Annotated in this window: 51 protein-coding genes, 1 tRNA gene, 2 pseudogenes and 1 riboswitch; of the genes and pseudogenes, 22 read left to right on the top strand and 32 right to left on the bottom strand. The window is 72.1% G+C overall.

All coding sequences use genetic code 11. The annotated features are described in order from the left end of the window. Positions 1–25 precede the first annotated feature (25 nt). Positions 26–394: a four-helix bundle copper-binding protein gene (locus AQJ11_RS42740; protein WP_014673115.1), complete on the bottom strand. Its 369-nt coding sequence runs from the start codon at positions 392–394 to the stop codon at positions 26–28. A gap of 85 nt (positions 395–479) precedes the next feature. After that, the gene (locus AQJ11_RS42735; RefSeq protein WP_014673116.1) at positions 480–1,637 is read right to left on the bottom strand and encodes an acyl-CoA dehydrogenase; all 1,158 of its coding nucleotides are present in this window, start codon (positions 1,635–1,637) and stop codon (positions 480–482) included. 191 nt (positions 1,638–1,828) lie between these two features. Between AQJ11_RS42735 and AQJ11_RS42730 the strand changes: the two genes are divergently transcribed. After that, complete coding sequence (locus tag AQJ11_RS42730; RefSeq protein WP_058080784.1) at positions 1,829–3,172, top strand: UDP-glucose dehydrogenase family protein; 1,344 nt, start codon at positions 1,829–1,831, stop codon at positions 3,170–3,172. 92 nt (positions 3,173–3,264) lie between these two features. On the opposite strand, the gene AQJ11_RS42725 is transcribed toward AQJ11_RS42730, so the two are convergent. Beyond that, the gene (locus tag AQJ11_RS42725; protein WP_059267055.1) at positions 3,265–3,771 is read right to left on the bottom strand and encodes a CGNR zinc finger domain-containing protein; all 507 of its coding nucleotides are present in this window, start codon (positions 3,769–3,771) and stop codon (positions 3,265–3,267) included. An 86-nt stretch (positions 3,772–3,857) separates the two neighbouring features. Here AQJ11_RS42725 and AQJ11_RS42720 point away from each other — a divergent pair, with 86 nt between their 5' ends. Together AQJ11_RS42720 and AQJ11_RS42715 are read left to right on the top strand one after the other, a co-directional pair. Then, complete coding sequence (locus AQJ11_RS42720) at positions 3,858–4,226, top strand: VOC family protein (RefSeq protein ID WP_058080786.1); 369 nt, start codon at positions 3,858–3,860, stop codon at positions 4,224–4,226. Between the two features lie 21 nt (positions 4,227–4,247). Continuing rightward, positions 4,248–4,640, top strand: a complete 393-nt coding sequence (locus AQJ11_RS42715) for a VOC family protein (RefSeq protein ID WP_014673120.1) — start codon at positions 4,248–4,250, stop codon at positions 4,638–4,640. Positions 4,641–4,697: 57 nt separating this feature from the next. On the opposite strand, the gene AQJ11_RS42710 is transcribed toward AQJ11_RS42715, so the two are convergent. From AQJ11_RS42710 to AQJ11_RS42700, 3 genes are read right to left on the bottom strand one after another with little or no spacing between them, the layout of a single operon-like run. Further along, the gene (locus AQJ11_RS42710; RefSeq protein WP_382563809.1) at positions 4,698–5,891 is read right to left on the bottom strand and encodes a dipeptidase; all 1,194 of its coding nucleotides are present in this window, start codon (positions 5,889–5,891) and stop codon (positions 4,698–4,700) included. A gap of 5 nt (positions 5,892–5,896) precedes the next feature. Beyond that, positions 5,897–6,421 (bottom strand): 5-(carboxyamino)imidazole ribonucleotide mutase, encoded by a 525-nt coding sequence (gene purE, locus AQJ11_RS42705; protein WP_079082684.1) that lies wholly within the window; start codon positions 6,419–6,421, stop codon positions 5,897–5,899. Then, positions 6,418–7,557 carry a 5-(carboxyamino)imidazole ribonucleotide synthase gene (locus AQJ11_RS42700; protein ID WP_059267053.1) on the bottom strand — a complete coding sequence of 380 codons (1,140 nt, stop codon included), beginning with the start codon at positions 7,555–7,557 and terminating at the stop codon, positions 6,418–6,420. Before AQJ11_RS42700 ends, purE begins: the two co-directional genes overlap by 4 nt. A gap of 182 nt (positions 7,558–7,739) precedes the next feature. Between AQJ11_RS42700 and AQJ11_RS42695 the strand changes: the two genes are divergently transcribed. Continuing rightward, positions 7,740–8,252, top strand: coding sequence for a GtrA family protein (locus AQJ11_RS42695; protein ID WP_059267052.1), 513 nt, complete (start codon positions 7,740–7,742; stop codon positions 8,250–8,252). A gap of 25 nt (positions 8,253–8,277) precedes the next feature. On the opposite strand, the gene AQJ11_RS42690 is transcribed toward AQJ11_RS42695, so the two are convergent. Together AQJ11_RS42690 and AQJ11_RS42685 are read right to left on the bottom strand one after the other, a co-directional pair. Next, on the bottom strand, positions 8,278–9,549 hold the full coding sequence (locus tag AQJ11_RS42690; protein ID WP_014673125.1) for an ATP-binding protein: 1,272 nt from the start codon (positions 9,547–9,549) through the stop codon (positions 8,278–8,280). Between the two features lie 34 nt (positions 9,550–9,583). Next, a complete protein-coding gene (locus AQJ11_RS42685; RefSeq protein ID WP_030653180.1) occupies positions 9,584–10,261 on the bottom strand; it encodes a response regulator transcription factor in 678 nt (225 codons plus the stop codon). A 491-nt stretch (positions 10,262–10,752) separates the two neighbouring features. Here AQJ11_RS42685 and AQJ11_RS42680 point away from each other — a divergent pair, with 491 nt between their 5' ends. Then, positions 10,753–12,258: a peptide MFS transporter gene (locus AQJ11_RS42680; RefSeq protein ID WP_059267051.1), complete on the top strand. Its 1,506-nt coding sequence runs from the start codon at positions 10,753–10,755 to the stop codon at positions 12,256–12,258. Positions 12,259–12,349: 91 nt separating this feature from the next. Here AQJ11_RS42680 and AQJ11_RS42675 read toward each other — a convergent pair. From AQJ11_RS42675 to AQJ11_RS42665, 3 genes and pseudogenes are all read right to left on the bottom strand, one after another. Further along, positions 12,350–12,796: pseudogene (locus AQJ11_RS42675) on the bottom strand (hypothetical protein); the annotation flags it as partial. A gap of 299 nt (positions 12,797–13,095) precedes the next feature. Beyond that, positions 13,096–13,674 (bottom strand): ATP-binding protein, encoded by a 579-nt coding sequence (locus AQJ11_RS42670; RefSeq protein ID WP_014673129.1) that lies wholly within the window; start codon positions 13,672–13,674, stop codon positions 13,096–13,098. 433 nt (positions 13,675–14,107) lie between these two features. Beyond that, positions 14,108–14,485 (bottom strand): STAS domain-containing protein, encoded by a 378-nt coding sequence (locus AQJ11_RS42665; protein WP_014673130.1) that lies wholly within the window; start codon positions 14,483–14,485, stop codon positions 14,108–14,110. Between the two features lie 246 nt (positions 14,486–14,731). Between AQJ11_RS42665 and AQJ11_RS42660 the strand changes: the two genes are divergently transcribed. Beyond that, positions 14,732–15,628 carry an RNA polymerase sigma factor SigF gene (locus AQJ11_RS42660; RefSeq protein ID WP_014673131.1) on the top strand — a complete coding sequence of 299 codons (897 nt, stop codon included), beginning with the start codon at positions 14,732–14,734 and terminating at the stop codon, positions 15,626–15,628. A gap of 227 nt (positions 15,629–15,855) precedes the next feature. Beyond that, the gene (locus tag AQJ11_RS42655; protein ID WP_059267050.1) at positions 15,856–17,388 is read left to right on the top strand and encodes an RICIN domain-containing protein; all 1,533 of its coding nucleotides are present in this window, start codon (positions 15,856–15,858) and stop codon (positions 17,386–17,388) included. Between the two features lie 13 nt (positions 17,389–17,401). On the opposite strand, the gene hutI is transcribed toward AQJ11_RS42655, so the two are convergent. From hutI to hutU, 4 genes are read right to left on the bottom strand one after another with little or no spacing between them, the layout of a single operon-like run. Further along, the gene (gene hutI, locus AQJ11_RS42650) at positions 17,402–18,577 is read right to left on the bottom strand and encodes an imidazolonepropionase (protein ID WP_059267049.1); all 1,176 of its coding nucleotides are present in this window, start codon (positions 18,575–18,577) and stop codon (positions 17,402–17,404) included. 29 nt (positions 18,578–18,606) lie between these two features. Continuing rightward, positions 18,607–19,944 (bottom strand): formimidoylglutamate deiminase, encoded by a 1,338-nt coding sequence (locus tag AQJ11_RS42645; RefSeq protein WP_059267048.1) that lies wholly within the window; start codon positions 19,942–19,944, stop codon positions 18,607–18,609. Further along, on the bottom strand, positions 19,941–21,224 hold the full coding sequence (locus tag AQJ11_RS42640; RefSeq protein ID WP_059267047.1) for an allantoate amidohydrolase: 1,284 nt from the start codon (positions 21,222–21,224) through the stop codon (positions 19,941–19,943). The genes AQJ11_RS42645 and AQJ11_RS42640 overlap by 4 nt, the downstream gene beginning before the upstream one ends. Beyond that, positions 21,221–22,885 carry a urocanate hydratase gene (gene hutU, locus AQJ11_RS42635; protein ID WP_014673136.1) on the bottom strand — a complete coding sequence of 555 codons (1,665 nt, stop codon included), beginning with the start codon at positions 22,883–22,885 and terminating at the stop codon, positions 21,221–21,223. Before hutU ends, AQJ11_RS42640 begins: the two co-directional genes overlap by 4 nt. A gap of 140 nt (positions 22,886–23,025) precedes the next feature. Between hutU and AQJ11_RS42630 the strand changes: the two genes are divergently transcribed. The 5 genes from AQJ11_RS42630 (at position 23,026) to AQJ11_RS42610 (ending at position 26,721) form a co-directional block, all read left to right on the top strand. Then, complete coding sequence (locus AQJ11_RS42630) at positions 23,026–24,429, top strand: type III PLP-dependent enzyme domain-containing protein (protein ID WP_059267046.1); 1,404 nt, start codon at positions 23,026–23,028, stop codon at positions 24,427–24,429. Between the two features lie 149 nt (positions 24,430–24,578). Continuing rightward, a complete protein-coding gene (locus tag AQJ11_RS42625; RefSeq protein WP_014673138.1) occupies positions 24,579–24,962 on the top strand; it encodes a hypothetical protein in 384 nt (127 codons plus the stop codon). Continuing rightward, positions 24,959–25,825: a hypothetical protein gene (locus AQJ11_RS42620; protein WP_059267045.1), complete on the top strand. Its 867-nt coding sequence runs from the start codon at positions 24,959–24,961 to the stop codon at positions 25,823–25,825. The genes AQJ11_RS42625 and AQJ11_RS42620 overlap by 4 nt, the downstream gene beginning before the upstream one ends. A gap of 31 nt (positions 25,826–25,856) precedes the next feature. Continuing rightward, a complete protein-coding gene (locus AQJ11_RS42615) occupies positions 25,857–26,336 on the top strand; it encodes a roadblock/LC7 domain-containing protein (protein ID WP_014673140.1) in 480 nt (159 codons plus the stop codon). A gap of 10 nt (positions 26,337–26,346) precedes the next feature. Next, positions 26,347–26,721: a roadblock/LC7 domain-containing protein gene (locus AQJ11_RS42610; protein WP_014673141.1), complete on the top strand. Its 375-nt coding sequence runs from the start codon at positions 26,347–26,349 to the stop codon at positions 26,719–26,721. A 7-nt stretch (positions 26,722–26,728) separates the two neighbouring features. On the opposite strand, the gene AQJ11_RS42605 is transcribed toward AQJ11_RS42610, so the two are convergent. Both AQJ11_RS42605 and AQJ11_RS42600 read right to left on the bottom strand, forming a co-directional pair. Beyond that, a complete protein-coding gene (locus tag AQJ11_RS42605; RefSeq protein ID WP_014673142.1) occupies positions 26,729–27,283 on the bottom strand; it encodes a hypothetical protein in 555 nt (184 codons plus the stop codon). A gap of 132 nt (positions 27,284–27,415) precedes the next feature. Further along, positions 27,416–28,258: a MurR/RpiR family transcriptional regulator gene (locus AQJ11_RS42600; protein WP_208616755.1), complete on the bottom strand. Its 843-nt coding sequence runs from the start codon at positions 28,256–28,258 to the stop codon at positions 27,416–27,418. 129 nt (positions 28,259–28,387) lie between these two features. Between AQJ11_RS42600 and AQJ11_RS42595 the strand changes: the two genes are divergently transcribed. Then, positions 28,388–29,800 carry a purine-cytosine permease family protein gene (locus AQJ11_RS42595; RefSeq protein WP_058080801.1) on the top strand — a complete coding sequence of 471 codons (1,413 nt, stop codon included), beginning with the start codon at positions 28,388–28,390 and terminating at the stop codon, positions 29,798–29,800. A 10-nt stretch (positions 29,801–29,810) separates the two neighbouring features. Next, the gene (locus AQJ11_RS42590; protein WP_059267043.1) at positions 29,811–30,260 is read left to right on the top strand and encodes a hypothetical protein; all 450 of its coding nucleotides are present in this window, start codon (positions 29,811–29,813) and stop codon (positions 30,258–30,260) included. 31 nt (positions 30,261–30,291) lie between these two features. On the opposite strand, the gene AQJ11_RS42585 is transcribed toward AQJ11_RS42590, so the two are convergent. After that, on the bottom strand, positions 30,292–31,053 hold the full coding sequence (locus AQJ11_RS42585; RefSeq protein WP_014673146.1) for an SDR family oxidoreductase: 762 nt from the start codon (positions 31,051–31,053) through the stop codon (positions 30,292–30,294). A 146-nt stretch (positions 31,054–31,199) separates the two neighbouring features. Between AQJ11_RS42585 and AQJ11_RS42580 the strand changes: the two genes are divergently transcribed. Continuing rightward, a complete protein-coding gene (locus tag AQJ11_RS42580; protein ID WP_014673147.1) occupies positions 31,200–32,054 on the top strand; it encodes a helix-turn-helix transcriptional regulator in 855 nt (284 codons plus the stop codon). 341 nt (positions 32,055–32,395) lie between these two features. On the opposite strand, the gene AQJ11_RS42575 is transcribed toward AQJ11_RS42580, so the two are convergent. Beyond that, positions 32,396–33,787, bottom strand: coding sequence for a cystathionine beta-synthase (locus AQJ11_RS42575; RefSeq protein ID WP_014673148.1), 1,392 nt, complete (start codon positions 33,785–33,787; stop codon positions 32,396–32,398). Between the two features lie 157 nt (positions 33,788–33,944). Between AQJ11_RS42575 and AQJ11_RS42570 the strand changes: the two genes are divergently transcribed. The 3 genes from AQJ11_RS42570 (at position 33,945) to AQJ11_RS42560 (ending at position 37,416) form a co-directional block, all read left to right on the top strand. Beyond that, positions 33,945–34,961 (top strand): SGNH/GDSL hydrolase family protein, encoded by a 1,017-nt coding sequence (locus AQJ11_RS42570; protein WP_175252169.1) that lies wholly within the window; start codon positions 33,945–33,947, stop codon positions 34,959–34,961. 160 nt (positions 34,962–35,121) lie between these two features. Continuing rightward, a complete protein-coding gene (locus AQJ11_RS42565) occupies positions 35,122–36,342 on the top strand; it encodes an acetyl-CoA C-acetyltransferase (protein WP_058080805.1) in 1,221 nt (406 codons plus the stop codon). A gap of 291 nt (positions 36,343–36,633) precedes the next feature. Then, positions 36,634–37,416, top strand: coding sequence for a hypothetical protein (locus AQJ11_RS42560; protein ID WP_208616759.1), 783 nt, complete (start codon positions 36,634–36,636; stop codon positions 37,414–37,416). A 9-nt stretch (positions 37,417–37,425) separates the two neighbouring features. On the opposite strand, the gene AQJ11_RS42555 is transcribed toward AQJ11_RS42560, so the two are convergent. Next, entirely contained in the window at positions 37,426–37,737 is a 312-nt protein-coding gene (locus tag AQJ11_RS42555; RefSeq protein ID WP_078611752.1) for a hypothetical protein, read from the bottom strand. Positions 37,738–37,836: 99 nt separating this feature from the next. Here AQJ11_RS42555 and AQJ11_RS42550 point away from each other — a divergent pair, with 99 nt between their 5' ends. Further along, the gene (locus tag AQJ11_RS42550) at positions 37,837–38,067 is read left to right on the top strand and encodes a DUF4287 domain-containing protein (RefSeq protein WP_014673153.1); all 231 of its coding nucleotides are present in this window, start codon (positions 37,837–37,839) and stop codon (positions 38,065–38,067) included. Between the two features lie 57 nt (positions 38,068–38,124). Here AQJ11_RS42550 and AQJ11_RS42545 read toward each other — a convergent pair whose 3' ends face one another. The 3 genes from AQJ11_RS42545 to AQJ11_RS42535 all read right to left on the bottom strand — a co-directional run bounded on the left by AQJ11_RS42545 (position 38,125) and on the right by AQJ11_RS42535 (position 40,554). Further along, positions 38,125–38,979 carry a Bax inhibitor-1/YccA family protein gene (locus AQJ11_RS42545; RefSeq protein ID WP_041665245.1) on the bottom strand — a complete coding sequence of 285 codons (855 nt, stop codon included), beginning with the start codon at positions 38,977–38,979 and terminating at the stop codon, positions 38,125–38,127. A 148-nt stretch (positions 38,980–39,127) separates the two neighbouring features. After that, positions 39,128–40,303 carry a 4-hydroxybenzoate 3-monooxygenase gene (locus AQJ11_RS42540; protein ID WP_059267041.1) on the bottom strand — a complete coding sequence of 392 codons (1,176 nt, stop codon included), beginning with the start codon at positions 40,301–40,303 and terminating at the stop codon, positions 39,128–39,130. A gap of 167 nt (positions 40,304–40,470) precedes the next feature. Then, a tRNA-Leu gene (locus AQJ11_RS42535) sits at positions 40,471–40,554 on the bottom strand. 411 nt (positions 40,555–40,965) lie between these two features. Between AQJ11_RS42535 and AQJ11_RS42530 the strand changes: the two genes are divergently transcribed. Together AQJ11_RS42530 and AQJ11_RS42525 are read left to right on the top strand one after the other, a co-directional pair. Continuing rightward, positions 40,966–41,736 carry an ABC transporter ATP-binding protein gene (locus tag AQJ11_RS42530; protein ID WP_014673156.1) on the top strand — a complete coding sequence of 257 codons (771 nt, stop codon included), beginning with the start codon at positions 40,966–40,968 and terminating at the stop codon, positions 41,734–41,736. Further along, positions 41,736–44,264 (top strand): ABC transporter permease, encoded by a 2,529-nt coding sequence (locus AQJ11_RS42525; protein WP_059267040.1) that lies wholly within the window; start codon positions 41,736–41,738, stop codon positions 44,262–44,264. Before AQJ11_RS42530 ends, AQJ11_RS42525 begins: the two co-directional genes overlap by 1 nt. Positions 44,265–44,325: 61 nt before the next feature. On the opposite strand, the gene AQJ11_RS42520 is transcribed toward AQJ11_RS42525, so the two are convergent. Together AQJ11_RS42520 and AQJ11_RS42515 are read right to left on the bottom strand one after the other, a co-directional pair. Then, positions 44,326–45,618: an SAM-dependent methyltransferase gene (locus AQJ11_RS42520; protein WP_059267039.1), complete on the bottom strand. Its 1,293-nt coding sequence runs from the start codon at positions 45,616–45,618 to the stop codon at positions 44,326–44,328. A gap of 265 nt (positions 45,619–45,883) precedes the next feature. Then, positions 45,884–47,266, bottom strand: a complete 1,383-nt coding sequence (locus AQJ11_RS42515) for an NAD(P)/FAD-dependent oxidoreductase (protein ID WP_078611753.1) — start codon at positions 47,264–47,266, stop codon at positions 45,884–45,886. A gap of 500 nt (positions 47,267–47,766) precedes the next feature. On the opposite strand from AQJ11_RS42515, the pseudogene AQJ11_RS51955 reads away from it, so the two are divergent. Next, positions 47,767–47,901, top strand: a pseudogene (locus AQJ11_RS51955) (type II toxin-antitoxin system RelE/ParE family toxin); the annotation flags it as partial. A gap of 12 nt (positions 47,902–47,913) precedes the next feature. Here AQJ11_RS51955 and AQJ11_RS42510 read toward each other — a convergent pair. From AQJ11_RS42510 to AQJ11_RS42480, 7 genes are all read right to left on the bottom strand, one after another. Beyond that, complete coding sequence (locus AQJ11_RS42510) at positions 47,914–48,855, bottom strand: Ppx/GppA phosphatase family protein (protein WP_041665247.1); 942 nt, start codon at positions 48,853–48,855, stop codon at positions 47,914–47,916. After that, complete coding sequence (locus AQJ11_RS42505) at positions 48,852–49,421, bottom strand: DUF501 domain-containing protein (protein ID WP_059267038.1); 570 nt, start codon at positions 49,419–49,421, stop codon at positions 48,852–48,854. Before AQJ11_RS42505 ends, AQJ11_RS42510 begins: the two co-directional genes overlap by 4 nt. A gap of 49 nt (positions 49,422–49,470) precedes the next feature. Beyond that, positions 49,471–49,947 carry an FtsB family cell division protein gene (locus AQJ11_RS42500; protein ID WP_014673162.1) on the bottom strand — a complete coding sequence of 159 codons (477 nt, stop codon included), beginning with the start codon at positions 49,945–49,947 and terminating at the stop codon, positions 49,471–49,473. 105 nt (positions 49,948–50,052) lie between these two features. Further along, positions 50,053–51,354 carry a phosphopyruvate hydratase gene (eno, locus tag AQJ11_RS42495; RefSeq protein WP_041665249.1) on the bottom strand — a complete coding sequence of 434 codons (1,302 nt, stop codon included), beginning with the start codon at positions 51,352–51,354 and terminating at the stop codon, positions 50,053–50,055. Positions 51,355–51,670: 316 nt separating this feature from the next. Beyond that, a complete protein-coding gene (locus AQJ11_RS42490; RefSeq protein WP_059267037.1) occupies positions 51,671–52,384 on the bottom strand; it encodes a LysM peptidoglycan-binding domain-containing protein in 714 nt (237 codons plus the stop codon). Between the two features lie 4 nt (positions 52,385–52,388). Further along, positions 52,389–52,561: riboswitch (cyclic di-AMP (ydaO/yuaA leader) on the bottom strand. Positions 52,562–52,744: 183 nt separating this feature from the next. Further along, entirely contained in the window at positions 52,745–53,836 is a 1,092-nt protein-coding gene (locus AQJ11_RS42485; protein WP_059267036.1) for a LysM peptidoglycan-binding domain-containing protein, read from the bottom strand. Positions 53,837–54,063: 227 nt separating this feature from the next. Next, entirely contained in the window at positions 54,064–55,356 is a 1,293-nt protein-coding gene (locus tag AQJ11_RS42480) for a cytochrome P450 family protein (RefSeq protein ID WP_059267035.1), read from the bottom strand. Positions 55,357–55,473 lie beyond the last annotated feature (117 nt).

Genomic DNA, 55,473 nt, shown 5'->3' with positions numbered 1-55,473 from the left:
TGCCCTCGGCCGTGCCGGGGCGGGCTCACATGCTGGCGCCCGCCATCGCCCGGCAGGTCTCCGCGCAGCGGCGACACGCCTCGGCGCAGCGCATCATCATCTCGTCGTCGGGCATGGACATACACGCCTCGGCGCACATGTCACAGGCCCGCGCGCAGACGGCGCACATCTCGCCGGCCATGGGCGAGCGCCGCATCATCATGTCGGCGCACATGCGGGTCGTCTCGGAGCAGTCCATGAGCGCGCGCATGATCTGCATCTGCGCCTGGCCGCCCTGCTGCATGCAGGAGCTCATGGCCTCCTCGCAGATGTTGTGGCAGTCCATGCAGGCGTCGATGCAGTCCTGCATCTGCTGCGTGAGGGCGGGCATCATTCCGGACTGGGACTGGGTCATGGCTCCTCCTCGGAGGCAGGCGGGACCCGGGGCGGGCCCCGTGTGCTTCCGTCCTACGCCGGGGAGCGACGTCCCGCATGTCGGGTTACGGCAGGTTGCGGGCCATGACGATGCGCTGGACCTGGTTCGTGCCCTCGTAGATCTGGGTGATCTTGGCGTCGCGCATCATGCGCTCCACCGGGTAGTCACGGGTGTAGCCGTAGCCGCCGAGGAGCTGGACGGCGTCGGTGGTGACCTCCATGGCGACGTCCGAGGCGAAGCACTTGGCGGCGGCACCCAGGTAGGTGAGGTCGGCGTCCCCGCGCTCGGAGGCCGCGGCGGCCTGGTAGGTCAGGGCGCGGGCCGCCGAGATCTTCATGGACATGTCGGCGAGCATGAACTGGATGCCCTGGAAGTCGGCGATCGGCTTGCCGAACTGCTTGCGCTCCTGGACGTAGCCCTTGGCGTAGTCGAAGGCGCCCTGGGCGACACCGAGGGCCTGGGCGGCGATGGTGATGCGGGTGTGGTCCAGGGTCTTCATGGCCGTCATGAAGCCGGTGCCCTCCTCGCCGATCATGCGGTCGGCGGGGATGCGGACGTTGTCGAAGTAGACCTCGCGGGTCGGGGAGCCCTTGATGCCGAGCTTCTTCTCCGGTGCGCCGAAGGAGACGCCCTCGTCCGACTTCTCCACCACGAAGGCGGAGATGCCCTTGGAGCGCTTCGAGGGGTCCGTCACGGCCATCACCGTGTAGTACTCCGAGACGCCCGCGTTGGTGATCCAGCGCTTCACGCCGTTGAGCACCCAGTGGTCGCCGTCGCGGACCGCCTTGGTCTTCATGCCGGCCGCGTCGGAGCCGGCCTCCGGCTCGGAGAGGCAGTACGAGAACATGGCGTCGCCCTTGGCGAGCGGCGTCAGGTACTTCTTCTTCAGCTCCTCGCCGCCGGAGAGGATCACCGGGAGCGAGCCCAGCTTGTTCACGGCCGGGATGAGGGAGGAGGAGACACAGGCACGGGCCACCTCCTCGATCACGATGACCGTGGCGAGCGCGTCGGCGCCGGCGCCGCCGTACTCCTCGGGGACGTGCACGGCGTGCAGGTCGTTGGCCACCAGGGCGTCGAGGGCCTCCTGCGGGAAGCGGGCCTCCTCGTCCACCGCCGCGGCGTACGGCGCGATCTTTGCCTCGACCAGGGAGCGGACGGCGTCCCGGAGCATGTCGTGCTCCTCGGACGGGCGGTACAGGTCGAAGTCAGCCGATCCGGCCACGGTCTCTCACGCTCCAAAGACGCAGTGATACTGACGCTAATTACCGTTAAGTAACTGAATTTTAGAGCCCCCGTGTGAACCCGCCTACGTGAGCTTGGTGACAGCGGGGAAACTGCCCGCCGAGCGGCCCGACTATGCTCAGGCTCCGCATGACCGAGCAGGACCGACGGACCGGAGCTGGAGCGCACCCCATGAGCCTGAAGATCACCGTGATCGGCACCGGCTACCTCGGCGCCACGCACGCCGCGGCCATGGCCGAGCTGGGCTTCGAGGTGCTGGGCCTGGACGTCGTACCCGAGAAGATCGCCATGCTGGAGCGCGGCGAGACCCCGATGTACGAGCCGGGGCTCGAAGAGCTGCTGCGCCGGCACGTGGCCGGGATCGAGGGGTCCACCGGGCGGCTGCGCTTCACCACGGACTGGGCCGAGGTCGGCGCCTTCGGCGATGTGCACTTCGTGTGCGTGAACACCCCGCAGAAGCACGGCGAGTACGCCTGCGACATGAGCTACGTCGACTCCGCCGTCGCCTCCCTCGCCCCGCATCTGCGCGGCCCCGCCCTGGTCGTCGGCAAGTCGACCGTGCCGGTGGGCTCCGCCGACCGGCTGGCCGCCTACCTGGCCGAGCACGCCCCGGCGGGCGGCGACGCCGAGCTGGCCTGGAACCCGGAGTTCCTGCGCGAGGGGTTCGCCGTCCAGGACACCCTGCACCCGGACCGGATCGTCGTCGGTGTGCGCAGCGAGCGCGCGGAGAAGCTGCTGCGCGAGGTGTACGCGGGCCCGCTCGGCGAGGGCACGCCGTTCGTGGTCACCGACTTCCCGACCGCCGAGCTGGTGAAGACGGCCGCGAACTCCTTCCTCGCGACCAAGATCTCCTTCATCAACGCGATGGCGGAGGTGTGCGAGGCGGCCGGCGGTGACGTGGCGAAGCTCGCGGAGGCCATCGGCCACGACGACCGGATCGGCCGCAAGTTCCTGCGGGCCGGCATCGGCTTCGGCGGCGGCTGCCTGCCCAAGGACATCCGGGCGTTCATGGCCCGCGCGGGCGAGCTGGGCGCCGACCAGGCGCTGACCTTCCTGCGCGAGATCGACTCCATCAACATGCGCCGGCGCGGCCAGATGGTGGAGATGACCCGGGAGGCGCTCGGCGGCGGCTCCTTCCTCGGCAAGCGGGTCGCGGTGCTCGGCGCCACCTTCAAGCCGGACTCGGACGACGTCCGCGACTCGCCCGCGCTGAACGTGGCCGGCCAGATCCACCTCCAGGGCGGCCAGGTGACCGTGTACGACCCGAAGGGCATGGACAACGCCCGCAAGGTCTTCCCGACCCTGGGCTACGCCGGCTCCGCGCTGGAGGCCGCCCGGAGCGCCGACGTCGTCCTGCACCTGACCGAGTGGCGCGAGTTCCGCGAGCTGGACCCGGTGGCGCTCGGCGAGGCGGCGGCGGCCCGGGTGATCCTCGACGGCCGCAACGCCCTCGACCCGGAGCTGTGGCGCCGGGCCGGCTGGACGTACCGCGCGATGGGCCGCCCCAAGGCGTAGGCTCCCCGAGGCCCGTATGGCGACGCCGGTTCGGCCGAGGCTCAGTCGGCCGAACCGGCGTCTGTCCGCATTGTGCACCACACCGCCGCCGCTCACGCGCCCTTCGCCCGGTACCGGCGCATCTTCGCGCGCGCCCCGCACACCCGCATCGAGCACCAGCGCCCCCGCCCGGCGGGGCTGCGGTCGTAGTACGCCCAGTGGCAGGTCTCGGCCTCGCACGCCTTGAGCCGGGTCCAGGTGCCCGCGACGAGCGCCTCGGCGACAGCGGCGGCGACCCGGGACGGCAACGGGGCCGCGTCGGCGGGGGCGAGGCGGGCCGAGCCGTCGTGGTCGTCGACGGCGACGTACAGCGGGGCCCGTGCCAGCAGGGTGCCCAGCGGGGTCACCGGGCGGTGCGGTGGATGTCCGGCGTGCGCGAGCAGCGCGGCCCGCAGCGACTCGCGCAGCTCCCGGGCGTCGGCCAGCCCGTCCCGCGTGATCCCGAGGCGGGCGCGGCCCTCCGGCGTGTCCAGCCCGTCCACGCCCGACTCGATGTCCAGGGTGTTGACCAGGGACTCGATCAGGGCCAGGCCGCCGGGAGCAGCCGATCTCTCGCTCATGCTTGCGACGTTACCCCCACTGGGGGAGCATGCAGTAACGGTTACCGGTTACCCGTCTTCACAGGTAACGCTACGAGGAGGTAGTCATGGCTCTCGCCAAGCTCGGTGTCGTCGTCCTGGACTGTCCCGACCCCCGCGCGCTGGCCGGTTTCTACGCCGGTGTGCTGGGCGGCACGGTGGAGGAGGACCCCGCGGACAGCGCGTGGGTGGACCTGAAGGTGCCCGGCGGGACGGCGCTGGCCTTCCAGCGGGCGGAGGGGTTCGTGCCGCCGGAGTGGCCCGCGGCGGACCGGTCGCAGCAGTTCCACCTGGACCTGGTGGTGGAGGACCTGGACGCGGCGGAGAAGGGCGTGCTGGAGCTGGGCGCCAAGCCGCTGGACACGCAGGACCGCGAGCGGACCTTCCGTGTCTACGCCGACCCGGCGGGGCACCCGTTCTGTCTCTGCGCCTGCTGATCCGTCCCGAAGGAGGAACCCATGGCGTCCGTGGCCCGTTTCCGCAACGTCGTGCTCGACTGCCCCGATCCGCATGTGCTGGCCGCCTTCTACGCGGCGGTGGCCGGGGGGACCCCGCGGCCGGAGGACGACGACTGGGTCGTGCTCCAGGTGCCGGACGGGCCGCGGCTCGCCTTCCAGCGGGCCGAGGGACACACCCCGCCGGAGTGGCCGCGCGCGGACCGCAACGGCCAGCAGCTCCACCTCGACTTCGACGCGGGCCCGACCTGGGCGGACCTCGACGCGGCGCACGAGCGGGTGCTGGCGCTCGGCGCCCGCCCGCTGGACCTGGAGGACCGCGAGACGAAGGACTTCCAGGTCTACGCCGACCCGGCGGGGCATCCGTTCTGCCTGTGCCGGATCGAACGGTCGTGACGGTCCGGGAACGCCCGGCTCGGTGATCCCGGCCTTCGCCGGGCGGGCGTTCCCCGGTCAGTTCCCGCCGCGCGTGCCGTCCAGCGACTCGATCGTGGCGAGGGACGGCGCGCGGGTCGCCTGGAGGTCCCGGGCGACGTCCTCCGCCGCGCCGAGCACACGCACCGCGTTCTGCCAGGTCAGCTTGGCCAGGTCGGCTTTGGACCAGCCGCGGTCCAGCAGTTCGGCGAGCAGGTTCGGGTACCCGGAGACGTCGTTCAGGCCGTCCGGGGTGAACGCGGTGCCGTCGTAGTCGCCGCCGATGCCGAGGTGGTCGATCCCGGCGACCTCGCGCATGTGGTCGAGGTGGTCGGCGACCGTGGACACCGTGGCGACCGGGCGCGGGTTGCGCTCCTCGAAGGCCCGGTGGATCTTCATCGCCTCGGGGCTGGTGTCCAGGGGGTCGAAGCCGTGGGCGCGCAGGTTCTCGAAGGCCACGTCCGTCCAGTCGACGGCGGCCTGGAGCACGAACTTGGGCACGAACGTCACCATCGCCACGCCGCCGTTGGCGGGCAGGCGCTCCAGTACGTCGTCGGGGATGTTGCGGGGGTGGTCGCACACCGCGCGGGAGGAGGAGTGCGAGAAGATCACCGGCGCGGAGGTGGCGTCCAGCGCGTCCCGCATCGTCGTCGCCGCCACGTGGGAGAGGTCGACGAGCATGCCGAGGCGGTTCATCTCCGCCACGACCTCGCGGCCGAAGGCGGACAGCCCGCCCACGCCCGGCTCGTCGGTCGCGGAGTCGGCCCAGTCCACGTTGTCGTTGTGGGTGAGCGTCATGTAGCGCACGCCGAGCGCGTACAGCCCGCGCAGGGTGCCGAGCGAGTTGGCGATGGAGTGCCCGCCCTCGGCGCCCATGAGCGAGGCGATACGGCCCTCGCCGCGCGCCGCCTCCATGTCGGCGGCGGTCAGCGCGGGCGCCAGCGCCGCCGGGTAGCGGGCCAGCAGTTGCCGGACGCAGTCGATCTGCTCCAGCGTCGCCGCGACCGGATCCGGCTGCTCGCAGGGCACGTACACCGACCAGTACTGGGCGCCGACCCCGCCCGCGCGCAGCCGCGGCAGGTCGGTGTGCAGCCGCTCGCTGCGGTCACCGGCGATGTCCAGGGCGTCCAGGTCGTAGCCGACCTGCTCGCGCAGCGCCCAGGGCAGGTCGTTGTGCCCGTCGACCACGGGGAACTCGCGCAGCAGCGCGTGTGCTTCGTCCAGGGCGGCCACGGCGGTCACTTCCCGAAGCCGAAGCCGCTGCCCGCGCCCTCGACCTTGGAGCGCAGCCGCTTGCCCTTCTCGGTGGCCTGGTCGTTGAGGTCCTGCTGGAAGTCGCGCATCCGGTGCAGCAGGTCCTCGTCGTGCGCGGCGAGGATGCGGGCGGCGAGGAGACCGGCGTTGCGGGCACCGGCGACGGAGACCGTGGCGACGGGGACACCGGCCGGCATCTGCACGATGGAGAGCAGGGAGTCCATGCCGTCCAGGTACTTCAGCGGCACGGGCACGCCGATGACCGGCAGCGGGGTCACGGAGGCGAGCATGCCGGGCAGGTGGGCGGCGCCGCCCGCACCCGCGATGATCACCTTCAGGCCGCGGTCGGCGGCCTGCTCACCGTACGTGATCATCTCGCGGGGCATGCGGTGCGCGGAGACGACGTCGACCTCGTAGGCGATCTCGAACTCGTCCAGGGCCTTGGCGGCGGCTTCCATGACGGGCCAGTCGGAGTCCGACCCCATGACGATGCCAACAACGGGGCTCATTCGGTGATGGTGCCTCTCAGGTAGCCGGCTGCGTGACGGGCGCGCTCCAGCACGTCGTCCAGGTCGTCGCCGTAGGTGTTGACGTGTCCGACCTTGCGGCCGGGCTTCACGTCCTTGCCATACATGTGGATCTTGAGCTTGGGGTCACGGGCCATGCAGTGCAAGTACGCGGAGTACATGTCCGGGAAGTCGCCACCCAGGACGTTGACCATCACGGTCCACGTGGCGCGCGGGCGCGGGTCGCCCAGCGGCAGGTCCAGGACCGCGCGGACGTGGTTGGCGAACTGCGAGGTGATCGCGCCGTCCATGCTCCAGTGGCCGGAGTTGTGCGGGCGCATCGCCAGTTCGTTGACGAGGATGCGGCCGTCGCGGGTCTGGAACAGCTCGACGGCGAGGTGCCCGACGACGCCGAGCTCCTTGGCGATGGTCAGCGCCATCTGCTCGGCGTGCAGCGCCAGGTCCTCCGCCAGGTCCGGCGCGGGGGCTATGACCGTGTCGCAGACGCCGTTGACCTGCTGCGACTCCACCACCGGGTAGGCGACGGCCTGGCCGTGCGGGGAGCGTACGACGTTGGCGGCCAGCTCACGGACGTAGTCGACCTTCTCCTCGGCGAGGACGGGCACGCCGGCGCGGAACGGCTCGGCCGCCTCCTCGGCGCTGTCCACGACCCACACGCCCTTGCCGTCGTAGCCGCCGCGGACCGTCTTGAGGACGACCGGGAAGCCGTCGCCCTCCTCGGCGAACCGGACCACGTCCTCCGGGTCGCTCACGATCCGGTGCCGGGGGCAGGGGATGCCGATCGCGTCGAGCTTCGCACGCATCACCCCCTTGTCCTGGGCGTGCACGAGCGCGTCCGGCCCCGGGCGCACGGGGATGCCGTCCGCCTCCAGGGCACGCAGGTGCTCGGTGGGCACGTGCTCGTGGTCGAAGGTGATCACGTCACAGCCGCGCGCGAACTCGCGGAGCGTGTCCAGGTCGCGATAGTCGCCGATGACGACGTCGCTCACGACCTGCGCCGCGGAATCCTGAGGAGTGTCACTGAGGAGCTTGAACCTGATGCCCAGCGGGATGCCCGCCTCGTGCGTCATACGCGCGAGCTGACCCCCGCCGACCATGCCGACTACCGGGAACGTCACACCCCTAGCGTATCGGCCGCGCGGAGACTGCCGGATCGCGTCCCTCTCACAGACTCTTACCCGGTGCTTCCCCGCCTCTTTCCGACCTGTTTCCACGGCGTGGCCCGGTCCACGGGCACCGGCGACCCCGCCCGGCTAGCATGGCGGGGTTGAGGAAACCTACCGACGGGAGCTGCACAGCCATGGAACCTCGTTCCTCGGGGCTGCAACGGCTCGTACGCGAGGTGGTCAAGTTCGGTGCCGTGGGCGGTGCCGGCGTCCTCGTCAATCTCGGCGTGTTCAACCTGGTCCGGCACGTCTCCGACCTGCCGGTGGTGCGGGCCAGCATCATCGCGACCGTCGTGGCCATCGTCTTCAACTACGTCGGCTTCCGTTACTGGACGTACCGGGACCGCGACAAGAGCGGGCGCACCAAGGAACTCACGCTGTTCCTGCTGTTCAGCGCGATCGGCCTGGTGATCGAGAACGGCGTGCTGTACCTGGCGACCTACGGCTTCGGCTGGGACAGCCCGCTGCAGAGCAACGTCTTCAAGTTCGTCGGCATCGGCGTCGCGACCCTCTTCCGGTTCTGGTCGTACCGCTCCTGGGTGTTCCGGGCGTTGCCCGCCCGCGAGACCGCGGTGAGCGCGGAATCGATTCTGGAGCGGGACCCGGCGGACCCCACGAAGCGGACGCCCAAGCAGCACGTGCCGTAGGCGCGCGGACCGGCTGACGGACCGGCTAGCGGACCGTCGGCTGCTCGTCGTCCGGGGTGCGTGCCGGGGGTGTGCGCGAGAGGAACAGGCCGAAGACCGGGGGCTGCGCCTGGAGCAGCTCCAGCCGTCCGCCGTCGGCCTCCGCGAGGTCCCGGGCGACGGCCAGGCCGATCCCCGTGGAGTTCCGTCCGCTGATGGTGCGCTCGAAGATCCGCGCGCCGAGGTCGGCCGGCACACCCGGCCCCTCGTCGGTGACCTCGATCACGGCCTGGTTGCCGGTGACCCGGGTGCGCAGGGCGACGGTGCCGCCGCCGTGCATGAGCGAGTTCTCGATCAGCGCGGCCAGCACCTGGGCGACCGCGCCCGGGGTGCCCACCGCCTGGAGGTGCCGCTTGCCGGAGCTGACGATGGCCCGGCCGGCGCTGCGGTAGGCGGGCCGCCACTCGGCGAGCTGCTGCTGGATGACCTCGTCCAGGTCGAAGGTGACGGCGGAGCCGGTCCGCGGGTCCCTTGAGTTCGTCAGCAGCCGCTGCACGACGTCCGTCAGCCGCTCGACCTGCGTCAGCGCGATGGTCGCCTCCTCCTTCACCGTGTCCGGGTCGTCGGTGAGGGTGATCTCCTCCAGCCGCATGGACAGCGCGGTCAGGGGGGTGCGGAGCTGGTGGGAGGCGTCGGCCGCGAGGCGCCGCTCGGCCGTCAGCATGCGCCCGATCCGCTCGGCGGAGGCGTCCAGCACATCGGCGACCCGGTCCAGCTCGGGGACGCCGTACCGCTTGTGCCGGGGGCGCGGGTCGCCGGAGCCGAGGCGTTCCGCGGTCTCGGCGAGGTCGGTCAGCGGGGAGGCGAGCCGGTTGGCCTGCCGTACGGCGAGCAGCACCGCCGCCACCACGGCGAGCAGCGCGACCAGCCCGATGATCAGCAGGGTCCGGCCGACCTCGCGGGTCACCGCGGAGCGGGGCTCCTGCACGGTGACCGTCTCGCCCTCCTCGCCGCGCTGCGTGTAGTGGATGGTGTCGCCCTCGGGCTTGGTGCCGATCTCGATGGGCGGCTTGCCGGGCATGCGGATGACCGCGTACTGGTCCTTGCTGACCGGGTTGCGCAGCACGTCCGCGTTGACGTTCTCCGCGGCGAGGATGCGGCTGTCCACGATGCTGGCCAGCCGGACCGCCTCGGACTCGACCCGTTCCTGGGCGCTGTTGCCGATCGTCCGCGTCTCGACGATCACCAGGGACACGCCGAAGACCGCGATCACCACGAGGACGACGGCGAGGGTGGACTGGATGAGACGTCGGCGCATGCTCCGTTACCTGGGGTGCTCGCTGGGCCCGGACTCAGCTCTTCTCGAACCGGAAGCCCACGCCACGCACCGTCGCGATGTACCGGGGGTTCGCCGCGTCGTCGCCCAGCTTCTTGCGCAGCCAGGAGATGTGCATGTCCAGGGTCTTGGTGGACGACCACCACGTGGTGTCCCAGACCTCGCGCATCAGCTGGTCCCGGGTCACCACCCGGCCCGCGTCCCGCACCAGCACCCGCAGCAGGTCGAACTCCTTGGCGGTGAGCTGGAGTTCCTCGTCGCCCATCCAGGCGCGGTGCGACTCGACGTCGATCCGCACCCCGTGCGTGGCCGGCGGCTGCTGCGGTTCGGCGGCGCCGCGCCGGAGCAGGGCCCGCACCCGGGCGAGCAGTTCGGCGAGCCGGAACGGCTTGGTGACGTAGTCGTCGGCGCCCGCGTCCAGGCCGACGACGGTGTCCACCTCGTCGGCCCGCGCGGTCAGGATGAGGATCGGCACGGTGTGACCGTCGGCGCGCAGCCGGCGGGCGACCTCCAGGCCGTCCATGCCGGGCAGGCCCAGGTCCAGCACGACCAGGTCCACGCCGCCCTGCATTCCGGCGTCGAGCGCGGCGGGTCCGTCCTCGCGCACCTCGACCTCGTAACCTTCCCGGCGCAGGGCGCGGGCCAGCGGCTCCGAGATGGACGCGTCGTCCTCGGCGAGCAGTACACGGGTCATGAGGTGATGGTAGACCGCCCGCGTGCGGTGCCGGGGCGTGATCGCCACCCCGGCCTCTTACCTTCGTATGCTGCTGGTACGAACCATTGACCTGGGGATGGGATCGAGAGAAAGACCTTCGATCCGGGCCTGCGGTTCCCGCGACACCTGTGATCCGTGTCTCAAGTCCTTCCATATCCGGCGGTGTCCTGCCGTATGGTGATCTGAACGCCTGTAGTACACCGGGGACCTTTGGCGGGCATATGACGCTGAGGGTCTTCTTTGTGTGCGGGCTGGTCCAGACCAGCCTTGAAAGGAATGACCTCTGGCCGGGCTCCGGACGCGGTGACGCGTCAGGGGCGTGGATCCCGGTGGTCGCCGTCCGCCGCTCCGCGATCCGGGGCGGACTCCCCCTGGGCGTGGGGGTGGACGGCCGACCCCGCCGGTGCCGGCCGACACCCCCACCGGGCGCGCAACGCTCCACCGCGCGTCCCGACCAGCAAGGAACGACCATGGCGTCCAGCCTGACGAAGGACTCGGTCCGACCGGGCACCCCCGGTTCCGAGAAGACCTTCTTCGGCCACCCCCGCGGACTGGCCACTCTCTTCATGACCGAGATGTGGGAGCGTTTCTCCTACTACGGCATGAGGGCCCTTCTCCCGCTGTACCTGGTGGCCCCGGGTGGCCTGCACCTGAGCGCGGGCACGGCGACGGCGATCTACGCCGTGTACCTGTCGCTCGTGTACCTGCTCGCCCTGCCCGGCGGCTGGGTCGCCGACCGCGTCCTCGGTCCCCGCAAGACGGTGGCCGTCGCGGGCCTGGTCATCATGCTCGGTCACCTGTGCCTGGCGCTGCCCGCCGCCGCGAGCTTCTTCGTCGGCCTGGTGCTCGTCGCCATCGGCTCCGGTCTGCTGAAGGCCAACATCTCCACGATGGTCGGCCACCTCTACGACGGCCCGCAGGACCCGCGCCGGGACGGTGGCTTCACGCTCTTCTACATCGGCATCAACCTCGGTGCCTTCGTCGCCCCGCTGGTCATCGGCACCGTCGGCGAGAACGTCAACTGGCACCTGGGCTTCGCGCTGGCCGCGCTCGGCATGGCGCTGGGTCTCGCCCAGTACCTGCTCGGCGGTCGCCACCTGGACGCCCGGAGCAGCGAGGTCCCGACCCCGCTGACGCCCGCCGAGAAGGCGTCCACCCTGCGCAAGGGCCTGATCTGGCTGGCCATCGCCGCGGTCTTCTACGGCGTCGTCGGCGGCACCGGCCACTTCACCCTGAACTGGGCGCTGATCCCGCTCACGCTCATCGGCCTGATCGTGCCGATCCTGGTCATCTCCCGGATCCTGCGCGACAAGGACCTGGAGCCGGCCGAGCGCTCCAAGGTGTCCGCGTACATCTGGTTCTTCGTGGCCGCCGCCGTCTTCTGGATGATCTACGACCAGGGCGGCTCCACGCTCTCGCTGTTCGCCGAGAAGAGCGCCGACAACACCATCTTCGGCTGGGAGTTCCCGGTCTCCTGGTACCAGTCGGTCAACCCGGTCATGATCATGGCCCTCGCGCCGGTCTTCGCCTGGCTGTGGCTGTGGCTGAACAAGCGCGGCAAGGAGCCGAGCACGATCGTGAAGTTCGCCTCCGGTCTGGTGCTGGTCGGCGCGTCCTTCTTCGTCTTCCTCGCCCCGCTGTCGATCGCCGAGGGCGGTCACAAGGCCGCGGCGCTGTGGCTGGTCGCGATCTACTTCGCGCAGACCGTCGGTGAGCTGACGCTGTCGCCGGTGGGTCTGTCGGTGACGACGAAGATGGCGCCGAAGAAGTACGCCTCGCAGATGATGGGCGTCTGGTTCCTCGCGGTCACCGCGGGCGACTCCGTCACCGCCCTGCTGTCGAACCCGGCCGTCGGTGGCGTCAACCTCGACAAGATGGGCTTCGTCGCCCTGGAGGCCGTGCTCGCCGTGGTCGCGGGCGTCGCGGTGTGGATGTACCGCGGCAAGGTGAAGAAGCTGATGGGCAACGTGAACTAGCCGTCGTGCCTGGCCGGAAGGGCCGCCGCACCCAGGTGGGTGCGGCGGCCCTTCCGCTGTGCGGGGGATCGCCGAGTGCCGTCGGGGCGGGTTATCGCGTCCCGCGCCTCGGCAGCACCGTGAACACCGCCGCCCCCGGCAGGATCGCCGTGCCCGCCACCAGGCCCGGGGCCTTCAGGGCACCGTGGTCGCTCGCGCCGGTCTCGGCGAGGCCGCCGTCGCCGCCGTCGGTCGTGGCGGAACCCGAGGAACCGCCCGACGTCGACGTGCCGCCCGCCGCGCCGCCCGGCTGCTCTGTCGTGTCCAGGGTGGGCGAGACCGCCGTCCTCACCGGCGTGCAGGTCGTGGTCGTACCGAGCGCCTTGACCGTCAGCACGCCCGGGGACAGCGTCGAGGTGCCGCTCGCGCCGGACTGGTAGGCGCCCGTGAGGTCGGGGATCCCGATCGGGTCGCCGGACTTGACCGGGTTCGCGTTCGTCAGCCCCTCCACATGCACCGTGCCCTTGTCGGCGCCGCCCGGCACGACCTCCATGGACAGCGGTAGTTGACGTCGACGACGTCGGCGTGGGCCGTCGGCGCGGCCGGCAGGACCGCCGAGCCGGCCAGGGCCGCGGCGGACGCGAGCGCGGCGGTTAGTTTCGGGTACGACACGGTCGGCCCACCCCATCCATTCCTGACGGCGCATCAGATTCGGCCGTCGAGGTACGCCCGGGGTCGCGAGGAAGGAAGACACGTCACACGCCGGAGTGGTGGTGACCCGGCGTGCGCGAAGCGGTGTCGGAGTGGAGGCGGGGACTCGGGTGGTCCCGGGTGGTCCCGGGCGGCCTCCGTCGGCGCTCAGGCGGGAGCGCCCAGTTCCGCCCAGACCGTCTTGCCCGGCGTGCCGGGGGCGCGGACCACGCCCCAGTCCAGGCACAGCCGCTGCACGATGAACATGCCGTGCCCGCCGGGCCGTCCGGCGCGGTGCGGGGTGCGCGGGGCCGGCTGGCCGGTGCCCCGGTCGGAGACCTCCAGCCGGATCACCTTGTTGTCGCAGGCGAGGAGCAGTTCGTCGGGGCCCTCGGCGTGCAGGCAGGCGTTGGTGACCAGTTCGGAGACCACGAGCAGCACGTCCTCGGCGGCGGCCCGCTGGTCGGCGGTGGCGGCGGGCAGCCAGCCCCACGCGTACAGCGCCTGGCGGGTGAAGTCGCGGGCGAGCGGGACGACCCCGCTCTCGCCTTCCAGGCGCAGCCTGCGGACCTGCCGGCCCCGGGGCTGCGGGGCGCCGTCGGCCGGGCCCGGCGGCCCGGACGGCGCGGACGGCGCGGCTGCCCCCGTGGCCGCGCCGACGGTCGGCGCGGCTCCCTCGGACACCCCGGAAGCGCCGCTGGGCTCCGGGCCGCGGTCGCCCGGCGAGTAAGGCCGGGTGGTGCTCATCAGCGCTTCACCTCACCGATTCACCAGTTCACGATTCAAAAGTCCGGTCAATGATCCGGCCGGCGGTCTCGGGCCGGTCGGTCCTGTCGAAGGCCCGGCACCGTCGGCACCCTGGGCGCCGTCCGGTCGGGATGTCGTCCGCACGCCACCCGGACGTCCTCGTCCGCGCGCCGTCCGCACACCGCCCGGCGGCCGTCCGCACGCCGCCCGGCCAGGAAATCCATACCCGCCCGTCCGCCGGACGCACGCCCCGTCCCGGGCGCCCTCCGACCACCGGTGCGCGGTGGACGGCCGACAGCCGGCGGAATGCCTCCCGCCTTCTTCTGCCCTCTCCTGCCCGACCGATCCGACGGAACACCCCCCGTTTCGGACGTGATGCATGTAACGCCCACGGGAAGTCGCGAGGGACCGGACCGGACACCGGGGCGGCGGATCAGTCGGCACCGTCGGCCAGGGCCGCCTCCAGGGAGTCGTGGACGGTGAAGACCGCCTCGGCCCCGGTGATCTCGAACACGCGGGCGACCACGGGCAGCATCCCGGCCAGATGGACCCCGCCGCCGGCGGCCTCCGCCTTCAGGCGGGCGCCGAGCAGGACGTTCAACCCCGTGGAGTCGCAGAACTCCAGGCGTGAGCAGTCCACTACGAGCCGCGAGAAGCCCTTGGCCAAGAGGTCGTCGAGGGGCTCACGCAAAAGATCGGCGGTGTGGTGGTCGAGCTCACCCGCCGGTGTCACAACGGCGCTGGAGCCCTCTTCCCGCACCTCCACCAGAAGCCGGCCCGACTGTGCGCTGCCGACCGTCCCGTGGTCCATGCCGTCTCTCTCCCGAGGTCGTGGCTGCTGATGCCCTCGAACATTACGCCTTCCATGCGCACTCCGACACCCGAACATCCGCACAGAAACGGACATATAGCTACAGAACGCACTTGCGACTCGCTCGGTGCAGCGGGTAGGGCTAGTAAGGACACACACCCCTACACGCCGGCTTCGGAGGCGCCGCACACCGCAGTGCACGTACTGGCTTCGGCAGCCATATGCCGAGAACGATGGAGGACACCCATGTCACCCCGGCTCGACGCATCGCCTACCCCGATCGCGACGTCGACACCCCCACCGGAACAACTGGATCATCCCATCGACCCCCTCGACCCCTTCGAGGGCCTCCCGGAGATCCCCCCCTACGACGAGATCGGCCCGGTCGACGCGCGGGCCCTGTCCAAGACCCTCTTCGAGCGCCTGGAGTCGCTGGAGGAAGGGACGCACGAGCACGCGTACGTCCGCAACACCCTCGTCGAGCTCAACCTCGCGCTCGTCAAGTTCGCCGCCTCCCGCTTCCGCTCCCGCAGCGAGCCGATGGAGGACATCATCCAGGTCGGCACCATCGGCCTGATCAAGGCGATCGACCGCTTCGAGCTCTCCCGCGGCGTCGAGTTCCCCACCTTCGCGATGCCGACCATCATCGGCGAGATCAAGCGGTTCTTCCGTGACACCTCGTGGTCCGTGCGCGTCCCGCGCCGGCTCCAGGAGCTGCGGCTCGACCTGGCCAAGGCCGGCGACGAGCTGGCGCAGCAACTGGACCGCGCCCCCACGGTCGCGGAACTGGCCGAGCGGCTGGGCATCTCCACCGACGAGGTCGTCGAGGGCATGGCCGCCTCGAACGCCTACACCGCCGCGTCGCTGGACGCCCAGCCGGATGAGGACGAGTCCGAGGGCGCGCTCGCGGACCGCATCGGATACGAGGACCACGGGCTCGAAGGCATCGAGTACATCGAGTCGCTCAAGCCCCTGATCGCCGAACTCCCGCCCCGGGACCGCAAGATCCTCTCCCTGCGGTTCGTGGCGAACATGACCCAGTCGGAGATCGGCGAGGAACTCGGCATCTCCCAGATGCACGTGTCCCGGCTGCTGTCGCGCACGCTGGTACGGCTGCGCAAGGGGCTGACCGTGGAGGAGTGAGCTCCGCGCGGAACCCGCGCTTCCGCGCACTGCGGTGAGCGGCCCGGCCGGACGGCCGGGCCGCTCCGCCGTCCCGTCACCCACCCCGCCGGGGTGCCGGGTGCCCAGCGACCCAACCGTTATGCGGTTCCTCACGGAAACCTCTGCCCGGCGCCTTCCCCGTCCACCACTATGGGTCCCCAAACTGACTGGTATGTCAGCGGCCTTCTCGGGACGGAGGGTGTTGCATGGCTGAGCGGGGCCACGCCACGGCGGGGGACCACGACAACGCGCCGGACGCACGGCTGACCGAACTGCTGCGCTCCCACGCGCCCACGGCCTACCCGGCGTTGCGGGAGCTGCGCCGCCGCCACCACCCGGCGGTCCTCGCCTACGCCCGGCTGTGCGCGACGAGCGAGCCCGCGGCCCGCCGGCTGGCGGCGGAGACGTTCACCACGGCGGCCCGCGAGACGGCCCGGGGTGTCGAACCGCCCCTCCCCCTGCGCCACCGGCTGCTGCTGCTCACCGTGCGGCTGGCGGCGGACTGGGCGCGCGACGAACGCGCCGCGGGCGTCGACCCGGGCCTGCTGCTGGTGCTGACCACGGCCGGCCGCCCCGGGGGCCCGACCCCGCCCCTGCTCCCGGCCTTCCAGTCACTGCCGTCCCGCGCCCAGGGACTGCTCTGGTACGGCGTCCTCGACGCGGAACCCGAGGAGCGCACCGCCGCCTTCCTCGGCCTCGGCCGCGCGGACGTCCCCCACGACACCCCGCGGGCCCTCACCGCCCTGGCCCGGGCCTGCCTGCGGCACCGGCTGGCCGCCTCCGACGACCCGCGCTGCGCGGACTTCCGGCGGCTGATCGAGGAGGCGGTACGGCCGGACGCCCCGCGTCGCAGCGCCGACCTGGACACCCACATGGCGCGCTGCCCGCACTGCACGGCCGCGTTCGAGGAGTCGCGGGCGCTGCGGGACGCGCCCCGGCAGACCCTGGCCGAGGGCCTGCTGCCGTGGCACGGGACGGCGTACCTGCGCCGGGACGAGCGCCCCGGACCCGCCGCCGCACCCGCGACGGCGGACCCGCCGGGCCGGCCGCCCCGCGGACGCGTCCTGCTGGGCTCGGCGGCCCTGGGCGTGGCGTTGACCCCGCTGCTGGTCTTCCTGTTCGGCCCCGCGCACTCCACCGACCGCCGCCCGGCGACGACCCCCGCGCCCTCCCCGGTGACGGTGACGGCAACGGTCTCGCTCCCCCCGCCTCCGTCCCCCTCCCACTCCCCGTCCCCCACGTCCAAGCCCTCGTCCCCCACCCCGACTTCGCCCCGCCCGACTCCCACCCCGCCCCGCCGCGCGACCCCCCGCCCGACGCCCCCGCCCGCCCCGCCGGGCGCCGCCTACGCCCAGGTGGTCAACCTCGCCACGGGCCGATGCCTGGACGTCCGAGACGGCGACCTGGCGAAGGGCAACGACGTCGTCACGGCCCCCTGCGGCTCCTCCGCGACCCAGCGCTGGAGCGTCGACGCCTCCCTGGGCGTGCTCCGCTCGGCGGCCGACGACGACTTCTGCCTGGACAGCCGGGGCTCGGCCGACCGGGGCGTGGGCATCTGGGAGTGCGACTCGGTCCACGGCCGCAACGGCGTAAACCTCCGCTTCACCGTCGGCCCCGACGGCACGATCCGCCCGGCCGTCGCCACCGGCACGGCGGTGACCCCGGACGAAGGCGACGGCGTGTCCCTGCGCGCCCTGTCCGGCGGGCGGGGGCAGCGGTGGCGGGCGGGGGCACGGTGAGCGTCCGCCGCGCTCACACCACCCGGACCCCGCGCCGCCACACGCCGCTGACCAGGGGTACGCCCGGGCGGTAGGCCAGGTGCACGTGGCTGGGGGCGTCCAGGAGGGTCAGGTCGGCCAGGGCGCCGGGGGTGAGGCGGCCGATGTCCGTGCGGCGCAGGGCCGCCGCGCCGCCCGCCGTGGCCGACCAGACCGCCTCGTCCGGGGTCATCCGCATGTCGCGGACGGCCAGGGCGATGCAGAAGGGGAGGGAGGAGGTGAAGGACGAGCCGGGGTTGCAGTCGGTGGACAGGGCGACCGTCACGCCCGCGTCCAGCAGCCGGCGGGCGTCCGGCCACTCGGCGCGGGTGGAGAACTCGGCGCCGGGGAGCAGGGTGGCGACCGTCGCGCTGTTGGCCAGGGCGTCCACGTCCGCGTCCGTGAGGTGGGTGCAGTGGTCGGCGCTGGCCGCGTCCAGTTCGACGGCCAGCTGGACGCCGGGGCCGTGGGAGAGCTGGTTGGCGTGGATGCGCGGGTGCAGGCCCTTCGCCTTGCCGGCCGTGAGGACGGCGCGGGCCTGGTCGCCGTCGAAGGCGCCCTTCTCGCAGAAGACGTCGATCCAGCGGGCGTGCGGCGCGCAGGCGTCCAGCATCTCGCCGGTGACCAGGGCGACGTAGGCGGCCGGGTCGTCGGCGTAGTCCGGGGAGACGATGTGCGCGCCGAGGTAGGTCACCTCGTCGGTGTGCCGCGCCGCGAGGCGCAGGGCGCGGGACTCGTCCTCGACGGTGAGGCCGTAGCCCGACTTGGTCTCGAAGGTGGTCGTGCCCTGGCGGAGGGCCTCGTCGAGGTAACGGGTGAGGTTCGCCTCCAGTTCCGCGTCGCTCGCGGCGCGGGTGGCCGCGACCGTGGTGCGGATGCCGCCGGCCGTGTAGGAGCGGCCGGACATGCGGGCGTTGAACTCCTGCGTCCGGTCGCCCGCGAAGACCAGGTGGGAGTGGGAGTCCACGAAGCCCGGCAGCACCGCCCGGCCGCCCGCGTCGACCCGGTTGTCAGTGGCGGGTGCTTTGCTTGACTCACCGGTCCACACGACACGGTCGCCGTCGATGACGACGGCCGCGTCCTGGACCAGACCGAGGGGGGAGCCGTCACCGAGGGAGGGGTCGTTGGTGACCAGCGTGGCGATGTTGGTGATGACGGTGCTGCTGCTCATGGTGTCGTCCTCGTGGGGGTCGGCGTTGCTCAGCCGCGCAGGGCTTCGACGGCGGCGGCCAGCGCCTGCGGCACATGGGGTACGAGCGTGTGCACGCCGTCGCGTACGACGTGCCGGCCGCCCACGACCGTGTGCCGTACGTCCGCCGCGCTCGCCGCGAATACGGCCGTCTCGGCGCCCAGCCTGGGCAGTGTCCCGGCCGTCCTGACCGAGTCCAGGGCGATCGTCGTCAGGTCGGCGAGCGCGCCGGGCTCGATGGCGCCGGCGTCGTCCCAGCCGAGGGCGGCGTGGCCGTCGGCGGTGGCGGCCCGCAGCAGGGCGGCGGCCGTCCAGTGGCCCCGGGTGCGGCTGCGCAGCCGCTCGTTCAGCTCCATGGCGCGCGCCTCTTCGAGCAGGTCGACGACGGCGTGGCTGTCGGAGCCGAGGGAGAGCGGGGAGCCGGCCCGCTGGAGGGCGACGGCCGGGCCGATGCCGTCGGCCAGGTCCCGCTCGGTCGTGGGGCACATGCAGGTGCCGGTGCCCGAGTCGCCGAGCAGGGTGATGTCCTCGTCGGTGAGGTGGGTGTTGTGCACCCCGGTGGTCCGCGGCCCGAGGACGCCGTGGTCGGCGAGCAGCCGGGTGGGCGTGCGGCCGTGCGCGGCGAGGCAGGCGTCGTTCTCGGCGGTCTGCTCCGACAGGTGCACGTGCAGCGGGGCCCGCCGCTCCTCGGCCCAGCGTGCCACGGTCGCCAACTGCCCGGCGGGCACGGCCCGTACGGAGTGGATCGCCGCCCCGATCCGCGCGTGGTCCCGTTCCTTGAGAACTGAACAGCGTTCGGCCCAGGCCTCCGCGCTGCCGTCGGAGAACCGCTGCTGGTGTGCGGTGGGCGGCTCGCCGAAGCCGGCGGAGAGGTAGCAGGTGTCGAGGAGGGTGATCCGGATACCGGCCTCGGCGGCGGCGGCGATCAGCGCCTCCCCCATGGCGTTGGGGTCGGCGTAGGGGGTGCCGCCGGGGGCGTGGTGCACGTAGTGGAACTCGCCGGCACAGGTGATGCCGGCGAGGGCCATCTCGGCGTACACCGCGCGGGCCAGGGCGTGGTAGGTCTCCGGGGTCAGCCGTTCGGCGACGGAGTACATCACCTCGCGCCAGGTCCAGAAGGTCCCGGAGCCGACCTGGACGGTGCCGCGCAGCGCCCGGTGGAAGGCGTGGCTGTGGGCGTTGGCGAGCCCGGGCAGGGTGAGCCCGCGCAGCACCTCGGCGCCGGGCGGCGGCGTGGGCGTCCCGGTGCGGACGGCAGCGAACCGCCCGTCCGCCACCTCCACGGTGACCCCGGGCTCGACGTAGGTGCCGAGCCAGGCGTGCTCCAGCCAGTAGGTCCCCTTGGTCACCTGCGGACCAGTCCTTCCAGTACGTCGGCGAGTGCGCGCACCCCGGCCAGGCAGTCGTCCTCGGCGGCGGACTCGGCCGGGGAGTGCGAGACACCGGTGGGGTTGCGTACGAACAGCATGGCGGTCGGGATGCTCCCGGAGAGGATGCCGGCGTCGTGTCCCGCACCGGTCCCGAGGACGGGCACCTTCAGGCCGGTGTCCTCGCCCAGGATGCGGCCGAGTTCGTCCCGCAGGGCGTGGTCGAACTCCACGACCGGGGTGAAGGACTCCCGGACGACGTCGAGGTCGACGCCGTGGGCGTCGGCGTACTCCCGGGCCGCCTTCTCGATGCCGCCCACCACCGTGTCCAGGGTGTCCTGGTCGGCGGCCCGGGAGTCGAGCCACCCGCGTACGAGGGACGGGATCGCGTTCACCCCGTTGGGCTCGACGGCGATCTTCCCGAAGGTGGCCACGGCACCGGCGAGTTCGGCCTCGCGGCGGGCGGCGAGCACGGTCTCGGCGTACGACAGCATGGGGTCGCGGCGGTCCACCAGCCGGGTGGTGCCGGCGTGGTTGGCCTCGCCCCGGAAGTCGAACCGCCACCGCCCGTGCGGCCAGATGGCGCTGGCGACGCCGACCGGGTCGCCGGACAGGTCCAGCGCGCGGCCCTGTTCGACGTGCAGCTCCACGAAGGCGCCGATCCGGGCCAGCCGCTCGGGGTCGGGCCCGATGGCGTCGGGGTCGTACCCGGCCGCCTCCATGGCCCGGGGCAGGGTGGTCCCGTCCCCGTCGGTGAGCCGGTGGGCCTGCTCGGCGGTGAGCTGCCCGGCGGTGAGCCGGGAGCCGACGCAGGCGAGCCCGAACCGGGCGCCCTCCTCGTCCCCGAAGTTGACGATGGCGAGCGGCTTGGCGAACTCGACGTCCCGGCCGCGCAGTTCGTCCAGCGCGGCGAAGGACGACACGACCCCGAGGGGCCCGTCGAAGGCCCCGCCGTCGGGCACGGAGTCCAGGTGCGACCCGGTGACGACGGCGTCCCCGGCGGCCGGGTCCCCCAGCCAGGCCCACTGGTTCCCGTTCCGGTCGACCTCGTAGGCCAGCCCGCGGTCCTCGGCCTGCTGCCGGAACCAGGCCCGGCACTCGGCGTCCGCCCCGGTCCAGGCGTAGCGCCGGTAACCGCCGGAGTCGGGGTGCCGGCCAACGGGGAGCAGCTCGCGCCACATCTCCTGGAAGGAGGTCCCGGGCCGGCGGCGGTCGTTCCGCTGGGCGAGCGAGTCGCCGTGCCTGCCCTCGCCCACCGTCACGCCTCGTCACCCTCACGCATGGGCACCCGGACCCCCCGCTCGGCCGCGACCGACTCGGCGATGTCGTAGCCCGCGTCCACGTGCCGGATGACGCCCATCCCGGGGTCGTTGGTGAGGACGCGCCGGATCTTCTCGCCGCCCAGCTTCGTACCGTCGGCCACGGTGACCTGACCGGCGTGGATGGACCGCCCCATGCCCACGCCGCCACCGTGGTGGATGGACACCCAGGAGGCGCCCGAGGCGACGTTGACCATCGCGTTCAGCAGCGGCCAGTCGGCGATCGCGTCGGACCCGTCGAGCATGGCCTCGGTCTCCCGGTACGGCGAGGCGACGGACCCGCAGTCGAGGTGGTCACGGCCGATGGCCAGCGGCGCGGCCAGCTCACCGCTCGCCACCATGTCGTTGAACCGCTCGCCGGCCTTGTCCCGCTCGCCGTAGCCGAGCCAGCAGATGCGGGCGGGCAGGCCCTGGAAGTGGACGCGCTCGCCGGCCATCTTGATCCAGCGGGCGAGGGACTCGTTCTCGGGGAACAGCTCCAGGATCGCCTTGTCGGTCTTGGCGATGTCGGCCGGGTCGCCGGACAGGGCCGCCCAGCGGAAGGGGCCCTTGCCCTCGCAGAACAGCGGGCGGATGTAGGCGGGGACGAAGCCGGGGAAGGCGAACGCCCGGTCGTAGCCGGCGAGCTGGGCCTCGCCCCGGATGGAGTTGCCGTAGTCGAAGACCTCGGCGCCGGCGTCCATGAAGCCGACCATGGCCTCCACGTGCTTCGCCATGGACTCACGCGCGCGGGTGGTGAAGCCGGCCGGGTCCTTGGCCGCCTCGGCGGCCATGTCCTCGAAGGCCACGCCCACCGGGAGGTACGCCAGCGGGTCGTGGGCGGAGGTCTGGTCGGTGACGATGTCGATGGGGGCGTTCATCGCGAGGAGCTGCGGGACCAGTTCGGCCGCGTTGCCGAGGACGCCGATGGACAGCGGGCGGCGCGCGTCCCGGGCCTCCACGGCCAGTTGGAGCGCGTGGTCCAGGGAGTCGGCCTTGACGTCCAGGTAGCGGTGCTCGATGCGGCGCTCGATGGCGCGCGGGTCGCAGTCGACGCAGATCGCGACGCCGTCGTTCATGGTCACGGCGAGCGGCTGGGCGCCGCCCATGCCGCCGAGGCCGGCGGTCAGGGTGATGGTGCCGGCCAGGGTGCCGCCGAACTTCTTCGCGGCGACGGCGGCGAAGGTCTCGTAGGTGCCCTGGAGGATGCCCTGGGTGCCGATGTAGATCCAGGAGCCGGCGGTCATCTGGCCGTACATGGTCAGGCCGAGGGCCTCCAGGCGGCGGAACTCCTCCCAGTTGGCCCAGTCGCCGACCAGGTTGGAGTTGGCGATGAGGACGCGCGGGGCCCACTCGTGGGTCTGCATCACGCCGACCGGGCGGCCGGACTGGACCAGCATGGTCTCGTCCTGCTTGAGGGTCTTCAGGGTGCGGACCATGGCGTCGAAGGAGCGCCAGTCACGGGCGGCCTTGCCGGTGCCGCCGTAGACGACGAGCTTGTCGGGGTGCTCGGCGACCTCGGGGTCGAGATTGTTCTGGAGCATGCGCAGGGCGGCTTCCTGCTGCCAGCCCAGGGCGTTCAGTTCCGTGCCGCGCGGTGCTCGTACGGGGCGGGGTCCCGACATCGTCTGCCTCCTCCTGTGCCTACGTCTATTCACATCCTGTAGGTCTGAATAGAGCTAGTCAATACGCCGGGACGGCCCCGTCCGCGCGCGGCGGGTGTTTGGCTGGAAGCACCGGTAGCCGGGAGTAGGACGGAGAAGCCGTGGCGGAGATCGAGACGGTCGGGGACATCGGGAACGAGGCACGGGGGCGGGCGGCCCGCCGGGACCGGGCCGTGCGGGCCGCCGTCGAGCGGGGGCTGCTGGGTCCGGACGCGGCCGTGGTGGGCCTGCTGGACGTCGTCGGCATCCGGGAGTCGGCGGCGGCGCTGCGGGCGGCGTTCGACGCGGTCGTGCCGCCCGGCACACCGGTGCTGCACGCCTTCGCGGTGAAGGCGACCCCGCTGGTGCCGGTGGTGCGGCTGCTGCACGAGGCGGGCATCGGCGCGGAGGTGGCGAGCCCCGGCGAGCTCGCGCTGGCCCGGACGGCCGGGGTGCCGCCCGCCCGGACGGTGCTGGACTCGCCGGCCAAGACCCCGGCCGAGTTGCGCGAGGCGCTGGCCCTGGGCATCGCGGTGAACGCGGACAACCCGCAGGAGCTGGACCGGCTCGACGCCCTCGTGCGCGCCGCGCCCACCCGGTCCCCGCTCGGGCTCCGGGTCAACCCGCAGATCGGCGGCGGCACCATCGGGGCGACCTCCACGGCGACGCGGACCTCGAAGTTCGGGGTGGCGCTGCGGGACGCGGGGGCGCGCGACTGGGTCGTCCGGGCGTACGCGGAGCGGCCGTGGCTGACCCGGCTGCACGCGCACACCGGCTCGCAGGGCATCCCGCTGCCGCTGCTGGCGCGGGGCGTGGCGGAGGTGTACGCGCTCGCGGAGGAGATCAACGCGGTCGTCGGGCGGCGGCAGGTCGACACGGTCGACATCGGCGGCGGCCTGCCGGTGAACCTCGCGTCGGAGGAGACGGCACCGTCGTACGCCGCCTACGCGCGGCTGCTCGCCGAGCAGGTGCCGGGGCTGTTCGACGGGCGGTACGGGCTGGTGACCGAGTTCGGGCGGTCGCTGCTGGCCAAGTACGGGACGGTGGTGGCCCGGGTGGAGTACGCCAAGAGCGCGGGCGGGCGGCGGATCGCGGTGACGCACGCGGGCGTGCAGGTGGCGACGCGGACGGTGTACGTGCCCGGGGCGTGGCCGCTGCGGATCGCCGCGTACGACGCCGGGGGGCGGCCGAAGGCGGGGCCGGAGGTGGTGCAGGACGTGGCCGGGCCGGCCTGCTTCTCGGGCGACCTGCTCGCCGAGGGACGCGCGCTGCCACTGCTGGAGCAGGGCGACTACGCGGCGGCGCTGGACACGGGCGCGTACTACTTCGCCCACCACTACGCGTACAACTCCCTCGCCCGGCCGGGCATCCACGGCTACGCGCCGGACGGCGAGGGGGGCGTCGCCTTCGCCACCGTACGGGAGCCGCAGACCGTCGCGGAGGTGGTGGCGGAGTCGGGAGGGGCGCACGCGTCCGCGCTGACCGGCCTGCCGGGCGCCACCGGCGGGCGCCCCGCGCCGCGGTGATCAACTCCCGTGTCCCACAGGTCAGTTGACCCACACTAGTACGCCCGGCGCATGTTCCAACGGAAAATGCCAAAGGCCTCACCTCCCGCACACACGTTGCGTAGTGTCGGCGTCACTCAACCGGAGTCCCAGGCGGGAGGGGAGCCACGGTGCCCGGAATCGACGAGTGCCTGCTGGAAGCGATGCGGTTGCCCGGTGCCCGGGGAGCCGCCCTGGTGGACTGGACGAGCGGACTGGCCCTCGGCGCGGTCGGGGAGGCGCCCGGCGGCGACCACGAGACGACCGCCGCCGAGGCCGCCGAACTCGCCCGGATGGCCGCCGAGCACGGCACCTTCGCGGCGGGCGGCGACGACCTGCCCCCCGTGGAGGACGTGATCATCAGCAACGGGGACAGCTACCACCTGCTGCGCTTCGTGGACACGTCCTTCGACAGCAGCGTGTTCCTGCACCTGTGGCTCGGCCGCGAGGAGGGCAACCTCGCGCTCGCCCGGATCCGGCTCGGTGAGATGGCCGCCCGGCTGGTGCTGGGATGACCGTGGTCAGCACCCCGCCGCCGGCCCTCCCGGTCCGGGACAAGGGGGCCGGGCGCGCCCTGTCCCCGATGCTCACCCGGCTCGCCGAGGAGCGGGCCACCGGCGTCCTGGTCCGCGAACACGGCGTCCTGCACCTCGCCGAGGGCCGGGTGGTGCACGCCGAGAGCCCCCTCGCCCCCGGCCTCGACGTGCTCCTCACGGCCCACGGCACCCTCGCGGCCACCGCCTGGCAGCAGGCGGCGGCACGGACCACGGGACCCCTGCTCGCGGCCGAACTCCTGCTGCGCTCCGGGGTGCTGCCCACCGGTGCGCTGGAACTGTGCCATCTGGACGCGCTGTACGACGCCGGGTACTTCGCGCTGGCGCCGAGCAGCACGCCGGGACGGTTCCGGTACGACTCCACGCCCCGGCTCGGCCCGCTGCCCTCGGTGCCGGTGGTCGCGCTGGAGCGCGAGACATTGCGCCGCCGGCTGCTGCTGCACCGGCTGTGGCCCGACCCGGCCGCCGACACCGCCCCGCTGATCCGGGCGGACCCGGCCACCGGCCGCGCCCCGGCGAACCCGGCCGGGCCCACCACGCCGGGCATCCGGGCCGCCCGGGCCGCCCCCGCCACCCCGGTGACACCCCGGCAGCGGGCCGTCCTGGACCGCGTGGACGGCGTCCGCACGGCCGCCGACATCGCCCGGAACCTGGGCCGGCAGGCGTTCCACACGCTGGTCGACGTGCGCCGGCTGACGGCGGCCGGGGAGATCGCACCCGCGCCCACGGCCCCCGCCCCGCCACCACCGCCGCCCTACCAGGTCACCACCGACCCCGACATCGCGCTGCTGAAGAGGCTCAGGGATGCGCTGGAGGCGCTTTGAACGGCACCGCCCCGCCGAGAGGAGAGACCTGATGGTGGCCGAAGAGGACCTGCGGACCGTCCTGGAGGAGCTGCTGCGGCTGCGCACCCGGGTACCGCAGCTCACCGGCGCCCTCGCGGCCGGCGTCGACGGACTCGTCGTCGCCCACGACACCCCCGGGGTCGACCCGGAGGGCCTGGCCGCGCTCACCGCCGCCGCGCTCGGCGTCGCCGTGCGGGTCACGGACGCCACCGGGCACGGCGGCTTCCGGGAGCTGCTGGTGCGCGGCGAGCGCGGCTACATCGCCACCTACGCGGCCGGCCGCACCGCCGTCCTGACCCTGCTCGCGCAGGACCGGGTCAACGTCGGCCGGCTGCACCTGGAGGGGCGCCGGGCCGGCGCCCGCATCGGGGAGCTGCTGGACGCCGCCGAGGCCGTACGCCCGCTCCCGAGGACCACCCCCGCACGGACCCGCACCCCCCGCGCGCCCCGCACCACCGCCGCCGAGGCGCGCACCGCAACCGACAGCTGAAAGGACCACCATGGCCAACACCGAAACCGCGCTGAAGGAAGCCCTCACCTCCATAGAGGGCGCCACCGGTGTCGCGCTCGTCGACTACACCAGCGGGATGGCGCTGGGCACGATGGGCGGCAGCAAGACCTTCGACCTGAACGTGGCCGCCGCCGGCAACACCGACGTCATCCGCGCCAAGATGCGCACGATGGAGATGCTCGGCCTCAAGGGCGGCATCGAGGACATCCTGATCACCCTCTCCGACCAGTACCACCTGATCCGCCTGCTCAGCAGCCGCGGCGGCAACGGGCTGTTCCTGTACCTGGTCCTCGACTCCGGCCGGGCCAACCTGGCGATGGCCCGGCACCAGCTCAAGCGGATCGAGGAGGAGCTGGAGGTCTGACGGCGGCTCAGACCAGTGCGGCGGTACGGCGGCGGGCCCCGCCCGGGGCCGCGTCGCCGGCCGCGACGCCCGTACCGCGCAGGCCCTTGACGGCCTTGCCCGCCGGGCGCCCGCCGCGCCGGTCGAGCCAGTCGACGCGCACCCACAGCAGCGTCTCCCGGGCCCGCTCCAGCCGCCCGAGCCACGCGGCCTTCAGCCGCAGCCCGGTGCCGAGCCCGGCCAGCAGCATGCCGCCGGCCGCGGGCACGGCGAAGGCGGACCCGAGCGCGACCGCCCAGCCCAGCAGCAGCCACCAGCGGTGGCCCCGGCGCCAGGCGCGCACGGTCACCGCCCGGTCCTGGAGCACGTCGTACTTGCCCGCGCGGACCGCTTCGCGGGAGAGGGCGGTGTACCGGCCCCGCCGGACGAGTGCCACGACGGCCGCGCCGACGAGGAACAGCGCCGCCCCCGCCAGCACGCCGATCCGGCGCCCGGTCACCCCCTCCGGCACGGCCCCGATCCCTGCGGCGACCACCCCGAGCCACCACATCGGTGCGGCCCCGGCCCGTACGACGACGGCCACCCGAGCCAGTCCCTGTCCTCCGCGTCCTCCGCGCGCCACGTCAGCCTCCCGTGTCACGAGTCCCCTGCGCATGTGTCTCGTAGGGAAGCTAATAGCAGAACGTGAGACGAATCTGAGAGGGGCGGGGCCCGGTCATTCCACGAACAGGCCGCGGGCCGCCGCCTTCGCGTCGAACTCCTCCAGGCGGGCCTGGGCGTCCGGCAGGTCGTCGCACAGCGCCTCCAGCAGCACCCGGCCGAGCAGCATCGGCGCGCACGCGGTGTCGAAGGCGAGCCCGGTGCCGACGGCGGCGGGCAGCAGCAGGTCGGAGTACTTGGCGACCGGCGCGAACGCGGAGTCGGCGACGGTGACCACGGTCAGGCCGGCGTCCTTGGCGTAGGCGAGGGTGTCCACGACCTCGCGCGGGTGCCGGGGCAGCGCGAAGCAGAGCAGGGCGGTGGCGCCCGCGCGGACGGCGGCGTCGATGCGGTCGTGGATCATCGTGCCGCCCTCGTGGAGCAGCCGGACGTCCGGGTGCACCTTGGCGGCGAAGTAGGAGAAGCCGTACGCCTGGGAGGCGGCGGCGCGCAGGCCGAGCACCGGCAGCGGGCGGGAGGCGGCGAGGATCCGGCCGGCCCGCTGCACCGGGCGGGGGTCGGCGAGCAGGTCGGCGAGGTGCCTGAGGTTCTCGATCTCGGCCTCGACGGCCTGCTGGTACTCGTTGTAGGCGCAGACCCCGGCGGCCGGTTCGGCCGGGACGACCTCGCGCAGGTGCTTGCGCAGGGCGGGATAGCCGTCGAAGCCGAGGGCGACCGCGAACCGGGTCACCGACGGCTGGCTGACCCCGGCCAGTTCGGCCAGTTCCACGCTGGACAGGAAGGGCACGTCGGCGGCCCGGCGCACCATGCTGTGCGCGATGCGCCGCTGGGTCGGCGTGAGCCGGTGGCCCTCGAAGAGCGCCTGCAATCGGTTGGCAGGGCTGTCGGTCCCGCTCATCACGTACTCCCCCTCCGGATTCCTCGACGCCCCGGGAGAGTACAGCGCCGAGGCATTGACAAACACGGGCCTTCTATTCAGACAGTGTGTCGCTGCATACCGTTATACAGCCCAGTGTGGGGAGAACGCATGGCTCGGCTCGTGGAACTGCGCTCCATCGACGTCGTCCCGGACGAGGAACGGCACGGCACGGCCTTCAGCCAGTTCACGCTCTGGCTCGGGGCCAACCTCCAGATCACGGCCGTCGTCACGGGCGCCCTGGCGGTCGTCTTCGGCGGGGACGTGGTGTGGTCGGTCGTCGGCCTGCTGCTCGGCAACCTGCTCGGCGGCGCCGTGATGGCCCTGCACTCCGCCCAGGGCCCGAAACTCGGCCTGCCGCAGATGATCCAGTCGCGGGCGCAGTTCGGGGTGCGCGGGGCGGTCGTACCGCTGCTGCTGGTGATCGTGATGTACGTCGGCTTCTTCGCGTCCGGCAGCGTGCTCGCCGGGCAGGCGGTGGGCGAGCTGACCCACACGGACGACACCACCGGGATCGTCGTCTTCGCGGTCGTCACGGCGGTCATGGCGACCGCCGGCTACCGGGTCATCCACGCCCTCGGCCGGGTCACGAGCATCGTCTGCGCGCTCGCCTTCGTCTACCTCGCCGTACGCCTCCTGGACCGCGCCGACACCTCCGCGCTGCTGCACGACGCGCACTTCTCGCTGCCGGTGTTCCTGCTGGCGGTGTCCCTGTCGGCGTCCTGGCAGCTGGCGTTCGGCCCGTACGTGGCGGACTACTCGCGCTATCTGCCGCGGACGACGTCCACGAAGGCCACCTTCTGGTGGACGCTGTCCGGCTCGGCGCTGGGCTCCCAGTGGTCGATGACCTTCGGGGTGCTGGTCGCGGCCACGGCGGGCGAGACGTTCCTGGACAGCCAGGTCGGTTACGTCGTCGCGCTCGGCGGCACGGGCCTGGCCGCGTCCTTCTTCTCCTTCGTCATCGCGCTCGGCAAGCTCACCGTCAACGTCCTCAACACCTACGGCGGCTTCATGTCGATGGTGACGAGCGTGAGCGGCTTCCGCGGGCAGCGGCGGCTGTCCCGGGCGGGCCGGGCCGCGTACATCGGGCTGGTGATGGCCGCCGGGACCGCGGTGGCCCTGCTGGGCAAGGACAGCTTCCTGTCCTCCTTCAAGGACTTCCTGCTGTTCCTGCTGACCTTCTTCACGCCCTGGTCGGCGATCAACCTGGTCGACTACTACTTGATCTCCAAGGAGCGGTACGACCTCCCGGCCCTCGCCGACCCGCACGGCCGCTACGGCGCCTGGCGCTGGGACGCCCTCGCCGTGTACGCGGCCGGTCTGCTCGCCCAGCTGCCGTTCCTCGCCACGAGCTTCTACACCGGCCCGCTGGTGGACCCGCTGGGCGGTGCGGACATCTCCTGGATCGTCGGTCTGGCCGTACCGGCGCTGCTGTACTGGCTGGTCGCGCGGCGCGACACGGCGGCCGGCCCGAACGCCGACCGGGGGGCTAACCCCAGTGCCGTCGAGCCGGCCGCTCCCTAGGCTGACCGGTATGAGCACACTCGATCCCCGGGACTCCGGCCTCAGGACGGACCCGAACCTCCGGAAGGACCTGGACGCGACCGTGCGCGCCCGCAGGGAACTGGGCGAGGACTACGACTCCGCGCTGGTGGAGTCCTTCCTGGAGAAGGTCGAGCAGCGGATCGACGACGCGGTGGACCGCCGGGTACGGCGCCGGCTCGCCGAGCGGCAGATGGCGACGGCCCGCGAGACCCGGCAGCCGAAGCCGGCCGACTCCTGGGGCGAGCGCTACGGCTTCGCCCTGATCACGCTGGTCCTGGCGATCCCGCTGTCCGCCATCGCGGGCGCGGTCGCCGGGCTGTCCGGGATGGTGGTCACCTGGCTCGGCATCGTCGGCGTCAACGGGGTGCAGGCCGTACGGCTCCACCCGGACCTCCTCGCCGGCCGGCGCGGCCACGACGGCCCGGCGCGGGGCGAGTGACGGCCGGGCCGGGTGACCGCGCCCGGCCGGGTCAGGCCTGCCGGGTCGGCAGCACCATGATCTGGCGCAGGTTGACGTGCCGGGGGCGGCTGGTGACGTAGGCGACGACGTCGGCGACCTCCGCCGCGGCCAGTCCCCCGATCGCCCCGAACAGCTCGTCGAGCTGCCCGGACAGCTCCGCGCTGCCGACGTGGGACGCCAGTTCGGTCTCCGTGAGTCCCGGCTCGATGTTGGTGACCCGGACGTCCCGCGGCCCCAGTTCGCCGCGCAGGCTCTGCGACAGGTAGGTGACGGCCGCCTTGGTCGCCCCGTACACCGCGTAGTTCGGGAAGGTCACGTGGGCGCCGATGGAGGAGATGTTCACCAGGTCGGCGGTGCGTCCCCCGGCCGCGGCGGCCAGCAGGTCGGCGGTGAAGGCGCGGATGATCCGCAGCACGCCGGCGACGTTCGTGTCCAGCATCCGCTGCCACTCGTCGAGCCGGCCCTCCTCGACGGGGTTCGGCAGCATGACACCGGCGTTGTTGACGACGAGGTCGACGGCGCCGAACGCCTCGTGGACCCGGTCCCGGGCGGCCTCCACGGACGCGTCGCCGGTGACGTCGGCGGCCACCGCGAGCGCCTGGCCGCCCTCCGCCCGGATCTTCTCCACCAGCGCGTCCAGCCGGTCCGCGCGCCGGGCGAGCAGCGCCACCCGGGCCCCCTCGGCGGCCAGGTGCAGGGCGACGGCCTCGCCGATGCCGCTGGCGGCTCCGGTGACCACGGCGGTACGGCCGGACAGGTTCTCGTACGACATGGGTGCTCCCTCGTGGCTCGCCGCCGGGGCTGCTCCCCGGCGGCCCGCACCACTCTCGTCGCGTCCGGCCGCCCTACCCAGGGATGCGGTTTTCCTGGGTCTGCCAGTACCACGATGGACGGGCTTCGTTCCCCTACGATCGGGCCATGGACGGGGACTGGACCGAAGCAGAGGTGGGCGACTTCCTGCGCTCGCGCCGCGCCCGCATCAGGCCGGAGGAGGTCGGGCTGCCCGCGCACGGGCGGCGCCGGGTGCCGGGCCTGCGCCGCGAGGAGGTGGCCCAGCTCGCGGGTGTGAGCGTCGACTACTACATCCGGCTGGAGCAGGGCCGGGGCACCAGCGTGAGCGACGCCGTGCTGGACGCGGTCGCGCGGGTGCTGCGGCTGGACGAGACGGAGCACGCGTACCTGCGCACGGTGGCGCGCCCCCGCCGGCAGCGGCGGAAGCCGGCCGGTGCGCCCCGCGTCCGGCCCGGCGTGCAGCTCCTCCTCGACGGCATGGAACGCAACCCGGCGTTCGTGCTGGGCCGCCGCATGGACGTGCTCGCCTGGAACGCGCTCGGCGACGCGGTGGGCGGCTTCAGCCGCCTGGCACCGGACGAACGGAACGTCCCCCGGCTGGTCTTCCTCGACCCGGCCTCCCGGGAGCTGTACCCGGAGTGGACGGCGGTGGCCGCGCAGACGGTGGCCCAGTTGCGGCTGCTGGCGGCCCGGTACGCCGACGACCCCGGCCTGTGCGCGCTGGTCGGCGAACTGACCCTGAAGAGCGAGGACTTCCGCCGGCTGTGGACGGACCACGAGGTCCGCGAGTGCGCGTTCGGCGTGAAGCAGGTGCGGCACCCGGTCGCGGGCCTGCTGACCCTGCCGTACGAGACCCTGACGGTCCCGGCGGACCCGGAACAGACGGTCGTGGTGTACACGCCGGAGCCGGGTTCGGAGACGGCGGAGCGGCTGGCCGTGCTGGGGAGCTGGAACGCGACGACGGCCGCGGCCGGCGACTGAGGAACCGCGGCGGCGGGCAGCCGCGTCCGCGCCGGCGGCGCCGGTTCGGGCACGAAGGGTTGCGCGGGGACCGCCGCACCCCCGTTTCCGGGGGGCGGGACGACGGCGGTCCCCGCGAGGGACGCGGGCCGGGTCAGGGCCGGGCCTACGCGTCCGTGGCGTCCATGGAGGTCCGGGAGCCGCTCCGGAGGTCCTTGGCGCCGTTCGGCGCCGGCCTGGGCGGGGAGCCGCTCCCGCCCCTGCCGACACCCACTACTCTGCCGGACCCGTGTTAAGCGGGTGCTGCGCGCACATGACGCCCTCGTACCACTTCCGCGAACCCGGGCCCTCGCCCGAACCGGCTACTTGGCGCCGCCCTTGGCCAGGAAGGCCAGCAGGTCCTGCCGGCTGACCACGCCGGTCGGCTTGCCCTCGACCAGCACGATCGCGGCGTCCGCCGAACCCAGCACCTGCATCAGGTCGCCGACCGGCTCGCCGGAGCCGACCTGGGGCAGCGGGGCGCACATGTGCTTCTCCAGCGGGTCCTCCAGCGAGGCCCGCTGGCTGAAGAGGGCGTCGAGCAGCTCCCGTTCCACGACCGAGCCGACGACCTCGGCGGCCATCACGTCCGGGTGACCGGCGCCCGGCTTGACGACGGGCATCTGCGAGACGCCGTACTCGCGCAGCACCTCGATGGCCTGGCCGACGGTCTCCTCCGGGTGCATGTGCACCAGGGACGGGATGGAGCCGCCCGCCTTGTGGCTCAGGACGTCGCCGACGCGGGCGCTGGGGCCCTCGTCCTCCAGGAAGCCGTAGTCGGCCATCCACTCGTCGTTGAAGATCTTGCTGAGGTAGCCCCGGCCGCTGTCGGGCAGGAGCACGACCACGACGTCGTCCGGGCCGAGCCGCTCGGCGACCTTCAGCGCGGCCACGACGGCCATGCCGCAGGAGCCGCCCACCAGCAGGCCCTCCTCCTTGGCCAGCCGGCGGGTCATCTGGAAGGAGTCCTTGTCGGAGACGGCGACGATCTCGTCCGCGACGGTGCGGTCGTAGGCGGTCGGCCAGAAGTCCTCACCGACGCCCTCGACCAGGTACGGCCGCCCGGAGCCGCCCGAGTACACGGAGCCCTCGGGGTCGGCGCCGATGACCTTGACCGCGCCCTGGCTGGCCTCCTTCAGGTAGCGGCCGGTGCCGGAGATGGTGCCGCCGGTGCCGACGCCCGCCACGAAGTGGGTGATCCTCCCCTCGGTCTGCTCCCACAGCTCGGGGCCGGTCGAGTGGTAGTGCGAGAGCGGGTTGTTGGGGTTGGAGTACTGGTCGGGCTTCCAGGCGCCGGGCGTCTCGCGCACCAGCCGGTCGGAGACGTTGTAGTACGAGTCGGGGTGCTCCGGGGCCACGGCGGTCGGGCACACGACCACCTCGGCGCCGTACGCGCGCAGCACGTTGATCTTGTCGGTGCTGACCTTGTCCGGGCACACGAAGATGCACTTGTAGCCCTTCTGCTGGGCCACGATGGCGAGTCCCACGCCGGTGTTGCCACTGGTCGGCTCGACGATCGTGCCGCCCGGCTTCAACTCCCCGCTCTGCTCCGCGGCCTCGATCATGCGCAGGGCGATGCGGTCCTTCACGGAACCGCCCGGGTTGAAGTACTCCACCTTGGCCAGGACGGTCGCCTGGATGCCCTTGGTCACGTTGTTGAGCCGCACCAGCGGGGTGTCGCCGACGAGGCTGATCATCGAGTCGTGGTATCGCACCGTTGTCTCCGGTCGCTGCAAAAGAACTGTTCGTAGTGGTGCCGCCAGCCTAAGGCCAGCGGTGCGGCGCGGGCGGTTGTTCACTCCCCGTCGAGATTGGCGCACGGTCCGTACGGGGCAAGGAGTGGATACGGCTACGAGGAGGTGGCGGCGACGCATGACGAGGATGTCGAGGGCACGGGTGGCCCGGCGCATCGCGGCCGGGGCGGCGTACGGCGGGGGCGGGGTCGGGCTCATCGGCGCGGCCGTCGTCGGTCTGGTGCTGGCGGAGGTGCGACTGGCGCGGCGCCATGTGGGCAACGGCAGCGGTGGGCGGGTGCCGGTGGCCGACGGCGTGTACGGGCACGCGTACGACATCCCCGGCGAACCGCCGCTCCGCCTGACCATGCTCGGCGATTCGACGGCGGCGGGGCAGGGCGTGCACCGGGTGGGCCAGACCCCGGGGGCGCTGCTGGCCTCCGGGCTGGCGGCGGTGGCGGAACGCCCGGTGGAGCTGCGGAACGTGGCGGTGCCGGGCGCCCGGTCCGACGACCTGGACCGCCAGGTCGCGCTGGTGCTGTCCGCGCCCTCCCCCGTCCCGGACATCTGCGTGATCATGGTCGGCGCGAACGACGTGACCCACCGGATGCCCCCGACCCGCTCGGTACGGCACCTGTCGGCGGCGGTACGACGGCTGCGCACGGCCGGCGCCGAGGTGGTGGTCGGCACCTGCCCCGATCTCGGCACCATCGAGCCGGTGCAGCAGCCGCTGCGCTGGCTGGCCCGGCGAGCGTCCCGGCAGCTCGCGGCGGCCCAGACGATCGGGGTGGTGGAGCAGGGCGGGCGCACGGTGTCGCTGGGCGACCTGCTCGGCCCCGAGTTCGAGGCGAATCCGCGGGAGCTGTTCGGGCCGGACAACTACCACCCGTCGGCCGAGGGCTACGCGACCGCGGCCATGGCCGTCCTGCCCACGGTGTGCGCGGCGCTGGGCCTGTGGCCGGAGGAGGAACGGCCGGACGTGTCGCGCCGGGAGGGTTTCCTGCCGGTGGCCCGCGCGGCGGCGGAGGCCGCGGCGGAGGCCGGCACCGAGGTGACGGCGGCCATGCCGACGGGACCGCGGGGTCCGTGGGCGCTGCTCAAGCGGAGGCGCCGGCGGCGGGTACCCGAGGCGGAGCCGGCGGCCCGGCCCCTGTGACGCACCTCCGACGGGCCCGGTCGGGGCCGGGCCGGGCCGGAGCCAAGCAAGCGCTTAGACAATTGCGGCCAGTGTCACACCGCGACACCGGTGACCTGGCCCATACGTACGGGTAACTTCCCACCTGCCCTGCCAGAAAAAATCCGCCACTGGAGCCGTGATGCCCGAAGCCGTGATCGTCTCGACCGCCCGCTCCCCCATCGGCCGCGCGAACAAGGGCTCCCTGAAGGACCTGCGCCCCGACGACCTCACCGCCACGATCATCCAGGCGGCGCTCGCCAAGATCCCCGAGCTGGACCCGCGGGACATCGACGACCTGATGCTCGGCTGCGGCCTCCCCGGCGGCGAGCAGGGCCACAACCTCGGCCGGATCGTCGCCGTGCAGATGGGCATGGACCACCTGCCGGGCTGCACCATCACCCGCTACTGCTCCTCCTCCCTCCAGACCTCCCGCATGGCGCTGCACGCCATCAAGGCCGGCGAGGGCGACGTCTTCATCTCGGCCGGTGTCGAGATGGTCTCCCGCTACGTCAAGGGCAGCTCCGACGGCCTGCCGGACACGCACAACCCGCTGTTCGCCGAGGCCGAGGCCCGCACCGCGTCCGTCGCCCAGCAGGAGGGCACCACCTGGCACGACCCGCGCGAGGACGGCCTGCTGCCCGACCCCTACATCGCGATGGGCCAGACCGCCGAGAACCTGGCCCGCTGGAAGGGCGTCACCCGCCAGGAGATGGACGAGTTCGGCGTCCGCTCGCAGAACCTCGCCGAGGAAGCCATCAAGAACGGCTTCTGGGAGCGCGAGATCACCCCGGTGACCCTCCCCGACGGCACGGTGGTCGGCAAGGACGACGGCCCGCGCGCCGGCGTCACCCTGGAGGCCGTGCAGGGCCTGAAGCCGGTCTTCCGCCCGGACGGACTCGTCACGGCCGGCAACTGCTGCCCGCTGAACGACGGCGCCGCCGCGCTCGTCATCATGTCCGACACCAAGGCCCGCGAACTGGGCCTGACCCCGCTCGCCCGCATCGTGTCCACCGGTGTCTCCGGCCTCTCCCCGGAGATCATGGGCCTCGGCCCGGTGGAGGCGAGCAAGCAGGCCCTCCGGCGCGCCGGCCTGACCATCGACGACATCGACCTGGTCGAGATCAACGAGGCCTTCGCCGCCCAGGTGATCCCGTCGTACCGGGAGCTCGGCATCGACATCGACAAGCTGAACGTCAACGGCGGTGCCATCGCCGTCGGCCACCCGTTCGGCATGACCGGCGCCCGCATCACCGGCACGCTCATCAACTCGCTCCAGTGGCACGACAAGCAGTTCGGCCTGGAGACGATGTGCGTCGGCGGCGGCCAGGGCATGGCGATGGTCATCGAGCGCCTCAGCTGACCCACCGTCCGTAGCGGGTCACGCACGTAACGTCGCAGAAGGGCCCAGAACCCAGGAAACACCGTGGTTCTGGGCCTTTTCGTGACCAAATCTCCCCCAGGATGTGACCTATCTCGCTCGCCAGGCACATCGGTGCAGGTCAGCGCGGACCGGCAGGGCGCACGACGGAACCACCAACCCAAAGTCCTGTCCGTTTCGTGACGTTACGCACTGACAGTTGGTTAGTCCGCCCCTCAAGCTGATGTAGGAAGTCGGGGGTCGACTTGAACCAGGAGTATGTCAGTGAGCGCCATGCCGATCGCCCTGCTGCTCACCACGGCAGCCACCGGCGCCGTGGGTGTCGCCGTTCTGCGCACCGTGCTGAAGGTGCGCCGCCAGCTCACCGAACTGGCGGCGCAGCTCGCCGACGGCCAGGCGGCCACGACCCGCGCCCTCCTGCCGAGCGCCCGCACCGCCGCCGACGCCGAGGAGATACGGGCGGCCGTGGCCGAGGCGCTCGCCGAGGAGCGGGAGCGCGAGCTGGCCGAGGCACGCGCCTTCTGGGCGGCGCAGGAGGCCCGTGACGCCTCCGAGGCACCCTCGTTGTACGGCCTGCCCGATACCGACGTGTTCCTGCCCCGCCAGGCGGACTTCGTGGGCCTGGAGCCGCTGGAGCCGGTGGCCGAGCCGGGCGCCGACGCCGACGAGTTCGCCGGCGAGTCCCCGGAACTGGCCGCGGCGCGCCGCCGGCACCCCTCGCACCCCGACTTCGTCCCGGTGCAGTCGCCGGCCGTGAACGACCACGAGCGCACCGTCACCACGCTGGAAGGGCTGGCCGCCGAGCGCGTCGAACTCTCCGACGTCCGCCCCGGCCCGCTCGGCACGCTCGACGTCTACGTCTTCGCCGACGGCACCACCCTGTGCATGACCCCGGGCCACCGCGAGACGGCGGAACGGCTGGCGCGGGCCCTGGAGTCCGGCGAGGCCCCCTACCTCCTGGGCGGCTCGGGCATCTCCGGCGCGTACACCCTGACGTTCGCGTGCGGCGAGGAGACGGTGTACATCCTGGCCGACAGGGTGATCGCGTCCCTCTGACGGCCGACGTCAGACCCCCGCCCGCTGCCGCGCCTCCTCCACCAGCCGCACGGCCTCGGCGACCTGGTCCTCGCTGCGCACCACGACCGCGAGGTCGTGCGCGGCCACCAGGATCTGGTCCGCCGCGGCGAACATCCCCGCGTCCGGCATCTCCCGGGGCTCACCCCCCGGCTCCTCCATCAGCTGGGCCCGCCGGGAGAGCTCCCGGGCCAGGGCCAATGCCTCCGCGGCGGCGCTGCGTTGGAGCCGGCTCTGCGGTGCCGCCCGCAACCGGTCGGCGAAGTGATCCACTGCTTGGGTCAAGGGCGTCGTATCAACCACCCGCCGAGCGTAACGCCCCGCACTGTTGCCAATACGCGAACGCTCAGGCACGGTGACGTGAAGGACCGGCTTACATCCCCTTTGCGTTCGGAGGCGCCGATGTCCCACGTCTTCTCCGAGGAGACCCATCGCAATCTGCTCGCCCGCATCCCCCACTGCACCGGTCGTGAAGTCTCCGACTGGCTGCGCACCGTCGAAGAAGGCCCGGCACTCGTCCGCTTCGAGGAGAAGGTCAGCTGGCTCCGGCACGAGTACGACCTCGCGTACGGCCACGCGAAGGCGCTCGTGCACGAGTACGACCTGAGGAGGGCGGCGCGCAAGCTGCTCTGAACGGCACAGGGCCCCGGGCGGATTCGCCCGGGGCCCTGCCGACGACCGGCGCCGGCGTCAGTCGTTGCTGCTGAAGATCGCCACCAGCCGCAGCATCTCCACGTAGATCCACACCAGGGTCAGGGTGAGACCGAACGCGGCGAGCCAGGCCTCGTTGCGCGGGGCGCCGTAGGCGATGCCGTCCTCGATCTGCTTGAAGTCGAGGGTCAGGAAGAACGCGCCGAGCACGATCGCGATGATGCCGACGAGCGCGCCGAGCGGGCCGAAGCTGCGCAGTCCGCCGTCCTCCGCGACACCGAAGGCGACCAGCAGCAGGTTGACCGCCATGACCACCAGGAACGCCATCGCGATGGCGAGGCCGATGCGGGCGTAGCGGGCGGTGACGCGGATCCAGCCGGCCTTGTAGATGAGCAGGGTCGCGCCCGAGACGGCCATGGTGCCGAGCACGGCCTGGAAGGGCGCGCCGCTCCAGCGGCTGTTGTACATCTCGCTGAGGACGCCGAGGAAGACGCCCTCGAAGGCGGCGTACCCGAGGATCAGCGCGGGCGACGGGGTGCGCTTGAAGCTCTGCACCATCGCCAGGACGAAGGCGATCAGCGCGGAGCCGACGGCCAGGCCGTAGCTGGTGCCCGAGACGGGCAGCAGGACCCAGGCGAGGACGGCGCCGACGGCGACCGTGCCCAGCGTGATGGCCGAGCGGACGACGACGTCGTCCATGGTCATCCGGTCGGTGGTGGCCGGGGCCTGGGGCGGGGCGCCGACGCCCTGCTGTGCGTAGGGGTTCTGCGCGTACGGGTTCTGCGCGTACGGGTTGCCCTGTGCGTACCCGGCCTGCGGTGCGGTGTTGAAGCCGGCGTAGCCGTTGTCGCGGCTGAACCCCCGTCGCGAGAAGACCGGGTTACTGCTCCTCATTTCACTCCTCCATGGCTGCCGAGCGCAGCCTTGGCTCAAGAGTAATGGATTGGCAAAGGATCGACCATGATACTTGAGGAGGATCTTTCCCCTGCTGTGCTGCGCAACACGCTACGCGGGCGACTGATTCCCGGCCATGGACGGACGGCTAACCGAGCGGAAACCCTGTGTACGCCTCCGCCAGATCGGTCTCGGCCGCGCGGGAGGAGGCGATCCGCTCCAGCCGGGCCAGCTGGAGGCGGGCGTCGAAGGCGGTGGCGTCCGGGGCGCGGTGCAGCAGGGTCGTCATGTCGTAGGAGAACCGCTCGGCCTGCCAGATCCGGCGCAGACAGGTCGCGGAGTAGGCGTCGAGGAGGTCCGGGGAGCCGGTCTCCCGCTCGTGGGCGAGGGCCCGGGCGAGGGTGACGACGTCGCCGACGGCGAGGTTCAGCCCCTTGGCGCCGGTCGGCGGCACGATGTGGGCGGCGTCGCCGGCGAGGAAGAGCCGGCCGTGCCGCATCGGCTCGTGCACGAAGGAACGCATGGGGGTGACCGACTTCTGGGTGATGGGCCCGCGCTCCAGCCGCCAGCCGTCGTCCGTCTCGAACCGCCGCTCCAGCTCGTCCCAGACCGCCCCGTCGCTCCACGCCTCGGCGTCCGTCCCCGCGGGCACCTGGAGGTAGAGCCGGGAGACGGCCGGCGACCGCATGGACAGCAGGGCGAAGCCGCGTTCGTGGCGGGCGTAGACGAGTTCGTCGTGCGAGGGAGCGACATCGGCGAGGATGCCCAGCCAGGCATAGGGGTACGACCGCTCGAACACCCGGCAGACCCCGGCCGGGAAGGCCTGGCGGGCCACCCCCCAGAACCCGTCGCAGCCGACGACGTAGTCGCACTCCAGCACGTCCTCGCGCCCCTGGTGCCGGAAGGCGACCCGCGGCCGGTCGCTCTCCGCGCCCTCCACCGCCAGCGCCTCGGCCTCGAAGAGCAGCGGCCCGCCCTCCTTCAGCTGGAGCGCGATGAGGTCCTTGCAGACCTCGGTCTGGGCGTAGACGGTCACGGACCGCCCGCCGGTGAGCGCGGGGAAGTCGACGCGGTGCCGGCGCCGGTCGAACCGCAGCTCGATCCCGTCGTGCCGCAGCCCCTCCCGGTCCATCCGCTCCCCGGCCCCGGCGGCGCGCAGCACGTCGACCGTCCCCTGCTCCAGGATCCCGGCCCGCTGCCGCTGCTCGACGTAAGCCCGGTCCCGGCCCTCCAGGACGACCGACTCGATCCCGGCGCGGTGCAGCAGCCGCGCGAGCAGGAGCCCGGCCGGCCCTGCCCCGATGATCCCGACGGTGGTGCGCATCGGTCGTCTCCCTGGTCTTCAGCCACCCCGCAGGGTGTTCGCATGGTGAAATTTCCTTCACTGAGTTCCAGGCGTGAGTCTCCGACCGCACGGGCCCCGCTGTCAACGGTCGTGTGGCGGTCGAAATGCCGAGAGGGCGGTTCCAGGAGGAAACCGACGGAGGAAGGTGCCCGGAGCCGGACTCGAACCGGCACGCCCGCGAAGGGGCAGCGAGGTTTAAGCTCGCCGTGTCTGCATTCCACCATCCGGGCAGGCCGTGGGCTCCGCTTGCGAGGTTCGACCCTATCGGGACCCACCCCCCGAACAGCGGACGGGTGGACCGATGTTGTCTTATTGAGGTCTGAGGGTGCATCAGCCCGTGGAACGCGCCATCCGCACTTGCCAATAGCCTGACGTGACGGCTGTACGCGCGTACGTGAAATGACGGAATTTCACCGTCCGAACGAGGGTGTTCCACCTGTTCTCGACACGGTTTCCGATACGGCCCCCGACACGGACGGAGTCAGGGTCACCCGTCCTCCCCAGGTATGACAGCGGGCGGCTGCGTGCGACCCCAGTCGCCCTCCGGAACCGGAACAGCGACTGACTCCACGCGCGCTCCCCGCCGGGACGATGGATCAGTCCCCAGCGAACAGACGTCGTACCGACAGGAGCGCCCTCCCGTGACCACCACACCCACCGCCGGCCGGACCACCGCCGTGGCCGCACGCGCCACGGAGCTGTCGAAGATCTACGGGCAGGGTGAGACCCGGGTGGTCGCCCTGGACCGGGTCTCCGTCGACTTCCGGGCCGCCGAGTTCACCGCGATCATGGGGCCGTCGGGCTCCGGCAAGTCCACGCTGATGCACTGTGTGGCCGGGCTGGACACCTTCTCCTCCGGGTCCGTCCGGATCGGGGAGACCGAGCTGGGGTCCCTGAAGGACAAGCAGCTCACCAAGTTGCGCCGGGACAAGATCGGCTTCATCTTCCAGGCGTTCAACCTGCTGCCGACGCTGACCGCCCTGGAGAACATCACCCTCCCGATGGACATCGCCGGGCGGAAGCCGGACAAGGCGTGGCTGGACCGGGTCATCGAGATGGTCGGGCTGTCCGGGCGGCTCGGCCACCGGCCCTCCCAGCTCTCCGGCGGTCAGCAGCAGCGCGTCGCCGTCGCCCGCGCCCTCGCCTCCCGGCCCGAGATCATCTTCGGTGACGAGCCCACCGGGAACCTGGACTCGCGCTCCGGCGCCGAGGTCCTCGGCTTCCTGCGCAACTCCGTGCGCGAACTGGGCCAGACCGTCGTCATGGTCACCCACGACCCGGTGGCCGCCGCCTACGCGGACCGCGTGATCTTCCTGGCCGACGGCCGGATCGTCGACGAGATGTACGGCCCGACGGCCGACTCCGTCCTCGACCTGATGAAGCAGTTCGACGCGAAGGGCCGTACCAGCTGATGTTCCGCACCGCCCTGCGCAACGTCCTCGCGCACAAGGCCCGGCTCCTGATGACCGTGCTCGCCGTCATGCTCGGCGTGGCGTTCGTCTCCGGGACGCTGGTCTTCACCAACACCATCTCCGACGCCTACCAGAAGAGCTCCGCCAAGGGCTTCGACCAGGTCGACGTCGCCGTCCGGCCCGAGTACCAGGACTCCCGGGGCAACCAGGTCGGCAGGACGCCGGAGCTGACCCGGGCCCTGCTCGACAAGGCCGCCGGGGTTCCCGGGGCCGCCTCCGCCACCGGTGTCGTCACCGGATTCACCGCCGTCGCCGACAAGGACGGCAAGCTCGTCGGCGGCGACTGGCAGTCCGCCGGCGGCAACTACTGGGGCACCGACGACCCCCGCTACCCGCTGGTCAGCGGCCATGCCCCGCACGGCGAGGACGAGGTGCTGATCGACTCGGCGACCGCGAAGCGGGCCGGGTACCGGGTCGGCGACACCGTGCGGCTCTCCGTGGACGGCCCGGTCCTCACGCCCACCGTCAGCGGCATCTTCACCACCGACGACGGCAACGTCGCCGCGGGCGGCAGCCTCGCCCTGTTCGACACCGCGACCGCACAGGCCCTGTTCGGCAAGAAGGGCACGTACGACGAGATCGACGTGCGGGCCGCGGCCGGCACCAGCCAGACGGCGCTCAAGGCGGAGCTGGACAAGGCCCTGCCCGCGAAGCTGGTGGAGACCACCACCGGCAGGCAGCTCGCCGACGACCAGGCGAAGGCCATCTCCGCCTCCATGAGCAGCCTGAAGCAGGGCCTGCTGGTGTTCGCCGGCATCGCCCTGTTCGTCGGCACGTTCATCATCGCCAACACCTTCACCATGCTGGTCGCCCAGCGCACCCGGGAACTGGCCCTGCTGCGGGCGGTCGGCGCCTCCCGCCGCCAGGTCACCCGCTCGGTGCTGATCGAGGCGTTCGCCGTCGGCGCGGTCGCCGGCGTGACCGGCCTGGCCGCCGGTGTCGGCATCGGCGCGGGCCTGCGCTCCCTGCTCGGCTCGTTCGGCGCGAGCATGCCCGACGGCCCGCTGGTGATCAGCCCCGGCACGGTGGTCACCGCCCTCGCGGTCGGTGTCCTCATCACCATGCTGGCCGCGTGGCTGCCCGGCCGCCGGGCCGCGAAGATCCCGCCGGTGGCGGCGATGAGCAGCGTGCACGCCAAGGCCACCGCCAAGTCGCTGGTGCTGCGCAACACGCTGGGTTCGCTGTTCGCTGCGGCCGGGATCGCGGTGGTCCTCGCCGGCACGAGGATGAACGCCGACACCGGCCAGGGCGCGATGGGCCTCGGCGCGGTCCTGCTCATCATCGGCGTGTTCATCCTGACTCCGCTGCTGTCCCGCCCGCTGATCGCCGCCGCCGCGCCGGTGCTGCGCGCCTTCGGGGTGTCGGGCAAGCTGGCCCGGCAGAACTCGGTGCGCAACCCGCGCCGTACCGCGGCCACCGCCTCGGCGCTGATGATCGGCCTGACCCTGATCACCGGCATGACGGTGATGGCGGGCAGCCTCCAGACGTCCATCGACAAGATGGCCTCCTCGGCGATCCGCGCCGACTACGTCGTCTCGATGGCCAACCGCGGCCCGCTCTCCCCCGGCGTGGAGAAGAAGCTCGCCTCCGCCGCCGACGTCACCGCGAGCAGCCCGCTGCGCAACGGCGAGTCCCGCATCGACGGCGAGACCGAGTACCTGACCGGGGTCGACGGCGCGGCGATCGGCAAGCTGACGGACCTGAAGGTGACCGACGGCTCCTTCACCGTGGGCGGCACGCGGGTCGTCGTGGACGAGGACCGGGCCAAGGACCTCGGCTGGAAGGCCGGTTCCCGCTTCACCGCGCACTTCGAGGACGGCAAGGCCCAGCGGCTGACGGTCGCGGGGGTCTACGAGGGCAACGACATGCTCAACGGGATCATCCTCGACAACAAGGTGCTCACCCCGCACCTGTCCGACCCGGCCGACATGCAGGTCATGGTGAAGACGGCGGACGGGGCGTCCGCCGCGGCCAAGGACAGGCTGGAGAAGGTCCTCGGCTCCAACCCGGCGATCAAGGTCCAGGACAAGCAGGACATCTCCGATGAGATCGCACAGACGTTCACGCTGATGCTGAACATGGTCTACGGCCTGCTCGGCATGGCGGTGATCGTCGCGGTGCTCGGCGTCATCAACACGCTGGCCATGTCCGTCTTCGAGCGGGCCCAGGAGATCGGGATGCTCCGCGCGATCGGCCTGGACCGCAGGGCGGTCAAGCGGATGGTCCGCCTGGAGTCCCTGGTGATCTCCCTGTTCGGCGGGGTGCTGGGCATCGGCCTGGGCGTGTTCTTCGGCTGGGCGGCCGGCGAGTTGCTGGGCACGAAGATGCCGACGTACGAACTGGTGCTGCCGTACGGCCGGATGACGGTGTTCCTGCTGCTGGCGGGCGTGGTCGGCGTCCTGGCCGCGCTGTGGCCGGCCCGGCGCGCGGCCCGGCTGAACATGCTGACGGCCATCAAGGCCGAGTAGGCGGTCGTACGACGACGCAAGGGGGCCCCTCGGGAAGGGGCCCCCTTGCGTCGTACCGCTGTCAGCCGTGCCAGGTGCGGGCGCGCAGGGGGAGTCCGGAGGCGCCGGACTCGGGGGTGCGGACCGCGAGGACCTGGTTGACGCCGATGCGGTTGCGTTCGAAGGCGAGCGCGGAGGCGGCCATGTACAGCCGCCAGACACGGGCCCGGCCGGGGCTGGTGAGGTGGACGGCCCGGTCCCAGTCGGCCTCCAGGTTGGCGACCCACCCGCGCAGGGTGCGGGCGTAGTGCTCGCGGATGGACTCCACGTCCCGGACCTCGAAACCGGCCCGCTCCAGCTGGGTGACGGTGGTGCCGACGGGGGCGAGCTCACCGTCGGGGAAGACGTAGGCGTCGATGAACTCGTCCACCTCGTACGCCGACTCGTCCCGCTGCGGGCGGCGGGCGATCTGGTGGTTGAGCAGCCGGCCGCCGGGCTTGAGCAGGGCGTGGAGCTGGCGGGCGTACTCCAGGTACTTCTCGGCGCCGACGTGTTCGGCCATGCCGATGGAGGAGATCGCGTCGAAGGGGCCGTCCACGACGTCCCGGTAGTCCTGGACCCTGATCTCCACCCGGTCGGTCAGCCCCTCGTCGGCGACGCGCTTGCGGGCGTACGCCGCCTGCTCCTGGGAGAGCGTGACGCCGACGACGCTCACGCCGTGCTCGCGGGCCGCGTGGATGGCCATGGAGCCCCAGCCGCAGCCGACGTCCAGCAGCCGCTGACCCTCCTTCAGGCCCAGCTTGGCGCAGACCAGTTCCAGCTTGTCGCGCTGGGCGGACTCCAGGGTTCCGGCATCTTCCCAGTAGGCGCAGGAGTACACCATGGAGGGACCGAGGACGATCTCGTAGAAGTCGTTCCCGACGTCGTAGTGGTGGCTGATGGCCCGCTTGTCGGTACGCCGGGTGTGCAGGTTCCGGCGGGGTCTGCGGACCTCCTCGCGCGGCGGGGCGGGCGGGATCGGCGGTCCGGCCAGTCTCAGCAGCTCGCGGACGGCGGCCCGGACATCGGGGTCGCGCAGGGCCTGGCCGAGGCCGCGGGCGTCCTCCCCGCGCTCCCAGACGAGGCCCGCCATGGCGTCGAGCGCGGTGTACAGGTCGCCCTCGATCTCCAGGTCACCGGAGACCCAGGCGCGGGCGAGGCCCAGTTCGCCCGGTTTGAACAGCATGCGGCGCAGGGCTCGGCGGTTGCGCACGACGAGCGCCGGCGCGTCCGGCGGCCCTGCCTGCGACCCGTCCCAGGCCTTCAGGCGTACCGGGAGCGGGGCTCCCAGCAACTGCTCGGCAAGACTCCTCAGCCGCGACGCGGCGTCGGCCATGGCGCACACCTCCAAGACGACGATCCCGGATGCCGGATACCACGTAAACACCGCGAGGGCCTCGGCGCAGTCCCGCAAAGGAGTTACGACTGGGCAAAACGGTTGTAGAAACCATGCAGACGGGTGCCCGGGAAGTGTCCGGGAACGCCGGAAGACCTCCCGCACCACGGATGGCAGGAGGTCTTCCGGGTCGGTCACCGACAGGAGGACCTGTCGGTGACCGGAGGGTCTGTCGGCGACCCGGGGTTCTTACGGTGACCGGGGGTCAGGAGGCCTTGGCCTTCTCCTCGGTCTTGCTCGCGGCGGCGACCGGCGCCGGCTTGGCGGCCTCGTAGAACTCCTCGCGCGGGTTCTCCATGGCGCCGAGGGAGACGACCTCGCGCTTGAGGAACATGCCGAGCGTCCAGTCGGCGAAGACGCGGATCTTGCGGTTCCAGGTCGGCATCGCCATGCCGTGGTAGCCACGGTGCATGTACCAGGCGAGGCGGCCCTTGAGCTTGATCTTCATCTTGCCCATGACGATCATCGCCACGCCCTTGTGCAGGCCGAGACCGGCGACCGCACCCTTGTTGGCGTGCTCGTACTCCTTCTGCGGGAAGCCCCGCATACCGGAGACCACGTTGTCGCCGAGGACCTTGGCCTGGCGCAGCGCGTGCTGGGCGTTCGGCGGGCACCAGGCGTTCTCCACGCCGGCCTTGCGGGCGGCGAGGTCCGGCACCTGGGCGTTGTCGCCGGCGGCCCAGATGTAGTCCGTGCCCTTGACCTGGAGCGTGGGCTCGCAGTCGACGTGACCGCGCGGGCCGAGCGGCAGACCGAAGCGGGAGAGGGCCGGGTTCGGCTTGACGCCGGCCGTCCACACGATGGTGTTGGAGTCGACCTCCAGGCCGTTCTTCAGCACCACGTGGCCGTCGACGCAGGAGTCCATGGAGGTGGAGAGGTAGATCTCCACGCCCCGGCTCTCCAGGTGCTCCTTGCCGTACTGGCCGAGCTTGGGGCCGACCTCGGGAAGGATCTTGTCGGCGGCGTCGACGAGGATGAAGCGCATGTCCTCGCGGGACACGTTCTTGTAGTACTTGGCCGCGTCCCGGGCCATGTCCTCGACCTCACCGATGGTCTCCGCGCCCGCGAAGCCACCGCCGATGAAGACGAAGGTGAGCGCCTTGCGGCGGATCTCCTCGTCGGTCGTGGAGTCGGCCTTGTCCAGCTGCTCCAGGACGTGGTTGCGCAGGCCGATGGACTCCTCGATGCCCTTCATGCCGATGCCCTGCTCGGCGAGGCCGGGGATCGGGAAGGTGCGGGAGACCGCGCCCATGGCGATGACCAGGTAGTCGAAGGGCAGCTCGTACGCCTCGCCCACCAGCGGGGCGATCGTGGCGACCTTGCGGTCCTGGTCGATGGTGGTGACCCGACCGGTGAGGACCTCCGCCTTCGGCAGCACGCGTCGCAGCGGGACGACGACGTGGCGAGGGGAGATGCTGCCGGCGGCGGCTTCGGGGAGGAAGGGCTGGTAGGTCATGTACGACCGGGGGTCGACGACCGTGACGGTCGCCTCGCCGTAGCGCATCTTCTTGAGGATGCGCCGAGCTGCGTACAGGCCTACGTACCCACCGCCTACTACGAGGATCCTGGGACGCTCCGTGGTGCTCATGCCATCGAGTATCCACCCGCCCCGGGGGGGTCGCTCGTGCGCCCCTTCACAAGGTCTGACAGGGCCTGTGTTAAACTCCGCGGCTCGCGTGACGCAGACCACGGGGGCGCGAGGGAACCGCGGGGCGCTTCGCCCCGTTGTCAAGGCCGCGTGAGCTGCCTCTCCGGGCCGGTGCGATGGCCGTGAGGGCGCCGTGACGCCCTCGGAACACCCCCCTCCAGGGGCCTCCCGCGCCCGCCATCTGAACATGTTCAAACAGCCTCTGGGCCCCCGGAAGGGCCAATGGGACCCCCTTCCGGGGCCCGATGGGAGGGAATTCCTTGTGAAGAACTTCACGAAGGTTCCCGCGCGGGTGTGACCAAGGGCCCCTCAAGGGGGCCCCGGACGCCGCTCAAACGTTATCCAACCTGCTCAGCAGGTGGCTACCGTCCAGTAACAAAAGAGAGCCACGCCACGCTTCGGGGCACGCCTCGGTTCACCGAGCAGGACGGCGATACGGCGTGAAGTGCGCCTTCCGGTTCACCACGGCGGCGCGGCGGCAGCTCCGGGCCATCAGCCGCCCCGATGCCATGCGCCTCCTGACCGCCGTCATCCTCGTCGTCGAGGTCGGCGACCGGCGGGACGTGTACCGCGACCGGCAAGAGCGGTCAGGCCAAAGACCAGCCGATCCCGTCCAGGATGTCGTGCTCGCTCACCACGACCTCCTCGGCGCCGATCCGCTCCATGATCGCGAGCAGCACGAGGGCGCCGGCGCCGATGACGTCGACCCGGCCCGGGTGCAGGGAGGGGATCGCGGCGCGCTCGGCGTGCGTGGAGCGCAGCAGCCGTTCGGTGATCTCGCGCACGCGGTCCCGGGAGACCCGGGAGTGGTGGATGCGCGCGGAGTCGTACGCGGGCAGTTCCTGGGCGATGGCGGACACCGTGGTGACGGACCCGGCCAGGCCCACCAGGGTGTGCGCCTCGCGCAGCGGGACCGACTGCTCGGCGAGGTCCAGGGCGGCCTCGATGTCGGCCCGCATGGCGGCGATCTCCTCCTCGGTGGGCGGGTCGCTCACCTCGCCGCCGTGCACCAGGTGCCGCTCGGTCATCCGTACACAGCCGACGTCCACCGACCGGGCGGCGCGCACGTGGTCGCCGCCGACGACGAACTCGGTGGAGCCGCCGCCGATGTCCACGACCAGGTAGGGCCGGGTGAGGTCGCTGCGGCCGGTGAGCTCCTTCGTGGCACCCGTGAAGGAGAACTCGGCCTCCTGGTCGCCGGTGATGACCTCCGGCTCGACCCCGAGGATGTCCAGCACACCGCGCACGAAGTCCTCGCGGTTCTCGGCGTCGCGGGAGGCGGAGGTGGCGACGAACCGCAGGCGCTCGGCGCCGTGCTCCTTGATGACGTCCGCGTACTCACGGCAGGCGGCGAAGGTGCGCTCCAGTGCCTCGGGCGCGAGCCGGCCGGTGCGGTCGACCCCCTGGCCGAGCCGCACGATCGTCATCCGGCGGTCCAGGTCGGTCAGTTCGCCCGTCGCCGGGTCGGCGTCCGCGACCAGCAGACGGATGGAGTTGGTACCGCAGTCGATGGCGGCCACGCGGGTCACTTCTCGTCCCCCTCGCTGTCGTCGCGCTCGTCCCTCTCACCGCTGTCACCGCTGTCGAGCGTCACGCACGCGCCCTTGCGCCACCACTCCGGCAGCATCGCCAGGGCCTCGTCGCCGAGCGGGTTCACGCCCGGGCCGGCGGCCAGCGAGTGGGCGACGAGCACGTGCAGGCACTTCACCCGGTCGGGCATGCCGCCCGCGCTCGGGAAGCCCTGGAGGACCTCGATCTCGTCCCGGCGCCGGATGTAGTCCTCGTGCGCGGCCCGGTACGCGGCGGCCAGCTCGGGGTCGCGGCCCAGCCGCTCGGTCATCTCCTTCATCACGCCGTTCGCCTCCAGCGTGCCGATGGCGGAGGACGCCTTCGGGCACGTCAGGTAGTACAGCGTCGGGAAGGGCGTGCCGTCGGGCAGGCGCGGCGCCGTCTCCACGACGTCCGGCTGACCGCACGGGCAGCGGTGCGCGATGGCCCTGAGGCCCCGCGGCGGGCGGCCCAGCTGCTGCTTGAAGGCCTCTACGTCCGCGTCGGTGGGCTCGGTGCGCGGAGTGGGCGGCGGAGGGGTTTCCATGACTGCTTTCGGGGTGGGGTTCTGTCGGTTGCCGGACCGGACGGGCCGGTCACTGGTCGGAGGCGTCGGCCTTGTCGACGCCTTCCCAGACGTTCGTGTACCAGGGCCGGTGGGCGGCCCCGAGGTCGGCGCGGGACTGCCTGGCCGCGCTCGGGTCGACGACCACGTACCCGGTCTCGCCGGGCATCACGTAGTGCAGCCGGCGGCGGATCTGCTGCTCGGCGTAGGCGTCGTCCTGCCAGCGCGCCTTCAGGTCGCGCAGCTGCTCGACGCGCTCACGGGCCTGCTCCCGCTGCCGCTGGAGGTCGGCGATCTGCTCGCGCTGCGACACGTACTGCCGCATCGGATAGGCGAGGGCGACGATCATCGTGCACAGCACCAGCGCGAGCAGGGCCGCGCGGCCGGTGAGCCGGGATCGGCGGGCCTGCCGCTTGGTCTGGGAGCGGTAGACGCGGGCCGCGGTCTGCTCGCCGAGCAGCCGCAGCCTGGTCGCGGTGGAGAAACGGTCCCGGTCCCTCACGGCCATCTGTCGCTCCGCCTCCCCTTTCACACGCGCGTACGTCCCCGGACACGGTACGGGACCGAGTACGGGGACGTACGTACGACTGGCTAAGCCTTACGCCAGGTTGGGTCAGCCCTTGGAGATCCCGCCCCGGAAACGCGGGAACGCGCTGCGGCCCGCGTACACCGCCGCGTCGTCGAGGATCTCCTCGATGCGCAGCAGCTGGTTGTACTTGGCGACGCGCTCGGAGCGGGCCGGGGCGCCGGTCTTGATCTGGCCGCAGTTGGTGGCGACGGCCAGGTCGGCGATGGTGACGTCCTCGGTCTCGCCGGAGCGGTGCGACATCATGCACTTGAAGCCGTTGCGCTGGGCCAGCTCGACGGCGTCCAGGGTCTCGGTCAGCGAACCGATCTGGTTGACCTTGACCAGCAGGGCGTTGGCCGCGCCCTCCTCGATGCCGCGGGCGAGGCGCTCGGGGTTGGTGACGAACAGGTCGTCGCCGACCAGCTGGACCTTGTCGCCGAGCTTGTCGGTGATGACCTTCCAGCCGGCCCAGTCGTCCTCGAACAGCGGGTCCTCGATGGAGACGAGCGGGTAGGCCGCCACGAGCTCCTCGTAGTACTCCGTCATCTCGGCGGCGGAGCGCTCCTTGCCCTCGAAGAGGTACTTGCCGTCCTTGTAGAACTCGGAGGCGGCCACGTCGAGCGCGAGGGCGATCTGCTGGCCGGCGATGTAACCGGCCTCCTTGATGGCCTCCAGGATGAGGTCGAGGGCCTCACGGTTGGAGCCGAGGTTCGGGGCGAAGCCGCCCTCGTCGCCGAGGCCGGTGGACAGGCCCTTGCTCTTCAGGACCTTCTTCAGGGTGTGGTAGACCTCGGTGCCCCAGCGCAGGGCCTCGGAGAAGGACTCCGCGCCGATCGGGGCGATCATGAACTCCTGGATGTCCACGTTGGAGTCGGCGTGCGAGCCGCCGTTCAGGATGTTCATCATCGGCACCGGCAGCAGGTGCGCGTTCGGGCCGCCCAGGTAGCGGAAGAGGGGGAGGTCGCTGGCCTCGGAGGCGGCGTGCGCGACGGCGAGCGAGACGCCGAGGATGGCGTTGGCGCCGAGGGAGCCCTTGTTGTCGGTGGCGTCCAGGTCGAACATGGCCTGGTCGATCAGGCGCTGCTCGGTGGCGTCGTAACCGACCAGCTCCGGGCCGATCTGCTCGATCACGGCGAGGACGGCCTTCTCGACGCCCTTGCCCTGGTAGCGGTTCGGGTCGCCGTCGCGGAGCTCGATGGCCTCGAAGGCGCCGGTCGAGGCGCCGGACGGGACGGCGGCACGACCCGTGCTGCCGTCGTCGAGGCCGACCTCGACCTCGACCGTGGGGTTGCCTCGGGAGTCCAGGATTTCCCGGGCTACGACGACGTCGATGGACGGCACGAGCATCTCCTTCTTGGATGTGACGCTGGAAGTGCGGGGCGGTGTGCCTTACGGCTGTGCCTTGCGACTAGAGCCTAACCGTCCCGGGGGCGTCGGCCACCGACCGACCGCCCCGTGGACAAGCCGACGGTACCTTTTGTTTCTCGCCGAAACAAAGGGTCCGAGGGCCGGCGGGCACAAAAATCCCCGCCCCGGTGCGTACGGGGGAACACGCACCGGGGCGGGGAGCCCGTGGGGACGGGGGCGGCCCTCAGGGGGCCTTCGGCAGGGCCCGCGCGGACGCGCGGGCCCGTGCCCGGGCTGGGAGCCGGGGGCCGGGGGCTTACTTCAGGTGCAGCTGCTGACCCGGGTAGATCAGGTTGGCGTCCTCGACGATGTCCTTGTTCAGCTCGAACAGCTTCTGCCAGCCGCCCTGCACGTGGTGCTTCTCGGCGATGGAGCTGAGGGTGTCACCGGTGACGACCTTGTACTCGCCGTCGCCCTTCTTGACCTTCTTGCCGGTCGGGGTGGTGACGGTCTTGCTCGGGCTCTTGCTCGCGCTCGCGGCCGGACGCTCGGCGGAGCGGGAGGCGGCCTGCTCGCCGGTGGAGCGGGTGGCGGTGGAGCCGCCCGAGTTCGTGGAGGTGCTCGGGGCGGAGGTGCTCGGGGCGGAGCCGTTGTACGGGGTGCCGGACAGGCCCGTGCCGCAGACCGGCCAGGCGCCCTTGCCCTGAGCGGAGAGGACCTTCTCGGCGACGGCGATCTGCTGCGCCTTGCTCGCCTTGTCGGCGGTGCCGGCGTACTGCGTGCCGCCGTACGCGGCCCAGGTGGAGGCGGAGAACTGAAGCCCGCCGTAGTAGCCGTTGCCGGTGTTGATGGACCAGTTGCCGCCGGACTCGCACTGGGCGACCGCGTCCCACTGGGAGGCGGTGGCGGCGGAGGCGTTGCCGGCCGCCATCAGCGGAGCGGCGACGGCGGCACCGGTGACACCGGCGAGCGCGATGGCGCGGACGGCCTTGGACGGACGACGGTGCTTGCCCTTGCTGGAGAACAGCATGGATCGATCCCCTCACCGACGCCTGCGAGGTGAGCTGTCGGGTTCGGGCCGGTTGAGTTGCCCGGCCGCACTCCGCTCACGCGGGATGCGGCTTCACCCCAAGCCGGTTCCGGCGTCAACCGCCGGGCCCGGCACTTACCTTGGGTCCCCCGCTCCTGCCTACGGCGCTTGACGCGACGACTGTTCCCGGGCGACCGCTGGCAGGATTCGGCGTTGCGGCGGCCGGGGCTCGTGGTGACGAGCGGTCCCGACCGTAGACACGTGATCGGCGGAATTTCAAAGACGATCAGGGCTTCTGAGACTCATCCCACACTTTCACCAAACCGGACATTAAGGCGCTAAGCGGGGCGCCAACTCCCCCTACTTACCGCCCGTTTCGCCCCCGACGTCCAGGGTCTGACCGGCACTGATGTGGTTCGGGTCGGTCCCGATGGCCTTCTTGTTGCCGGCGTACAGCGCGCGCCACCCGCCGTCGACGTCAAGGGAGTCGGCGATGGAGGCGAGGGTGTCGCCCTGGCGGACGGTGTACGTGTCCGTCTCGCGGGAGGCGTGCCGACCGGAAGACGAGGCGCTCTGACCGTTTGTCACGCTTTCGTCCGTCCCGCCCTCGTCCGCGCTCGCACCCCGGTGCCGTCCGCCGCCGAGGGAGCCGGTGTCGACCAGGCTCCAGGAACCCGCGGCCTGCTGCGGGTTGTCCCCGATGCCGGCGTCCGGGGCTGCCGTGGGCGAGTTGTCGGCCCCCTGCGGGCTTCCGGCGTCCGGCGCGGTGGATTTGTCGGACTTGGGGGTGTCGGCCCCCTTGGACCCGGTCGGCGCACCGGCGTCCTTGTCCGGCTTGGCGCTCGGAGTGGTGGTCTTGTCCGAGGAGGAGCCCTTCCCGGAGCCGGAGTTGGTGTCGGAGTCCGCATCGGCGGAGGGCGACGAATCCGGCAGACCGGACGAGTCGGAGCTGTCGGAGGAACCGGACGTGCCGGATGTACCGGAGTTTCCTGCCGATCCGGACGTTTTGCCCGAACCGCCGGAGCCGCCCGAGCCACCGGAACCGCCGACGCCCGTGTCGACGTGCGTCGCACCCGAGTCCTCGGTCAGACCGGACAACAGGGCGCAGGTGGCCCAGGGGGTGGTGCCCTTGTCGGCGAGGATCTTCTCGGCGACGGCGATCTGCTGGTTGCGGCTGGCCTGGTCGGGGCTGGCCGCGTACTGGCCGCCGCCGTAGGCGTTCCAGTCCTCCTGCGAGATCTGGAGGCCGCCGTAGTAGCCGTTGCCGGTGTCGGCGCTCCAGGAGCCGCCGCTCTCGCACTCGGCCACCTTGTCCCATGTGGTGCCGTCGGCCGCGTTGGCGCTCGCCGCGCCGAGGAGCGGGATGGCGATGGCGGAGCCGGTCACTCCGGCCGCGACGAGGAGAGCCGGTGCCTGACGGGGGCGACGGTGTCGGCCGTTCCCGGAGAGCATGCAGAAGCCTTTCGAGCGACAGCAGGACCGGCGCGGCGGATGGAGCCGGTCGCCGCGCTGATGGGTGAACGTATCGGCAGACGATCACTTGTCACAAGTTCATGCCGCACAGATCACGTGAAGATCACATAGTTGAATGTCTGTCATTTTTCCTTGAAGAGGCGGTGTGGGACCGTGCCGGACCAGGTCGGACGGTGTGTTCAGGCGGTGTGTTCCGGCACTGCGCCTCAGGCGCTGGGAGTGAACTCCACCGGCAGGGTGCGCAGGCCGCGCATGATGAGTCCGCCGCGCCAGCGCAGTTCGGCCGGGTCCGCGGCGAGCCGCAGATCGGGCAGCCGGGTGAGCAGGGTGGAGAGCGCGGTCTGGCCCTCCAGGCGGGCGAGCGGCGCGCCGAGGCAGTAGTGGATGCCGTGGCCGTAACCGAGGTGCTGGTTGTCGCGGCGGGTGAGGTCCAGCACGTCCGGGTCGGCGAACCGCTCCGGGTCCCGGTCGGCGGCGGCGAGCACGACGAGCACCGGGTCGCCCGGCGCGATCCGCTGTCCGCCGATGGTGAGCGGCTCGGTGGCGAACCGCCAGGTGGCCAGCTCCACCGGGCCGTCGAAGCGCAGCAGTTCCTCCACGCCGGTCGCCAGCAGCTCCGTCTCCCGGCGTGCCAGGGACTCCTCCAGCCGCCGGCGCTGGTCGGGGTGCGTGAGCAGGGCGTAGGTGCCGTTGCCGATGAGGTTGACGGTCGTCTCGAAGCCGGCGAACAGGAGGATGAAGGCCATGGCGGCGGCCTCGTTCTCGGTGAGGTGCTCGCCGTGGTCGGAGGCGCGGATGAGGCCCGAGATCAGGTCCTCGCCGGGCGCGGGCTCGGCGGGCAGCGCCTCGCGCTTCTTGTGGATCAGCTCGGCGAGGTAGCCGCGCATCTTCTTCACCGACCGGGCGACGCCTCCCCGGGGGCCTCCGCCGTGCCGGATCATCATGCCCGCCCAGTCCCGGAAGTCGTCCTGGTCCTCGCGCGGGACGCCGAGCAGGTCGCAGATGGCGTAGATGGGCAGCGGGAAGGCGAACTCGTGGATGAGGTCGGCGGATCCGCGCCGCGCGAACTGGTCGATGAGGTGATCGGTCAGCTCCCGCACCCGGGGCGCGAACTCGGCGACCCGGCGGGGCGTGAAGGCCTTGCTGACCAGCCGGCGCAGCCGGGTGTGGTCCGGCGGGTCGATGTTCAGCAGATGCGTCATCAGCTCGGCCTTGCGCTCGCCGGGGATGCCGGTCTTGCCCTTGGCGTGCGCGGGCTCGTCGTGATGCGCCGGGTTCTTGCTGAGCCGCTGGTCGGCCAGGGCCTGCCGGGCATCGGCGTACCGGGTGACCAGCCAGGCCTCCACCCCGCTCGGCAACCGTGTCCGGTGCACGGGGGCGTGCTCGCGCAGCCAGGCGTAGGCGGGGTAGGGGTCGGTGGCGAACTCCCAGGTGAACAGGGCGGGGGCCGGCTGGTCCCGGTGGGAGGACGGCTGGGCGGGGTGGGGCTGGTCGGTCACTTCTCGACCGTATCCGGCTCGCCGGGGAGCGTCGGTCGGGTGGGGGCAGGGCGGCGGTGCGGTGGTGCCAGGTCCTGTCGTCAAGCGCGTGGCGGACGGGAGTTTGACGACAGGGCC

Source organism: Streptomyces corchorusii, assembly GCF_001514055.1.
Lineage (GTDB): Bacteria > Actinomycetota > Actinomycetes > Streptomycetales > Streptomycetaceae > Streptomyces > Streptomyces olivaceoviridis.
Note: the sequence above shows the minus strand (reverse complement) of the source record. Positions and strands in the feature narration are given on the sequence as shown.

Bases quoted from the DNA above. Each gene is read 5' to 3' on its own strand.
- AQJ11_RS42740 (WP_014673115.1), bottom strand. From the start codon at position 394: ATGACCCAGTCCCAGTCCGGAATGATGCCCGCCCTCACGCAGCAGATG.
- AQJ11_RS42730 (WP_058080784.1), top strand. From the start codon at position 1,829: ATGAGCCTGAAGATCACCGTGATCGGCACCGGCTACCTCGGCGCCACG.
- AQJ11_RS42725 (WP_059267055.1), bottom strand. From the start codon at position 3,771: ATGAGCGAGAGATCGGCTGCTCCCGGCGGCCTGGCCCTGATCGAGTCC.
- AQJ11_RS42720 (WP_058080786.1), top strand. From the start codon at position 3,858: ATGGCTCTCGCCAAGCTCGGTGTCGTCGTCCTGGACTGTCCCGACCCC.
- AQJ11_RS42715 (WP_014673120.1), top strand. From the start codon at position 4,248: ATGGCGTCCGTGGCCCGTTTCCGCAACGTCGTGCTCGACTGCCCCGAT.
- purE (WP_079082684.1), bottom strand. From the start codon at position 6,421: ATGAGCCCCGTTGTTGGCATCGTCATGGGGTCGGACTCCGACTGGCCC.
- AQJ11_RS42695 (WP_059267052.1), top strand. From the start codon at position 7,740: ATGGAACCTCGTTCCTCGGGGCTGCAACGGCTCGTACGCGAGGTGGTC.
- AQJ11_RS42690 (WP_014673125.1), bottom strand. From the start codon at position 9,549: ATGCGCCGACGTCTCATCCAGTCCACCCTCGCCGTCGTCCTCGTGGTG.
- AQJ11_RS42685 (WP_030653180.1), bottom strand. From the start codon at position 10,261: ATGACCCGTGTACTGCTCGCCGAGGACGACGCGTCCATCTCGGAGCCG.
- AQJ11_RS42680 (WP_059267051.1), top strand. From the start codon at position 10,753: ATGGCGTCCAGCCTGACGAAGGACTCGGTCCGACCGGGCACCCCCGGT.
- AQJ11_RS42670 (WP_014673129.1), bottom strand. From the start codon at position 13,674: ATGAGCACCACCCGGCCTTACTCGCCGGGCGACCGCGGCCCGGAGCCC.
- AQJ11_RS42665 (WP_014673130.1), bottom strand. From the start codon at position 14,485: ATGGACCACGGGACGGTCGGCAGCGCACAGTCGGGCCGGCTTCTGGTG.
- AQJ11_RS42660 (WP_014673131.1), top strand. From the start codon at position 14,732: ATGTCACCCCGGCTCGACGCATCGCCTACCCCGATCGCGACGTCGACA.
- AQJ11_RS42655 (WP_059267050.1), top strand. From the start codon at position 15,856: ATGGCTGAGCGGGGCCACGCCACGGCGGGGGACCACGACAACGCGCCG.
- hutI (WP_059267049.1), bottom strand. From the start codon at position 18,577: ATGAGCAGCAGCACCGTCATCACCAACATCGCCACGCTGGTCACCAAC.
- hutU (WP_014673136.1), bottom strand. From the start codon at position 22,885: ATGTCGGGACCCCGCCCCGTACGAGCACCGCGCGGCACGGAACTGAAC.
- AQJ11_RS42620 (WP_059267045.1), top strand. From the start codon at position 24,959: ATGACCGTGGTCAGCACCCCGCCGCCGGCCCTCCCGGTCCGGGACAAG.
- AQJ11_RS42615 (WP_014673140.1), top strand. From the start codon at position 25,857: ATGGTGGCCGAAGAGGACCTGCGGACCGTCCTGGAGGAGCTGCTGCGG.
- AQJ11_RS42610 (WP_014673141.1), top strand. From the start codon at position 26,347: ATGGCCAACACCGAAACCGCGCTGAAGGAAGCCCTCACCTCCATAGAG.
- AQJ11_RS42600 (WP_208616755.1), bottom strand. From the start codon at position 28,258: ATGAGCGGGACCGACAGCCCTGCCAACCGATTGCAGGCGCTCTTCGAG.
- AQJ11_RS42595 (WP_058080801.1), top strand. From the start codon at position 28,388: ATGGCTCGGCTCGTGGAACTGCGCTCCATCGACGTCGTCCCGGACGAG.
- AQJ11_RS42590 (WP_059267043.1), top strand. From the start codon at position 29,811: ATGAGCACACTCGATCCCCGGGACTCCGGCCTCAGGACGGACCCGAAC.
- AQJ11_RS42585 (WP_014673146.1), bottom strand. From the start codon at position 31,053: ATGTCGTACGAGAACCTGTCCGGCCGTACCGCCGTGGTCACCGGAGCC.
- AQJ11_RS42580 (WP_014673147.1), top strand. From the start codon at position 31,200: ATGGACGGGGACTGGACCGAAGCAGAGGTGGGCGACTTCCTGCGCTCG.
- AQJ11_RS42570 (WP_175252169.1), top strand. From the start codon at position 33,945: ATGACGAGGATGTCGAGGGCACGGGTGGCCCGGCGCATCGCGGCCGGG.
- AQJ11_RS42565 (WP_058080805.1), top strand. From the start codon at position 35,122: ATGCCCGAAGCCGTGATCGTCTCGACCGCCCGCTCCCCCATCGGCCGC.
- AQJ11_RS42560 (WP_208616759.1), top strand. From the start codon at position 36,634: ATGCCGATCGCCCTGCTGCTCACCACGGCAGCCACCGGCGCCGTGGGT.
- AQJ11_RS42550 (WP_014673153.1), top strand. From the start codon at position 37,837: ATGTCCCACGTCTTCTCCGAGGAGACCCATCGCAATCTGCTCGCCCGC.
- AQJ11_RS42545 (WP_041665245.1), bottom strand. From the start codon at position 38,979: ATGAGGAGCAGTAACCCGGTCTTCTCGCGACGGGGGTTCAGCCGCGAC.
- AQJ11_RS42540 (WP_059267041.1), bottom strand. From the start codon at position 40,303: ATGCGCACCACCGTCGGGATCATCGGGGCAGGGCCGGCCGGGCTCCTG.
- AQJ11_RS42525 (WP_059267040.1), top strand. From the start codon at position 41,736: ATGTTCCGCACCGCCCTGCGCAACGTCCTCGCGCACAAGGCCCGGCTC.
- AQJ11_RS42520 (WP_059267039.1), bottom strand. From the start codon at position 45,618: ATGGCCGACGCCGCGTCGCGGCTGAGGAGTCTTGCCGAGCAGTTGCTG.
- AQJ11_RS42515 (WP_078611753.1), bottom strand. From the start codon at position 47,266: ATGAGCACCACGGAGCGTCCCAGGATCCTCGTAGTAGGCGGTGGGTAC.
- AQJ11_RS42505 (WP_059267038.1), bottom strand. From the start codon at position 49,421: ATGGAAACCCCTCCGCCGCCCACTCCGCGCACCGAGCCCACCGACGCG.
- AQJ11_RS42500 (WP_014673162.1), bottom strand. From the start codon at position 49,947: ATGGCCGTGAGGGACCGGGACCGTTTCTCCACCGCGACCAGGCTGCGG.
- eno (WP_041665249.1), bottom strand. From the start codon at position 51,354: ATGCTCGTGCCGTCCATCGACGTCGTCGTAGCCCGGGAAATCCTGGAC.
- AQJ11_RS42490 (WP_059267037.1), bottom strand. From the start codon at position 52,384: ATGCTGTTCTCCAGCAAGGGCAAGCACCGTCGTCCGTCCAAGGCCGTC.
- AQJ11_RS42485 (WP_059267036.1), bottom strand. From the start codon at position 53,836: ATGCTCTCCGGGAACGGCCGACACCGTCGCCCCCGTCAGGCACCGGCT.